Origin of the sequence: Sulfobacillus sp. hq2 (genome assembly GCF_002903155.1) — a bacterium.
GTDB lineage: Bacteria > Bacillota > Sulfobacillia > Sulfobacillales > Sulfobacillaceae > Sulfobacillus > Sulfobacillus thermotolerans.
In genome coordinates this window covers 1-47,252 of record NZ_NWUL01000009.1, presented here as the reverse complement: position 1 = coordinate 47,252, position 47,252 = coordinate 1, and the positions used below count along the sequence as shown (strand labels likewise).

The 47,252-nt window shown below is 61.6% G+C and carries 69 protein-coding genes, 1 tRNA gene and 1 pseudogene; 4 read left to right on the top strand and 67 right to left on the bottom strand.

Annotation, left to right across the window (positions count from 1 at the left end; translation table 11 throughout):
- Nucleotides 1-366: 366 nt before the first annotated feature.
- A complete protein-coding gene (locus CO251_RS17680) occupies nt 367-648 on the bottom strand; it encodes a hypothetical protein (RefSeq protein ID WP_242968159.1) in 282 nt (93 codons plus the stop codon).
- A gap of 698 nt (nt 649-1,346) precedes the next feature.
- Here CO251_RS17680 and CO251_RS00940 point away from each other — a divergent pair.
- Nucleotides 1,347-1,916, top strand: a complete 570-nt coding sequence (locus tag CO251_RS00940) for a site-specific integrase (RefSeq protein WP_103373950.1) — start codon at nt 1,347-1,349, stop codon at nt 1,914-1,916.
- Nucleotides 1,917-2,217: 301 nt separating this feature from the next.
- On the opposite strand, the gene CO251_RS17945 is transcribed toward CO251_RS00940, so the two are convergent.
- Nucleotides 2,218-2,307: an MYXO-CTERM sorting domain-containing protein gene (locus CO251_RS17945; RefSeq protein WP_304465930.1), complete on the bottom strand. Its 90-nt coding sequence runs from the start codon at nt 2,305-2,307 to the stop codon at nt 2,218-2,220.
- A gap of 169 nt (nt 2,308-2,476) precedes the next feature.
- Here CO251_RS17945 and CO251_RS00935 point away from each other — a divergent pair.
- A pseudogene (locus CO251_RS00935) lies at nt 2,477-2,632 on the top strand (site-specific integrase); the annotation flags it as partial.
- 17 nt (nt 2,633-2,649) lie between these two features.
- Here CO251_RS00935 and CO251_RS00930 read toward each other — a convergent pair.
- The gene (locus CO251_RS00930; protein ID WP_158246105.1) at nt 2,650-3,069 is read right to left on the bottom strand and encodes a hypothetical protein; all 420 of its coding nucleotides are present in this window, start codon (nt 3,067-3,069) and stop codon (nt 2,650-2,652) included.
- A 220-nt stretch (nt 3,070-3,289) separates the two neighbouring features.
- A complete protein-coding gene (gene iscB / locus CO251_RS00925; protein ID WP_103373948.1) occupies nt 3,290-4,576 on the bottom strand; it encodes an RNA-guided endonuclease IscB in 1,287 nt (428 codons plus the stop codon).
- Between the two features lie 424 nt (nt 4,577-5,000).
- Here iscB (CO251_RS00925) and CO251_RS00920 point away from each other — a divergent pair, with 424 nt between their 5' ends.
- Nucleotides 5,001-5,423 carry a MazG nucleotide pyrophosphohydrolase domain-containing protein gene (locus CO251_RS00920; protein ID WP_103373947.1) on the top strand — a complete coding sequence of 141 codons (423 nt, stop codon included), beginning with the start codon at nt 5,001-5,003 and terminating at the stop codon, nt 5,421-5,423.
- Between the two features lie 45 nt (nt 5,424-5,468).
- Here the strand turns inward: CO251_RS00920 and CO251_RS00915 are convergent, their stop codons facing one another.
- The 26 genes from CO251_RS00915 to iscB (CO251_RS00795) form a co-directional block, all read right to left on the bottom strand.
- Entirely contained in the window at nt 5,469-7,886 is a 2,418-nt protein-coding gene (locus CO251_RS00915) for a hypothetical protein (RefSeq protein ID WP_103373946.1), read from the bottom strand.
- 9 nt (nt 7,887-7,895) lie between these two features.
- Nucleotides 7,896-8,174, bottom strand: a complete 279-nt coding sequence (locus CO251_RS00910; protein ID WP_103373945.1) for a hypothetical protein — start codon at nt 8,172-8,174, stop codon at nt 7,896-7,898.
- 158 nt (nt 8,175-8,332) lie between these two features.
- On the bottom strand, nt 8,333-8,533 hold the full coding sequence (locus tag CO251_RS00905) for a hypothetical protein (protein WP_103373944.1): 201 nt from the start codon (nt 8,531-8,533) through the stop codon (nt 8,333-8,335).
- Between the two features lie 100 nt (nt 8,534-8,633).
- Nucleotides 8,634-9,332 carry a hypothetical protein gene (locus CO251_RS00900; protein ID WP_103373943.1) on the bottom strand — a complete coding sequence of 233 codons (699 nt, stop codon included), beginning with the start codon at nt 9,330-9,332 and terminating at the stop codon, nt 8,634-8,636.
- 173 nt (nt 9,333-9,505) lie between these two features.
- Nucleotides 9,506-9,790 carry a hypothetical protein gene (locus CO251_RS00895; RefSeq protein ID WP_146038944.1) on the bottom strand — a complete coding sequence of 95 codons (285 nt, stop codon included), beginning with the start codon at nt 9,788-9,790 and terminating at the stop codon, nt 9,506-9,508.
- Nucleotides 9,791-9,997: 207 nt separating this feature from the next.
- Nucleotides 9,998-10,873, bottom strand: a complete 876-nt coding sequence (locus CO251_RS00890) for an ATP-binding protein (protein ID WP_103373941.1) — start codon at nt 10,871-10,873, stop codon at nt 9,998-10,000.
- A 70-nt stretch (nt 10,874-10,943) separates the two neighbouring features.
- Nucleotides 10,944-11,840 carry an ATP-binding protein gene (locus CO251_RS00885; protein ID WP_103373940.1) on the bottom strand — a complete coding sequence of 299 codons (897 nt, stop codon included), beginning with the start codon at nt 11,838-11,840 and terminating at the stop codon, nt 10,944-10,946.
- Nucleotides 11,837-12,913 (bottom strand): hypothetical protein, encoded by a 1,077-nt coding sequence (locus tag CO251_RS00880; protein ID WP_242968155.1) that lies wholly within the window; start codon nt 12,911-12,913, stop codon nt 11,837-11,839. The genes CO251_RS00885 and CO251_RS00880 overlap by 4 nt, the downstream gene beginning before the upstream one ends.
- Nucleotides 12,914-12,926: 13 nt before the next feature.
- A complete protein-coding gene (locus tag CO251_RS00875) occupies nt 12,927-13,289 on the bottom strand; it encodes a hypothetical protein (protein ID WP_146038943.1) in 363 nt (120 codons plus the stop codon).
- A 149-nt stretch (nt 13,290-13,438) separates the two neighbouring features.
- Nucleotides 13,439-14,371, bottom strand: a complete 933-nt coding sequence (locus tag CO251_RS00870; RefSeq protein ID WP_103373937.1) for a DUF6744 family protein — start codon at nt 14,369-14,371, stop codon at nt 13,439-13,441.
- A 31-nt stretch (nt 14,372-14,402) separates the two neighbouring features.
- Complete coding sequence (locus CO251_RS00865; protein ID WP_103373936.1) at nt 14,403-14,768, bottom strand: hypothetical protein; 366 nt, start codon at nt 14,766-14,768, stop codon at nt 14,403-14,405.
- Between the two features lie 23 nt (nt 14,769-14,791).
- A complete protein-coding gene (locus CO251_RS00860; protein WP_158246104.1) occupies nt 14,792-15,802 on the bottom strand; it encodes a CHC2 zinc finger domain-containing protein in 1,011 nt (336 codons plus the stop codon).
- 28 nt (nt 15,803-15,830) lie between these two features.
- The gene (locus CO251_RS17300; RefSeq protein ID WP_158246103.1) at nt 15,831-16,631 is read right to left on the bottom strand and encodes an NUDIX domain-containing protein; all 801 of its coding nucleotides are present in this window, start codon (nt 16,629-16,631) and stop codon (nt 15,831-15,833) included.
- Nucleotides 16,632-16,672: 41 nt separating this feature from the next.
- Nucleotides 16,673-17,233, bottom strand: coding sequence for a metal-dependent hydrolase (locus tag CO251_RS00855; protein WP_158246102.1), 561 nt, complete (start codon nt 17,231-17,233; stop codon nt 16,673-16,675).
- Nucleotides 17,230-17,613: a M50 family metallopeptidase gene (locus tag CO251_RS00850; RefSeq protein WP_103373933.1), complete on the bottom strand. Its 384-nt coding sequence runs from the start codon at nt 17,611-17,613 to the stop codon at nt 17,230-17,232. Before CO251_RS00850 ends, CO251_RS00855 begins: the two co-directional genes overlap by 4 nt.
- 60 nt (nt 17,614-17,673) lie before the next feature.
- Entirely contained in the window at nt 17,674-17,967 is a 294-nt protein-coding gene (locus CO251_RS00845; RefSeq protein WP_103373932.1) for a hypothetical protein, read from the bottom strand.
- Nucleotides 17,964-19,358: a VWA domain-containing protein gene (locus CO251_RS00840; protein ID WP_103373931.1), complete on the bottom strand. Its 1,395-nt coding sequence runs from the start codon at nt 19,356-19,358 to the stop codon at nt 17,964-17,966. The genes CO251_RS00845 and CO251_RS00840 overlap by 4 nt, the downstream gene beginning before the upstream one ends.
- A gap of 106 nt (nt 19,359-19,464) precedes the next feature.
- Nucleotides 19,465-20,610: an AAA family ATPase gene (locus tag CO251_RS00835; RefSeq protein ID WP_158246101.1), complete on the bottom strand. Its 1,146-nt coding sequence runs from the start codon at nt 20,608-20,610 to the stop codon at nt 19,465-19,467.
- A 121-nt stretch (nt 20,611-20,731) separates the two neighbouring features.
- On the bottom strand, nt 20,732-21,178 hold the full coding sequence (locus CO251_RS00830) for a RusA family crossover junction endodeoxyribonuclease (RefSeq protein ID WP_103373929.1): 447 nt from the start codon (nt 21,176-21,178) through the stop codon (nt 20,732-20,734).
- Nucleotides 21,175-21,456 carry a hypothetical protein gene (locus CO251_RS00825; protein WP_103373928.1) on the bottom strand — a complete coding sequence of 94 codons (282 nt, stop codon included), beginning with the start codon at nt 21,454-21,456 and terminating at the stop codon, nt 21,175-21,177. The genes CO251_RS00830 and CO251_RS00825 overlap by 4 nt, the downstream gene beginning before the upstream one ends.
- 21 nt (nt 21,457-21,477) lie before the next feature.
- Complete coding sequence (locus CO251_RS00820; RefSeq protein ID WP_103373927.1) at nt 21,478-21,711, bottom strand: hypothetical protein; 234 nt, start codon at nt 21,709-21,711, stop codon at nt 21,478-21,480.
- 61 nt (nt 21,712-21,772) lie between these two features.
- Entirely contained in the window at nt 21,773-22,132 is a 360-nt protein-coding gene (locus CO251_RS00815) for a hypothetical protein (protein WP_103373926.1), read from the bottom strand.
- A gap of 51 nt (nt 22,133-22,183) precedes the next feature.
- Nucleotides 22,184-22,369, bottom strand: coding sequence for a hypothetical protein (locus CO251_RS00810; RefSeq protein ID WP_103373925.1), 186 nt, complete (start codon nt 22,367-22,369; stop codon nt 22,184-22,186).
- A 73-nt stretch (nt 22,370-22,442) separates the two neighbouring features.
- A complete protein-coding gene (locus CO251_RS00805) occupies nt 22,443-22,739 on the bottom strand; it encodes a hypothetical protein (RefSeq protein WP_103373924.1) in 297 nt (98 codons plus the stop codon).
- The gene (locus CO251_RS00800; RefSeq protein WP_146038942.1) at nt 22,736-22,963 is read right to left on the bottom strand and encodes a hypothetical protein; all 228 of its coding nucleotides are present in this window, start codon (nt 22,961-22,963) and stop codon (nt 22,736-22,738) included. The genes CO251_RS00805 and CO251_RS00800 overlap by 4 nt, the downstream gene beginning before the upstream one ends.
- Before the next feature lie 39 nt (nt 22,964-23,002).
- Nucleotides 23,003-24,259: an RNA-guided endonuclease IscB gene (gene iscB / locus CO251_RS00795; RefSeq protein ID WP_103373922.1), complete on the bottom strand. Its 1,257-nt coding sequence runs from the start codon at nt 24,257-24,259 to the stop codon at nt 23,003-23,005.
- 339 nt (nt 24,260-24,598) lie between these two features.
- On the opposite strand from iscB (CO251_RS00795), the gene CO251_RS00790 reads away from it, so the two are divergent.
- Nucleotides 24,599-25,699, top strand: coding sequence for a ParB/RepB/Spo0J family partition protein (locus tag CO251_RS00790; RefSeq protein WP_103373921.1), 1,101 nt, complete (start codon nt 24,599-24,601; stop codon nt 25,697-25,699).
- A gap of 107 nt (nt 25,700-25,806) precedes the next feature.
- Here the strand turns inward: CO251_RS00790 and CO251_RS00785 are convergent, their stop codons facing one another.
- The 37 genes from CO251_RS00785 to CO251_RS00615 form a co-directional block, all read right to left on the bottom strand.
- Nucleotides 25,807-26,604, bottom strand: a complete 798-nt coding sequence (locus tag CO251_RS00785; RefSeq protein WP_103373920.1) for a hypothetical protein — start codon at nt 26,602-26,604, stop codon at nt 25,807-25,809.
- A gap of 123 nt (nt 26,605-26,727) precedes the next feature.
- Nucleotides 26,728-27,357, bottom strand: a complete 630-nt coding sequence (locus tag CO251_RS00780) for a hypothetical protein (protein ID WP_103373919.1) — start codon at nt 27,355-27,357, stop codon at nt 26,728-26,730.
- A gap of 264 nt (nt 27,358-27,621) precedes the next feature.
- The gene (locus tag CO251_RS00775; RefSeq protein WP_242968148.1) at nt 27,622-28,890 is read right to left on the bottom strand and encodes a phosphatidylserine/phosphatidylglycerophosphate/cardiolipin synthase family protein; all 1,269 of its coding nucleotides are present in this window, start codon (nt 28,888-28,890) and stop codon (nt 27,622-27,624) included.
- 38 nt (nt 28,891-28,928) lie between these two features.
- Nucleotides 28,929-29,327, bottom strand: a complete 399-nt coding sequence (locus CO251_RS00770; RefSeq protein ID WP_103373917.1) for a hypothetical protein — start codon at nt 29,325-29,327, stop codon at nt 28,929-28,931.
- 333 nt (nt 29,328-29,660) lie between these two features.
- A complete protein-coding gene (locus CO251_RS00765; protein ID WP_103373916.1) occupies nt 29,661-29,879 on the bottom strand; it encodes a hypothetical protein in 219 nt (72 codons plus the stop codon).
- 124 nt (nt 29,880-30,003) lie between these two features.
- Nucleotides 30,004-30,498, bottom strand: coding sequence for a hypothetical protein (locus tag CO251_RS00760; protein WP_103373915.1), 495 nt, complete (start codon nt 30,496-30,498; stop codon nt 30,004-30,006).
- Between the two features lie 90 nt (nt 30,499-30,588).
- Complete coding sequence (locus CO251_RS00755) at nt 30,589-31,047, bottom strand: hypothetical protein (RefSeq protein WP_103373914.1); 459 nt, start codon at nt 31,045-31,047, stop codon at nt 30,589-30,591.
- A gap of 105 nt (nt 31,048-31,152) precedes the next feature.
- Nucleotides 31,153-31,374: a hypothetical protein gene (locus CO251_RS00750; protein WP_103373913.1), complete on the bottom strand. Its 222-nt coding sequence runs from the start codon at nt 31,372-31,374 to the stop codon at nt 31,153-31,155.
- 45 nt (nt 31,375-31,419) lie between these two features.
- Nucleotides 31,420-31,887, bottom strand: a complete 468-nt coding sequence (locus tag CO251_RS00745) for a hypothetical protein (RefSeq protein ID WP_103373912.1) — start codon at nt 31,885-31,887, stop codon at nt 31,420-31,422.
- 129 nt (nt 31,888-32,016) lie between these two features.
- Nucleotides 32,017-32,922, bottom strand: a complete 906-nt coding sequence (locus CO251_RS00740) for a hypothetical protein (protein ID WP_103373911.1) — start codon at nt 32,920-32,922, stop codon at nt 32,017-32,019.
- Between the two features lie 196 nt (nt 32,923-33,118).
- The gene (locus tag CO251_RS00735) at nt 33,119-33,424 is read right to left on the bottom strand and encodes a hypothetical protein (protein ID WP_103373910.1); all 306 of its coding nucleotides are present in this window, start codon (nt 33,422-33,424) and stop codon (nt 33,119-33,121) included.
- A 64-nt stretch (nt 33,425-33,488) separates the two neighbouring features.
- A complete protein-coding gene (locus CO251_RS00730; protein WP_103373909.1) occupies nt 33,489-33,788 on the bottom strand; it encodes an STAS-like domain-containing protein in 300 nt (99 codons plus the stop codon).
- A 44-nt stretch (nt 33,789-33,832) separates the two neighbouring features.
- Entirely contained in the window at nt 33,833-34,063 is a 231-nt protein-coding gene (locus CO251_RS00725; protein ID WP_103373908.1) for a hypothetical protein, read from the bottom strand.
- Between the two features lie 140 nt (nt 34,064-34,203).
- On the bottom strand, nt 34,204-34,677 hold the full coding sequence (locus tag CO251_RS00720) for a hypothetical protein (RefSeq protein ID WP_103373907.1): 474 nt from the start codon (nt 34,675-34,677) through the stop codon (nt 34,204-34,206).
- 79 nt (nt 34,678-34,756) lie between these two features.
- Nucleotides 34,757-35,035 carry a DUF3850 domain-containing protein gene (locus tag CO251_RS00715; RefSeq protein ID WP_103373906.1) on the bottom strand — a complete coding sequence of 93 codons (279 nt, stop codon included), beginning with the start codon at nt 35,033-35,035 and terminating at the stop codon, nt 34,757-34,759.
- A gap of 4 nt (nt 35,036-35,039) precedes the next feature.
- Nucleotides 35,040-35,522 carry a hypothetical protein gene (locus CO251_RS00710; RefSeq protein WP_103373905.1) on the bottom strand — a complete coding sequence of 161 codons (483 nt, stop codon included), beginning with the start codon at nt 35,520-35,522 and terminating at the stop codon, nt 35,040-35,042.
- 236 nt (nt 35,523-35,758) lie between these two features.
- Nucleotides 35,759-36,031, bottom strand: a complete 273-nt coding sequence (locus CO251_RS00705) for a hypothetical protein (protein WP_103373904.1) — start codon at nt 36,029-36,031, stop codon at nt 35,759-35,761.
- A 94-nt stretch (nt 36,032-36,125) separates the two neighbouring features.
- Nucleotides 36,126-36,308, bottom strand: a complete 183-nt coding sequence (locus CO251_RS00700; protein ID WP_103373903.1) for a hypothetical protein — start codon at nt 36,306-36,308, stop codon at nt 36,126-36,128.
- A 130-nt stretch (nt 36,309-36,438) separates the two neighbouring features.
- Nucleotides 36,439-36,711 carry a helix-turn-helix domain-containing protein gene (locus CO251_RS00695; protein ID WP_103373902.1) on the bottom strand — a complete coding sequence of 91 codons (273 nt, stop codon included), beginning with the start codon at nt 36,709-36,711 and terminating at the stop codon, nt 36,439-36,441.
- Nucleotides 36,708-37,532, bottom strand: a complete 825-nt coding sequence (locus tag CO251_RS00690) for a sigma-70 family RNA polymerase sigma factor (protein WP_103373901.1) — start codon at nt 37,530-37,532, stop codon at nt 36,708-36,710. Before CO251_RS00690 ends, CO251_RS00695 begins: the two co-directional genes overlap by 4 nt.
- Nucleotides 37,533-37,703: 171 nt before the next feature.
- On the bottom strand, nt 37,704-38,093 hold the full coding sequence (locus CO251_RS00685) for an SLOG family protein (RefSeq protein WP_103373900.1): 390 nt from the start codon (nt 38,091-38,093) through the stop codon (nt 37,704-37,706).
- Nucleotides 38,094-38,131: 38 nt separating this feature from the next.
- Complete coding sequence (locus tag CO251_RS00680) at nt 38,132-38,575, bottom strand: hypothetical protein (RefSeq protein WP_146038941.1); 444 nt, start codon at nt 38,573-38,575, stop codon at nt 38,132-38,134.
- Nucleotides 38,563-39,327 carry a hypothetical protein gene (locus CO251_RS00675; protein ID WP_103373898.1) on the bottom strand — a complete coding sequence of 255 codons (765 nt, stop codon included), beginning with the start codon at nt 39,325-39,327 and terminating at the stop codon, nt 38,563-38,565. The genes CO251_RS00680 and CO251_RS00675 overlap by 13 nt, the downstream gene beginning before the upstream one ends.
- 108 nt (nt 39,328-39,435) lie before the next feature.
- On the bottom strand, nt 39,436-40,134 hold the full coding sequence (locus CO251_RS00670) for a hypothetical protein (RefSeq protein WP_103373897.1): 699 nt from the start codon (nt 40,132-40,134) through the stop codon (nt 39,436-39,438).
- A gap of 57 nt (nt 40,135-40,191) precedes the next feature.
- Complete coding sequence (locus CO251_RS00665; protein WP_103373896.1) at nt 40,192-40,848, bottom strand: hypothetical protein; 657 nt, start codon at nt 40,846-40,848, stop codon at nt 40,192-40,194.
- Between the two features lie 7 nt (nt 40,849-40,855).
- Nucleotides 40,856-41,242 (bottom strand): hypothetical protein, encoded by a 387-nt coding sequence (locus tag CO251_RS00660; RefSeq protein WP_103373895.1) that lies wholly within the window; start codon nt 41,240-41,242, stop codon nt 40,856-40,858.
- A gap of 57 nt (nt 41,243-41,299) precedes the next feature.
- Nucleotides 41,300-41,554 (bottom strand): hypothetical protein, encoded by a 255-nt coding sequence (locus tag CO251_RS00655; RefSeq protein WP_146038940.1) that lies wholly within the window; start codon nt 41,552-41,554, stop codon nt 41,300-41,302.
- Nucleotides 41,554-41,775: a hypothetical protein gene (locus tag CO251_RS00650; protein ID WP_103373893.1), complete on the bottom strand. Its 222-nt coding sequence runs from the start codon at nt 41,773-41,775 to the stop codon at nt 41,554-41,556. Before CO251_RS00650 ends, CO251_RS00655 begins: the two co-directional genes overlap by 1 nt.
- 57 nt (nt 41,776-41,832) lie before the next feature.
- Nucleotides 41,833-42,138, bottom strand: coding sequence for a hypothetical protein (locus CO251_RS00645; RefSeq protein WP_103373892.1), 306 nt, complete (start codon nt 42,136-42,138; stop codon nt 41,833-41,835).
- Between the two features lie 96 nt (nt 42,139-42,234).
- Nucleotides 42,235-43,317: a hypothetical protein gene (locus CO251_RS00640; RefSeq protein WP_103373891.1), complete on the bottom strand. Its 1,083-nt coding sequence runs from the start codon at nt 43,315-43,317 to the stop codon at nt 42,235-42,237.
- Between the two features lie 80 nt (nt 43,318-43,397).
- Nucleotides 43,398-43,892 carry a hypothetical protein gene (locus CO251_RS00635; RefSeq protein ID WP_103373890.1) on the bottom strand — a complete coding sequence of 165 codons (495 nt, stop codon included), beginning with the start codon at nt 43,890-43,892 and terminating at the stop codon, nt 43,398-43,400.
- Nucleotides 43,855-44,058, bottom strand: coding sequence for a hypothetical protein (locus CO251_RS17090; protein ID WP_146038939.1), 204 nt, complete (start codon nt 44,056-44,058; stop codon nt 43,855-43,857). Before CO251_RS17090 ends, CO251_RS00635 begins: the two co-directional genes overlap by 38 nt.
- A complete protein-coding gene (locus CO251_RS00630; protein ID WP_103373889.1) occupies nt 44,055-44,393 on the bottom strand; it encodes a hypothetical protein in 339 nt (112 codons plus the stop codon). The genes CO251_RS17090 and CO251_RS00630 overlap by 4 nt, the downstream gene beginning before the upstream one ends.
- A complete protein-coding gene (locus CO251_RS00625; protein ID WP_103373888.1) occupies nt 44,393-44,692 on the bottom strand; it encodes a hypothetical protein in 300 nt (99 codons plus the stop codon). Before CO251_RS00625 ends, CO251_RS00630 begins: the two co-directional genes overlap by 1 nt.
- A gap of 342 nt (nt 44,693-45,034) precedes the next feature.
- A complete protein-coding gene (locus CO251_RS00620; protein WP_103373887.1) occupies nt 45,035-45,442 on the bottom strand; it encodes a type II toxin-antitoxin system death-on-curing family toxin in 408 nt (135 codons plus the stop codon).
- Nucleotides 45,442-45,591: a hypothetical protein gene (locus tag CO251_RS17505; RefSeq protein WP_173677048.1), complete on the bottom strand. Its 150-nt coding sequence runs from the start codon at nt 45,589-45,591 to the stop codon at nt 45,442-45,444. Before CO251_RS17505 ends, CO251_RS00620 begins: the two co-directional genes overlap by 1 nt.
- 127 nt (nt 45,592-45,718) lie before the next feature.
- Nucleotides 45,719-45,792: transfer RNA gene (locus CO251_RS00615), tRNA-Trp, on the bottom strand.
- Nucleotides 45,793-47,252: the final 1,460 nt, after the last annotated feature.

The following is a 47,252-nucleotide window of genomic DNA, read 5'->3' as shown; positions in this document are numbered from 1 at the left end:
TCCTCCACACGAGGATCCTCCGGAAAGGGGCTGCCGTGAATAGCGGTTGTCCATATTTGTCCCAAGAATTGGGCAGCTGCTGATACCACCTACAACCCACATCTCGTACTTTACGGACGGTCCGGAAGATTGGCCGATGTATGTGGCACCCGCGCCGCACTTTAGCACATTCCTCGCGTAATTCGTAAGAGCTATCAGTACCCCGATATTTAAGTGTGATGTTGACCAGCCCTAATCGAAGTCGGAGGAAGACTGCGTCTTGGCTGAAGATGTTAGCACCGCAGGGAGTGCGGATGACGAGGTTACTGAGATAACAGTTACGATTGGGTCACCCTAGCGTTTCTCCGTGCTTCAGCTTCCGTCTGCTCATAAGGTTTCCTCGCTCGGGGGACCTGCACTCGGGGCTTTCTCGTCCGGTCCCGCTGCCGTCCGCAAAACCCAGACCACCTCACTCCACGACCGATCGGACCGTCCCCAGTGCGCACAGACTGCCAGCCAAAAGGCGCGGTCGGGCAGGTCCACCCCAGGCCATGCGCAAATCGCTTCCAAATACGCGGCGTGGTCGGCTCGCGGCCGCGTCGGGAACACGGTCGCCATCTGGTCGGCCCATGTGGCGAGCGTCGTGGGATCACACCGCCACGTCTGCATGCCGCGGCTGATCGCCTGCCAAATCGGCCGCCACGGACTGGCGGGGTCGGCTTGCGCGTGCCAGAGGGCCTGCGGGGGCAGCCACGGGCCGCGCGGCGCCGGCGCGGGCGCAGGCCACGGTCCCGCCCAATCCGCCTGATAGGCCGGCCAGAGCGCGTCCGCCTCCGGAATCGCCCGCAGGAGCAACCGATCGGGCGGCAGGATCGTCGTGAGCAGGAGTTGGCCGTCTGTCCACTGAAGTTGCGCGCGATCGGCCTGAGGCACCGTCAGCGCCCCGCGTTTTTGTAAGGTTGTCACCGCCATGCACATCTCTCCTTCATGATCCCGCTATGCACCGTATTATACCATAAGGAGCGTCAGACAACGGGCGGAGATGAGACAAAAGGACGGAGCGCAGACCATGTGCCAAAACTTTTGTCAGACGGGATAGCGTGATACAGGACGGGACAATCAAGATAAGGCGGGATCGCGGGCCAGAGTAACCGTATCAGACAGAAGGGAATTCTGTCCGATTGCGTCAAACCCCGGTACACGCCCGCAAACCCCCAAGGGGTCTAGCGTTTCGGTTCCGTCTGAATGCGTCCTAGAGACCGTCTCGGAGGACAACAAGCTGTGAATCCGATATAATGACTGTATAATAAGTCCTGTAGAGGATACCGTTATGATTGACACTATCGCGTGAAGGAGCAATCAATCCCGTGAACACCGTCGAACCGATCCGTGATAAGAAACAGATTGACGCCATCCGCAAAATTCTGGCGGCGCAAAACTTGCGCGATGCGGCCTGGTTTACGCTCGGGATTAACAGCGGATTACGGATTAGTGACCTCCTCCACCTGACGGTGTGGGACGTCCGCGAGACGCCGACCAAGTGGCGAGACCGGATTCGCGTCACCGAACAGAAGACCGGCAAGACGAAAGACTTTCCCCTGAGCGCCACGGCCAAGAAAGCGTTGCAAGCCTATCTCACCACCCGGCCGGAGGCCCAGCCTGCCGATCCCCTCTTCCCCTCGCGAAAACATGGCCGCCCCTTGCAACGGGGGCAAGCCTGGGAGATTTTGCGGAACGCCGCGCAAGCGGTGGGGGTGACCGATCCGGTGGGCACTCACACCCTCCGGAAAACGTTCGGGTACTGGGCGTTTCGGTCGGGGGTCGATCTCGCCATTATTCAGCAGATCCTCAATCACAGTAGCCCGGGGACGACGCTCGCCTACATTGGCATTCGCCGCGAAGAGCGGGATGCGGTCTATTTAGGACTGAATTTGTGAGAACCCAAAGGGATCGTGATAAAGGCCGCCTGCGGGGGTATCGTAAAGTTTACGCATCCCCGGGTGCGTCGTAGGGGTGTGGCCAAAAAGCGGACGTCCTGGCCTATCCTTCGATTATAACGGCCTAGACTAAACCGGCGTTGCCCGTTGCAGAACGGATGAAAACGGAGTAGTCTAAACACGATAGAAAGATGCACGGCATCCGGTGGGTGACCGGACACCGTGCAGAGCTCCACGTCTGCGATCGGTAACAACGTGCTAAAGAATCATGGGAATCCGCCGGGTTGCTCTCCCGCGCGGATTATTTTTTGCGACGCCGAAACAGCCAGCGTCCCATCAACCCGACAAGGGCCAAGGCCACGGGTGCGGTCAGGTGGAGACTCATCAGCACCACCTCCTTCCGCGGTTCTGCTCGCGCCAAGAGGCGGCAGATCGCAGACGTAACACGCCGGAAGGAGGCCGATCGGGGCACAAGGGCCCGCTCAAAATAAGTATACAGCCCATCCAGCGGATGGGCGAGTCTCACCGCCTACAGAAAACTCTGTGCGAAATACCATAGCGCAAAACGCTCAGTGGGGTACTGGCTGCTTCGGTCGGGGGTCGATCTCGCCATTATTCAGCAGATCCTCAATCACAGTAGCCCGGGGACGACGCTGGCGTATATCGGCATTCGCCGAGAGGAACGGGATGCCGTGTATTTGGGGTTGAATTTGTAAATAGTGCAGAAGATTTCTTAGAGGTTTTCTTCTTCTGAGGGGTTTTCCTCGTGGAGTTTTTCTTGAAAAGTTATCTGGATGAGATAAGCACAGCCGTTATCTATTTTTTTGCATTGCGGTATTTGATATGTAACATATGTTTTGTTATCTAGTGGAAATTTATACAGTGCAGACCCACGTGATTTCTTCTTATTAAATAAGTATTTTTTAGCTTCTGGCGAACATCCGAGATAATAAACATAATTGTTATTGGATTTGTTATTTTCAAATGTCTTGTATAGCGTTTTTAAATCTTCTGTCATTTTGTGACTACTGCCTTTTTCTCCTATGGTGTCCGAGATTTCGATACAGTGTGTGGTTTCTCCAGATTTAATGACAAGATCGTGATCCGCATCCCGGGATGAGTTACTGCTAGTTGTAGGATGGGCCTGAGTCACAATTGCCTCCGGATATGTCTGGTTAAAATAGTTGAGCACATCAAGCATCGTCTCAACCGTCGCGCATTGCGTAATTAACTCCCCAAAGGACTCTTCATCCTTACCTCTTTGGATGCACTGCTCTTCGTTAGCCTTTTCGTTATGGCATGCTTTCATCAGATAACGGCGCGGCGGAAACCTCGGCGTTCAGGCCGGGGAGGAGCCGCGCCTGTCTCCTTTCTCAAGCACCTATACGGTGCGTTGTATACTGCCAGCCGTCTCCGCGTTGGAGAATGCGGCAGTATTTGTGCGAAACGCCTTGGGCAATTTTGCGGCCCGCGATCGCGATGTCGAAACGGCCTGTGGCGCGGACGGTAACAGAACCTGTCCACCCGCCCCTATACTTGCCGTTGGGTATTTCCGCTCGGATGAGGTCCCCGGTCTGAAAGCCGAAATGAACTTTCTTGGCAGACAAATGGCGAATCGGGAACCCGTGCTTGTCCGTGCGACAGCGTTGCCGGTTGCTCCGGCCTTTGGCGGTCCAAACCTGCACGTAGGCTGGCAGGCTGGTGAACCGTTTGGGGGTGCTTTCTCCGACACAGAGCGCGTCGTAATAGTGCTCCTTGGGGAAGCCGTGATCGATGCGCTGCTGCTTCGTGCGGCCGCCTGACCCACCTTCCACGGGAAGTCCGGTCGCTTTGAGGTCTTTATACAACCGCCAGCGGGTCGCATTCAGCATCGCCGCATCTTTCAGCGGTGTCTTGGCTTGGGCCTGAATCGCAGGATAACCGAACTCTTCGGCCGTCCGGTTGTTCTTCGCCAGATTGCAAGGTTCGCAGGCCAAGGCCAGATTGCTGACCCGGTCACTGCCCCCGCGACTTTTGGGCACGATGTGCTCTACCTGAAGCGGCACCGCAGTGGCGCCGCAATAGACGCAAGCGCGGCCCCATTTCTCCAACAGGTACTCCCGCACTTCGTACCCCAACAGGGTGCCCTGCTGGTATTCCACCCCAGAAATTTCGGCATTTAGCATCTTCTGGGTGTCAAATTTGACATGCTCCACGCTAAGCGCCGTGATCGGCGCGAGTTTTCGGAGCTTCGCTAAGGAATGCAGGGTTTGACCGATCCGCGCCTCCAGCGACGGGGGCAGCCATCCCTGGGGGCGCTTGCGGTTCAGAAACCGGGCTTTCCGGTAACGCGTCTTGCGATGGCGGCGCCCTCGACGCAAAGCCCGCCGGGCGTCCAGTTTGGCTTTGATGCTGGCTTTGTGGACAAGCTTCCCGAAGAAAATGACCTTAGGGCCTTGGGCCCCCTCCAAAAGGATGGCGACCCCCGTTGTTTTGCTGCCGGGGTCGAATTTGACGCGCAATGGTTGGAACCTGGATTCTTCCGCCGTGCGATCCTTCAGCCGGATCGTGAAGGGGGCCATCCGGTGCACCACCGCCCGACCTCTGTCCAGCAATTGGCGGGCCCGCTTTTCGGTGCAGGGCATGAGAGGTTTTTGGTGCTGGTCTAAGACGACAACCATTCGCCGATGCTCCTTTCGGAGCCCCGTAAGGGGCTGGTAACGTGTGCTTGCGCACATCTCTCCTCGCCAATGTTCGGTCGGGTCGAAAGCCGTCCACGCACCGCTTGCACTACCCCGAGCTGGCTTTTAACGTGAACCCACAGAGCCAGGGGCTGGAGAAGCACCCCTGGGTGTGCACCGACCGAACGGAGTCTCGTGAAGAGGCTAAGGCTGGTCAACCGTGGAGCTTACGACAAGCTCCGCCCTTCAGGGCGGGGTGGTTGACAACTGCTTCTCCTTTGATAAAGATATTGTAGATTTCAGTCTAAAATTTGACGAGGCTTTCTCTGTCTTATTTTTCCATTCGCATCTATATACTATCATTTCTCGTCGACACAGGACAGGCTGTTTGCTGTAATCATTCAAGAAAGAGAGGAATCAAGCTATGTCAGAAAACCCATCCGAAGATTTTGCTAAAAAACCGCTTGACGATTCCTTAATCCATAAGCCTTTCGCATCCTGCGCCGCCATACTCCACGCCGTCGAAGCCTTTCATCGCCGCAATCAGTTTATCGTGGGCACCGGCACACGTGAAGACCTCCTACTCCGCTTAGCCCTCTTGCAGGGCGAACTCGGCGAATTGGCGGAAACGGTGACCAAATCCGCAAAAGGCCCTCACCATGGATTTATGGAATCCGAGTGGATTGCGATGCAAAATGAATGGGGCGATGTCCTCTACCTCATGCTAGGCTGGGCCATCGAGCTGGGCTGGGATGCCAGCACCCTCCATCAAATCTTTGCGCGCACCCATCAAAAAAACCTCAGCCGACCCCCGCGTCATACCGCGTTAGCGCGCCCGAACCCTTAACAGTCCCGGCCCCGGACCCCCGGGAATCCCCGGGGGTCCGGGGCCTCACGGGGTGACCGGCGTCGGCGGATTGAGAAACACCGTGGCGCTATTGACTAACCATCCCCCAGACACCGGCACACAGTGAAGGGTCAGCGTCCCGGTGACCGCGCCGGAGGACGTCACTTGCCTAATGGGTTCGGTAAAATGATGGGGCGCGTGGGCTTCGGGAACCAGACCCTGCGCGGTTAATCCCGTGAGCGAGGAGGCCTGACTAAAAAATCCTCCCGCGATAATGCCGTGGGAGGCTTCGAGGTAACGCAGGGAGCCCCACCCGAGGCCTTGATCAAAATAGCCCGCCGTCAGCGGATCGTACCAGCCCGGATTCCGGCGAAAGGTGGGCGTCATAAGCGCCCAGGCCTGGCGATACTGCCCCTGGGCGAGCGCCTGCACCCATTGTTGGGCCGCCATCAGCGCCTGGGGCGCCGGAGCTTGTCCCACTCCCGCCGCCCGCCCTTGCAAGGTGCTGTGCGTCCAGAGCGCCACGGGCGTGCGAGGCCGTAACGGGCTCACGCCCAGCATGAGATCCGAGCCCTGATGGCGGGCGAAGGGATAGGGTAAGAGGGTGCCGACCGAGCCGGGTAACGGCGGGGACAGCGTATTGGTTGCCGACACGGTATTAGACGACAGCGCCCAGCCTGCCGTCCCCTGGGGAGCGATCGTAAAGACGCCCGGAATGCCCGCTAACGCGTTCAGACTTTCCACGTAGACCGTGCCGTGGGGGCCGACCTGCACGTCCGCTAGACCGGGCATGTTGGCAAAAGAGCTCACGATGTTGTGGATCGCCTGATGATAGGCTGGAAGCATCGGCGTTGTCACAGTGCGCGGGGCATTAACCGAAAACACCTGAGGCGTTGATACGCCCGGCGCCCAGCGGAACAGCCATAGCGCGCGATTGGGCATGGCAAAGCCGGAAATCGTCAGCGACACGACTGCTTCGCGGGTCTGCGGACGAACCCACACCGCAACCTGCGACGGGGACAAAACCGGCGTATGCCCCGTGGATTGATAGCGCCACAACACGCGGCCGTGCGGCGAGACCAGGGCAAAATTCGGGCCGCCCAGGGCAGAATCAAAATACTCCACAAAGGCTTCGGGGCGCCTTGGCGAGACAGGCCACACCATCCCTGCCCACGCGCCGTGCGGCGCCAGCGCTTGGTCAATCGTGGTCGGCAACACCCACGCATTGGGGCCCACCACCGGCACCGTGCGAATTTGGTGTTCCGCGGCCCGCAGGCGCTGGGTGAGGACCGCGGTGACATGCCGCTGGACCACCGGCAGCCCGAAGGTGACCAAGAGCGACAAGCCGAGCGTATCGGCGGTATTGGCCGTGAGCAAATCGGAGGCCGCCGCGAAGACGATCGTGGTGGTATCGAGCGCCATGTTATCCCAAAAGACCGACAACGGAAAGGGCAGCGTCACCGTGACCACCGGCGGCATCGGCAGCGTCGGGGTCAGGGGAATGCGGGCCGGTTGGAAAGGCGCCCCTGCCACCCACACCGTGCTATGGGGAAAATTCGTCACACTGTCAGTCGTCACCTGCCCCGTATCCTGGATCAGGCGCGTGCCCGACAACGCCCCATACCGCGCACTCTCCCAGACGGCGTGAAGCGGAAAGGCGGCGCGGCCGCGAACGATCGCCGTGGCGGTCGTCAGGAGCGCCGATCCGGTGGATTGTGTGGCACTCGGCACGTCCCATAAGGTTTGGAGGGCTTGCAAATCCTGCCACGTCGTGGTGGCCGCCTGGGGATCCACCAGAAGACGGCGGAGGTGAACAAGATCCTGCGGCAGTTGCGCGACGTCATGCGCTAGCGCCGGCATCGTCTGGAGAGCATCTTTCAGCGCGAGAAACGATCCCAACGCCTGGGACAGTTGATGTAACGCGACCACCGTTACCGCCATCGCCGTATCCGGTCGCGCGTGAATGGTCCAGGGGATTTCGCCATCAGGATTCTGGGCCGCCATCGTGAAGAACGGCGCGGCCGACACGGTGGCATGGGCCCCGGAAGACCCCGGCGGCGCGGAGGAAAACGTCGCCCACTGGGCCGGCAATTGCAAGCCAACCTGGCGCCAGAGCGCAGCTTGGGGAATCCCGGAGGCCGTCGCCCCATTCAGAAGGGCTTCGTCGCTTTCGAGCTGTTGGCTCGCGACCAAGACCAATTCGACACTCGCCAGCGACACCGGCTGATGAGCCCAGGTGGCAGTGGTCTGGGTGATAAACTGCTGGAGCGGTCCAATCGCCGTGGCCGGATTGGAGGGAAGCGCCCGCCACTTCTGCCATAGCACGCGAGAATGGGGCGTCACCGGCACAACCGGGCCGGTGGCCGGCAGCGTGGTTTGCACCCATTGGGCCGTTGTCATCAAATTGGCGGTATTGGCCACGCTACTCAGGGCTATCGACAACGCGGCGGGCGTCCGGGGCATGCGGCCCGGCTACGCGGTATGGCGGAGCGCTGCGAGGGCCGCCGGCGGCAAAGGACGCTGAGCTGCCGGGGTTGACGCGACGGCGGATAAGCCGGCTAAGACAGCCCAGGTATCGGTGTGCTGAATGAGCCCGCTGACCGTATGCGGCGGCGCGAGCAGTGCCGCCCGCAGGGCCTGACGATACCGCCGCTGCGAGCGAGCGTTATGCCGGTGCGGACGTTCGGCTAACGCCAAGGCGATGCCCGCCGGGGGTTTCGGCGGGCGCAGAAAAAACCACCAGCCGGCCAAGCTGCCTACTAGTAAACTCCCGGCAATCCCCCCCGGCGATGAGGCGAATACGACGAGGCATGGACGCTCGTCACACTCCTTATGGCAAAAATCAAGCAAACGACAGGGAACGGACACACACACTGAGCAGGCCGCACCATAAGACAACACGCACGCCATCAGGTCTCGGGATGCCGATCATGGAAAACAAACCGCCACAGGTGCCACAACCCCCATAGTCCCGCTACCATCAGCAAAAAGACGCCGATAGCCATCGCCACCACCCAGGACGCAAACCACGACCCGCAGATCCCGGGCAACAACATCGCAAACCCTAACACCAGCGCCGTGATCCCCGCATCACTAGTCAGCCACCGCACGCCATCACCTTCTCCTTCTCGTTGATAGACCGGCTACGGATCCCGAGCGGGGCACCCCGGGGCTGTCGATCCGCCTCGGCCTTTCGGCGGAGAGGGGGGACTAAGCGGGCGGCATCCGTCGACCCCAGCGCACCACAAAGGGCGAGAGCGTCGGCGCCCACGCCCACGTCACCGGAATCGGAGGGTCGACGGGTTGGGGACGATTGACCGGGAGATCCATGCCGCACTGGCTCCATCGCGTGGTTTTGTCGGGCACGGGGGGCACGCCCGTAATCTCACTCAAGACCGTGACGAGGTCGCCCGACGGCCGCCGAATGCGGCCGATCCACACCCCAGGTTGGGCGGCTCGCGTCGCATACGGGACGATCATCCAGGCTTCCAAGCGTCCGGTTTCCCATTGGCGGCGATGGTGCCAGAGAACCAAGACGCCGACGGAAAAGAGCGCGCCCACGATGGGACCGAAGCCGATGGTGAACACAAATTGCGCGGCATTGGCGACCGTTTCCCCCATAGCATGGGCAAACGCCTTTTGCGCGCCCAACAGCACGACGAGGAGCAAGGCGATCGCATAGAGCACAAAAAGGCCCAACAAACCCGCCATAAAGCCAAAGCCGGCGGCCCCAAACACCGAATCCGTCATCCACCGCCCAATGCCCCAATGAGGTCCCGTGCCATCAAACGGCCAGGGACTGGCGGCGCGCACGCGCTGAAAGGTGGCGCTGAGGGTGCGGAGAACGGGGGTCGCCAACACCCCAATCAGGATGGCCCAAAAAATCGCGGAAATCGTAGGGGGACTCATGGAAACCCTCCTTTGACGAAATGATCACCGTATTGGGTGGTTCGCGAAAGATAGCCATAAAACGCCCGGCGCAGGCCGCGAGCCGGGGGACGGTCATCGCCGTCGACGCACGGGCCGGGCGATGATCTTATGATAGCAGGCCCAGCGGGCCGGCCCATACACCGAAGGGCCTTTTAGGCCGACATCGCCCGTAACCGCGCCTGGATCTGGGCCGATAACGCCGCGGAACAATGCGGATGCTCGCGGAGGGCCGCCAAGAGGAGCGGAGAGAGATCCGCACGCCCCGCCACCTGGGCCAACACGGCACCGGGCGTGCGGGGATTGGCGATGAGCGCCGCGACGACGCGGGGCGCCGGATCCTGGGCTAAAATCGTCGCCAGCGCGGTCGAGAGCCGCGCACTGCGTGCCATCGCTTCACGGAGGGGCTCGGCGCCCGCGTGGGCTAACGTGGGGACCACCGCCTCGGGGACATCCAGACGCACAAGGCCCGTGCAGAGCACGGTGTCGGGCGCGAGCAGGCCCGGCGCTAAGGCTGCCAGGGCCGCAGCACGGGCCGCGGGCGGCAGCGTGGCCGCTTCGACGACAAGCGAGAACATGCAGACACCCTCCTTCGGAAACAAAGAATGGGGCCGCGGCGGAGAGATCCGGCGTGGCCCGTAAGGCCATTAGGAGACGTGCGCCGCAGGCCAGGCCGCCATCAGGCGGTCATAATCGGCGCTGGAGAGAGCGCGCACGGATGGATAGGTCGTGCCTAAGGTCTGATTGATGAACGCCAACAACTGCGCGGCATCCCACCCTTGGGCCTGCATGGCCTGCGCGAGGCGCTGGCCCTGGTCCGCGGTCATGGGAGCTGGCTTGTTGTCACCCAGCCAGGTCTGGAGCGTTTGGGCCAACTCCGCCCCGGGGCGCGGAATGATGGCTTGCGCCAGCGCCCGGCAGCGCGTCTTGGTAATCACCAGCCGATTCGTCTGATCGAGATCGCCCACCACGTCAAATTCAAAATCCAGCCCCTCGCGCTGAATCGGTTGCATGCCGACCTTGCGCACCACCGTTTTGCCCCGCTCGTCTTTTTCTTGCACATAGGCAATTTTCGACCGCAGCGTCGCAATGATATGCACCGGGGCGTGCAGAATTTCCTCAATTAACTTGTTATGCTCGGGCGAGACGGTCCGCCAGGCTGTATAGCTATTGCCGCCGCGTTCTTGGGCGGTGGCCGCATCATGCATGTCGAGGACGCCGCCTTTGCCCGCCCAGGCATGCGACAGCGAATCAATAATCAGCACGTCATAGCCGCCCGCCACCGCGGCCCGAATCGCCTCAATATATTCATGCGGCGCAAACGTCTCGAGTTCGAGGACATCAAAGGCAAACTCATCGGCATATTTCGAAGCCGAGCCGCGTTCCGAGTCAATCACGGCCACCCGGGCCCCCAAGGCGGTGGCAATCCGCAAGCTGCTATAGGTCTTGCCGGACCCCGCGGGGCCGATCAAGGCTAAGCGGAGATAGCTGAATTGTTTGGTTGCCGGACGAAATTGTTTCATGCGCATCCACTCCTTTCGATTGCGATAAAGCGAAGCTGCCTGTCGACGCCCCCGCCGGCAGGCGGGGGGCTTAGGCCGACGCCGCGGGATCGGCCGGCGTGTCTTGGGTCAACGCCGCCATCACCCGGGTAAACTCGGGTTGGGTTAACTCCCGGGGATTCTGATAGGTCGTGTGCAAAATCCCGTTAATCCGGCGCATCAACTCCGGAACACTGACCGGATGCGCCTTCACCCAGGCGCCTAACGTCTGCATGGCGGCGTCGTCCACCAACGGATCCGCGCCGTCCTGGAGCCACGTCCGCAAGAGGGTTGCCACCTCGGCGCCCGGTTCCGGAAAGACCCCCCGCGAAAGCGCGGCGCATCGGGTTTTGGTGATCGTCAAGGTATGGTCCTCATCGAGCGTGCCGACCACATCGAGGTCAAACTCCAGCCCGTCTTGCTGAATGGGGCGCAACCCGACTTTCCGCACGGTGACTTTGCCCTGCGCGTCGGTCTCGACCACATAGTCCACGCGGGACCGCAATGTCACGAGGACATGCAACGGCGCCTGCATAATGGCCTCGATCAACGCGTTGTGTTCGGCGGTCACCGCGCGCCAGGCCAGCCGGTCGTTGCCCCATTGGTCCGGGCCCGCGGCCTTCGCTTGCCGCTCGAGGATGCCGTCCTTGCCCGCCCAGGCATGGGAGAGCGAGTCGAGAATCAGCACGTCATAGCCGTACGTGCGGGCCGCGGCAATCGCGTCCAAATACGCCTGTGGGGCAAAGCTGCCTAAGGGCAGCACATCAAAGGCGAACAAGGGCGCATACAGCGACGCCGAATCATGTTCGGTGTCGACCACCGCAATGCGCGCACCCAAGCCCTGCGCGAGCCGCAAGGCGGTATACGTTTTGCCCGTCCCGGCCGGGCCGACTAACGCCATCCGCAAAAAATGGCGGTGTTTGACGGCCGGGGTAAAGGGATTGGTCATGAGGATCGCCTCCTACGGGATTTGGTGGGAATCGGGTGTTGCACGGTCCACCGGTCATACGCGGCCCCGGTTTTTTGATACGGCTGGAGCGCCGCCTCGGACACCACGCCATCGGCCACCACGGCTTTCCAATCCGTGGTCGTGCGGCCAGGGATGACGGTCCGTTTGAGGCGGACATCGTCGGCTTGCAGCGCCGCGGCCTGATGCGCGGCCAGCACCTCGCGAAACGTGGCCTCCAGCGATTGCCGCCGCGTTTTCAGCACCTCGAGATGTGCTTCGAGCGCCTGCTGTTCGGTCCGTAAGGTGGCATATTCGGCCACATCCGCCGCGAGCGGGGGCGCGACCGCGACACAGGCCGCGGCGTCGTGCGTCGTCGTGATTTGCGATCCCCAGCACGCGTCCCAAAAGCCGCAGCGTCGCAAGCCCTGCGGGGTGTGCCACGCACACGGGTAATGGGTGGCTTGATAGTCGTCAGGAATGGGCAGCGGCGTTTTCAGCACCGTAATGGCCAATTGGACTTCCATCAATCCCACGACCAAGGTCCGCGCCAAATCAGGGTCATACACGACCGGATACGACCGGATTTCGCCCGTCTCTTTGATCCAGTAACTAATTTCCGCGGTCGCGCCGCGCGCGTTGCCATAAAAGTGAAGATATAACGTGACCTGGGCCACATGCGCCGGCAACGGTAAATCCGGGATCCGCTTTGCGGTCGTGGTTTTGCATTCGACCAGATGCGCAATCGGATCGATCCAGAGGTCAATATGCCCGACGCCAAAGTCGGTCACGACCTCCACTTCGCGTTGAATCTGGCCTGGAAACTGCGGCTCCCACAGCGCCGCAATGCGGTCTTCCGCCCAATGGCCGGTCTCAAAGATCGCGAGTTCCCGGGGCGTAGGGGGCGTTGGCACGACGCCTAAGGCCCGCAGCGTCTGCCGCCGGGCACATTGTCCGGCTTCCGAGAGGCGAATTTCGTGGGGATTAAACTTGGGGGGATCGGCCAGCGTGGCCGCCCAGTGGGCCTGTTGGAGCGCCGCCGTGGACCACGGGGCAGTAACGGGGGGCTGGGACATCAGCATGACCTCCTTATACCGCGCGATAATGATGATAGGCCGCCAATTGCAAGGTGGGACTCTGGGCAATGCCCTGACGCACTTGGCGGAGTAATCGGGTGTCCAGCGCCGCGAGCCGCGGCGCCGCTTGGGTCAGCCGCCAGGCGTTATAGGCGTGATTGCACGCCTGATGGCTCAATCGCAGGCTCAGCAGTTGTTCCAACCGAGGGGCGTGCGCCCACAGCGCCGAGGCATAGGGCACGACATGTTCCACCGACACCGTCGTCGCGGTCCAGGGCTGGCCACACCAAAAGCAGCGGCCCGCCTGCACCGCCGCCAGTTGAGCGCGCCAAATCGGGGGCATGTGATCGGACGTGTGGGCGTAGGGGGCCTGCATCAGCGTCTGCCAGGCGTGCGGGGCCGTCACCGCCCACGCTTCCACATGCGTAATGACGGCCGCAAGACTGGCCCGCCAGCGAGCGGCCCCGAGATAAAATACGGTCTCCGCGGCGGCCGCATCGCGGGCGAGGAGAGGGGACGCCATGGCTACCCCTCCTCGGCCCCGGCGGTCAGCATCTGCATAATCGCCGTGCGCGCGAGCGCCAGCTGCTGCGTCAGCGCACTGTGCTCATCATCCAACAGTTGGGTATAGTGTTCCACGCGCTGTTGCAATGCCTGAAATGCGGTGACAAACCGGGTTTGTTGCGCCGTCGTGAGCGGCGTTGGCGCCGCGCGGGCCGTCTGAAGCTGGTGCAGCAAGTGGGCTGTTTTTTGCGTCACTTCGGCATCGAGACTCGCCGTCACGGTCGCGATCACGTCCGCGGAGCGCGCGAGGGGCAACGTCCAGACCTGAAGACCCAGCGCCGCTTGGGCGCGGGTGAGGGCCGTCAGCAAGCCCTGGGCGTCCGTGGGGACAAATTGGACCGGACCCGCGGCGACCATCGTTAACGCGCCGACGCGCGCTAACCAGGTCCGAATTTGACGGCGGCGGTCCCCGGCGGTATAGGTCTGGCCCGCGGCCTGAATAGCGTCGGGCAACCGCGCCAGGGCTGTCTCTTCGGCGGCGGTCAAGGACGCCCGCCGTTCCACCGTGGTGAGGGTCCCGGTGCGCGGGTGGCCGGTAATCGCCGCTAACACCTGAAAGGTGACCGCCCCGGACGCGGTGGTTTCACGAATCCAGTGATGCGTCACCGTGCCCCGGTGTCGGGCGACGCGGCGCAGAAGCGTGCGCGTATCCGGGCCCTGCCCCAACGTGCGCAAACCGCGCACGTACGCCGTGGTGGGCGCAATCCCGGCGGGCAGGCCATAATGGGCCAGGCCGGCTTGGGCGATGGCCGCGAGCCAATCGGCTTGGGCCATCGCGCCGGCCTCGACAGTAAACCAGACCAAGTGGCCGAGGTCGGGGTGCGTGTGTAACAAATCGGTGACCCAGTCCCCCGCCGCCGCGGAAGGCGTCGAGGGGGTGAGAGAAGAGGGCATCGCATCGCACATCCTTTCGGAGAGAAAATGGTTACGAGACGATCCGCGCGTCCCTTACGCGCTGGGCATCCAGCGCCTGCCAGCGCGCGTCGCCCAGCAGACGCACCACCGTCGCGGTGGCCCGCGCATAGACCCGCAAAGCGGCGGGAAGCGCGGGAAGGGCGGGGACAGGCCAGGCGTGGGCCAGATCCAACTGTTCCCAGCCGTCATCAGGCCAGACAGCGGTATAGGGAATGCCATACAGACCGTCGTCGAGCTGCACGATCACGTGGCCGACGGTGTCGTCGGCATCTAACGGATCGGCTAGCCAGAATTGATCGCGCGCCGGGACCACGTCCCGAAGCCCACGTTCGGTCGGATCGTCGGCGAGGGCCGCGCATAATTGGGACCACGTCATGCGTCATCATCTCCTGAGGGGGGTTACTCGGGGGTAAACGAGACCGGACAACCGGCCTGCAAGGCATCATCGAGCCCTTTGGCCCCGGTCCACTGGGCCCGGCGCACGCGCCAGCCGGCCGTACGCAACGCGTGCGCCAGCCGATCTTCGTGCGCGCGGACCAGCGCGGCCTTGGCGGGATCGGGCTCGCGGTCGAAGGCTAAAATAACCTCCTGCGGACCTAAGGCCGTGATGAGCGCGGGCACCGGGGCCCACGCCTGAACGCCGGGAATGCCTAACACGGTATGTTGCAAACGCGCGTGGGCCACGAGGGCTTTCAGCGGCCCTTCGGTCACCCACACGACGGTATCGACGCCGCGCGCGACATGCACCGGGGCTCCCGAGCTGGCCCCGCCGGGGCGGCCGCTGGACGACAGCCAGCGGTATTTCCCGCGGGTCGGATCGTCCGCCCGCACATGCAACGCCTGAATCTGGCCGGTGACGTCGCGCACCGGAATGATGACGCCCGCCGGACCCGCGATATGCCAGTGACCCTGGTGATGCCAAAAGCCCGGCACGCCGGGCTGGGCCGGCGTGATCGCGGTAAGACCCGGCGTATGACTCACCAAGCCCGCTTGCGCGATGACGCGATCGGGCAACCCGCGGGCGTGCAGCGCATGGCGGTGCCTGGGGTGTAACGTCTGCTGAGCCAGCCAGGCGCGGTAGGTGGCATCGCGGACCGCCAGCGGGGCGCGCGCGGGCGCCGCTGGGGTCGGTGTCGGCCGGGGGGCGATCGCCCCGTGGGGGGCATAAGTGGTCCGCAACCACCGGAGCGCCTCCGCGGTGGACACCTGATGCCAGCGCGCCACAAAGCCGATCACATCATCCCGCCGCGGGGAACACGTCATACATTTCCAGGTTTGCGTCGCGGGCCAGACCACCAAACTCGGATGCTGGTCGGCATGAAACGGACAGCGGCCGCGATACCACGCGCCATGCCGTGTCAGGGGGACGACCTGACCAATCACGTCTTCAATGCGCACGGTCTGCTTCATTTGCGTACACGTTGCCACGCGGATCACCTCATTCGATGCGGAATAATGAGACAGCCGCGCCCTCGGCAGCGCCGAGGGCCTCGCGATCCTGGACGGCCTGCCACAGCCACGCCGCGAGTGGGGTGACCAGGGCCGGCGCCGGATCCGCCGCGCGCCGCGTCTGCACCGCCCCGATTTCGAGCGGCCCATCGGGGGCGGTGCGCCAGGGCGCCTGTTCCCAGATCCCCTCCCACTGACCTAAAAAGCCCCAGACCCACTCATCCGCCCAGGGCGACGCCACCGCACCCAGCGCGGCGGTGATCTGCACGGCAATGCCCAGTTCTTCGCGCACTTCGCGCTGCCAGGCGTGCGCGGGACTGGCGGCCGTAGCCCCGTCGTCCGGCGTTAAGCCGCCACCGACCCCATGCCACCGCGTCTGACCAGGCCGCTGCACCCACAACCAGCGGCCCAAGCGATCGTGGACCAATCCAGTCGCGGCCAGCGCAATCCGGGCGTGGGGGATTGCCTGCGGCACGTCTCCCCACGGATACGCCCGCACCCAGGCCCGCATGGGCCGCGGCAACGTCGGGAGCGGCCGCGTGAGCAACCGATTGGTCGCCAGCCAATCAAAATACGACCCGACCTCCAGCACCAGCTGCGTCGGGGTCCAGGCGTGCACAAACCAGGCGGGATCATTCCAGACCGCGCCATACCACGCCTGCCGTTGGCGCGCCGAGAGGGACCAGGGCGCGCCGGACCACCGGGACGGAGCCACCGTCCAGTACGGCGGGATCTGAAGCGGCCGGACGCAGGAACGATCGAGGAGCGGCCAAGAGAAACCAAGGGACATCAGAGGGCGCCTCCTTTGGAGTTCTATCGCGACAATTCGCGCTAACGCCACAGCCATAAGACAAGCAAGAGCCCCACGAGCCCCAGCGCCATCGGCCCATCCCACGTGCGCACGGACCCATGCCAGGGCCACCGAAAGCCGCGTTGGGAAAAGGGCCAGAGCCACCACTGCGGCGTCTCGTTAAAGCCATCGAGGATCAAATGGCTGAGACTGCCCAGCCATAAGCCGGCGGCGACCACGCCCCAGGGCACCAGTCCGTGCCCAAGGCCCGGCGGCAAGGCCGACCAGAGCCCGACCAATCCGATCCAGACCACCGCCACCGCGAGGGTGATCCCGACGAGCGAGTGCGCTTGGTGTCGGTGCCAAATCGGGTGGGGCCACCCCGCGCGCCCTACCATCGGCGGCACGTGCGGGCCCCGCGAGCGGGAGACCGAAGGCCAGGGAAGCCAGCGGCCGAGGGTCGACTGGGGATGATCCCAATCGGGGAGCAGGCTCCCGAGGCTACTCGCCAGCGCCAAGGCCCAGGGATGCCCCAGCATCCCCGTGGCGGCGACGCCGCTGGCAACCACGAGGCCGCCTAAAAGATGGGTGCGGGCATTCACCGGGACATTCCCTCCTTTCCAAGACGCGCGGTCATCCGCGCCCAACGCCATAACTGCCGCCCATCATTGGGCACCCCGGGCCACGGCACCAGATTGAGCGCCCATTGCCCCACTCCCAGCATCAGCCACCACAGGGCCTGCGTCGGCCACACGGCCCACACGCCCAGCAACCACAGCGCTTCGGCGGCCGGGCCGGCCGCCACGGTCAACGCCACCTGCGAGGGGGTCAACCCGTCGACCCGCAGGCGCACGCCGACCGCGCCCCACGCCCGCCACACCACCCCCTCGACGCGCCCGCCCAGTGCCCACGTGACGCCGGCATGAGCCAGTTCGTGGACGAGGACCATGCCGAGGGCCACCCCGATCAACCTTGCAATCATCGACGTCCCTCCTGTCCCCCGCAAGGGGTCCGTGCTGGTGTATGAAAGACCGTGATCCGATTACCCGTCCGCCCGCGGTGCGGTCGTGATGGCACAGGGCCCGCCGAATATCTCGGTGATCACCTGACAGGCGGCTATGAGCGCCGCTTTCGGCGTGGCATACCCCGTGCCGGCGCGGTGCAGGGCGGGAATCTGCCAGTGCCAGCGGTGATGGCGCCGGATGACATGAAGCGTCACCGGCACGCCCCGGGGGCCGATGGGGATCGCGGGATAGGTCACATGCTGCGCGTGGCGCACCACCGGCGCACAGGCGCCCCAGGGCGTCGTCAGGGTCCACGGCCAATCGAGAGTCATACCCGATCCCCGCCGGGTGCCGGCGGGGCCACCACCTCGGCAAACACAGCGCCGGCCGCGGCGTCATCAGGTTCCCCCGCTAAGGCCCAAATGCGGTCCGACCAGGGACGGATCCCGTCCTCGACCCCCCCAATGAGGATGGAGAAGACTCGAAAGCCCCAGGCCCGCTTGGCGGTCAGGAAATCCTGTAAGAACGCGTCGGACAGGCGGCACACGCCATCGGTGATCACCGTGATGTCCGCGTTCTTGAACCGAGCCGTCTCGAGTTGGGCCAGCGCCCACCGCAAAGGCGGTTCAAACGCGGTCCCCCCGGTCGCTCCCACTTGCGCAAACCGCAGAATGTCTTGCGGGGATGCTTGGCCTTTTGGGAAAAGAAACTCCGCTTGCAAATCCCCATTGAAGAACACGGCGCCAAAATCCCGTTTTTGCCGCCGGGCCGTATCCATCAGCGCCAGACCCACGGCGCTGGCCCATTCCATGGAGGGGCCCTGCATGGACCCGGAACAGTCGATGGCACAGAGGATCGGACCGCGTCCGTGCCGTGGCACCGGGCGGACATCGTACTGGGCCAGTTGGCCTTCTAACAAGCGCCGACCAAAATCCAGTTGACGGAGCGGGTCCTGCAACGCGGACAATTCGACCGGCAAGACCCGGCTGAGGTCATGGCCCTGGGTCACGCGATAATACTCATCGCGCAAGTGCCGCAGCGCACCGCCTTGGCGGGCGCGCGCCAGATTGCGCAACCGGCCGATGAGGTCGGCGACCTGACGAAATTGGGGTTGCAGGAGATCATGCGCCATCGCCAGGCGTTCTCCGAGCGGCAACGTCTGGAGTTGCGCAGGGTCCAAGCCCCAGCTGATGAGCTGGCTCTGCAAATCCTGGGCGGTGTCGCCGGCGGCCTGCATCGCCCGGCGGGCGGCTTTGGCCAGGGCGCCTTGGGCGGTTGGCGGCGGCGGTGTGCGTTGTTGCATGGCCTGATCCAAGTCGGGGTTTTCGGCAATCTGTTCGGCCAATTTTTGCCCGGCAGATAACGTCGCCACGGCGGAGGCGAGTTCATCGAGCACGGTCTGGGTGCGGGTTTGCTGCGTGGCCGTATCCTGGAGGATCTGTTCCACATAAGGACGGTTCGCCGCACTCGCTGGATCGACCAGCTCGGGGGCGCGCAGGGCGGGATTCAGCTTGTAAAAGGTGTTAAACACATCTTGCAACAGAGCAGGGAACGCCGGATATTGGTTCTGGCGCTGCACCAGATCCTGAATCGCTTGGGATCCCTGCGTCGCTTCTTCCCACGCAAATCGATCAGAGCGGGGACCCTCCACATGCTGAGGAGAACGCGAAGCGCCCTCCAATGCCGCGTGAATCCAGGAAAAATCGTTCGTGGCTAAGGCCATGGGTCATCGCCTCCTAGGGGCTAGTGTCAATCCACGCACCTCATACGGGGTGCGACGTGAGCGATAGCACAAAAAAAGCCAGCCGGGGCAGCACCCCGGCCGGACCTCAGAACGAAATCTTCAAGCACTGCTTGAGAATTTCGTCCCCCCACGTTTGCAACTGCGTCAATCCCTCTTGCGCTCGTTGGGACGGTCGGCCCGCATCTTGGGCCTTTTTCACCACGGCGCTCAATAACTTGGCGGCGGATTGCAAAGACTTGTTCGCCGCCAACCCGGCCATATTGCGTTCCTCGCCTTCGGGGGTGGCGAGGGCTTTCAGGTAAGCGTCTTTGGCGTCATCGAGGATGTCCTGGGCCTCTTGATCGAACGGGCTGATCAGCGTGAGCACTGCTTTCGCAACAGCCAACCGTTGGTCGGGTTCTTCCCAGAGCACATGTTGCAAAATCAGCAGATCCGACGTCTCGGCCGCCGCATGCCCATTCAGCCAGGCCTGGGCTTGCACGACCGCTATGCTCTGCCGCCAGCGGCGATCGGAGACCGTCAGGCCCTGTTGCGCTAACGCCGTCCGGAGCGCGCCAAAGACGGGCAAGACGGCCGTCACATCCACCGTCGTGACCGCCTGTTGCGCGGCTTGCACCGTCTGCGGGGGAAGGGGCGTCAGCGGGGGCAAGGCGGCGGGTTGGCTTAACAGCGTCGTAAAGGACGCCGGATCTTTAAGGTAGTCGACCACATGCCGCAATAAGAAGCGATCCCAGAGCGCGCCCAGTTCCTCCCGGTCCTCCGGCAATTCGTTCGAGGCCCCGACCAGCATATGCAAGGGCATCGGCACCGCCTGTCCATCGTTATAAAAGACGCGTTCATTCATCGCCGCCAAGAGCGTATTCAAGATGGCGGACGATGCCTTAAAGGTCTCATCCAAGTACGCAATCTCGGCTTCGGGCAATTTGCCGGTAGCGATGCGGCGATAGTGGTCTTGCTGGAGACCCTGGAGCGAAATCGGCCCAAAGAGTTCTTCAGGCGTGGAGAGCCGGGTCAACTGCCATTCAAAAAACTGGCCGCCGATGTGCTGACAGAGATCGCGCACCAACCGGGATTTGCCCGTCCCCGGCGGGCCCAGTAACACTACATGCTGCCGGGCTAGCAGGCCCACCAAGAGACTGCGAATCACGGCGGGCCGTTCGAGATGCCGCGCATTGAGATCCTGTTCGAGCGCTAAAAACGGTTGGGTCAACGGTACGGTAAGCATCGACATGCACATCCCATCCTTTCTGAGAACCATCTCTGAGAACCATCTCTGAGAACCATCTCTGAGAACCATCTCTGAGAACCATCGGAAAGACACGAGTCCACAGGCCGCGCATGGGGGCGCGGCCTTAGGCAGGCGCGGGCGGGCCGGCTAACAGCGCCGGGGGGAGCTCGTCGGGCTGGTACACCCACAAGGTCACGTGCGGATTAGCCCGGTCCACCGTCGGGAGAAACGGATACGGCAAGACCCAGCGATCATTGGGATAGAGAATGTGTTCGAGCGCATCCCAGAGCGCCTTCAAATTGGGCAGGTCATGGGCGCGGCGATCCGGCCAGGTGACCCGAAACCCCACCACGACCCAGGTCGGCAGAGAGCCGTCCCAGGCGACGCGGCGCGCCCACTGACGCGCCAACAGGGCCGCCTCCGTCTTCCAGGCCCGGGCCGCGGGAGTCAAGGCCATGCCATAGGCCCGGGCGCCGCGCAAAATCGGATGATATTGGTGATTCGCCGACGGCGGCACAGGTAACACCAGCGGCGGCCGCCGCACTGGCCATAACGGCGGCGGGGTCGTCATTCCGCGTCATCGGCGGGGAGTAAGCCCGCGTGCAACCCCTGAAGTAAATCGGCCACCACCATGAGCGCCGCCGCGCCAAAATGGTCGCGCAAACTCTCGCCCACAATCTGGCCAAACGCCGTCACGTCCGCGGGCGAGCCCAACCGCATGGCCGAGCCCGCAAAGCGGCGGTCGTCTTCCGCGCCCGTGACACACAAAAGAAACGTCGTCGCTTGGGCAATGCGCGGATCACGGACCACCGCATCAAAGACCGTCAGTTCGGTGTCGGATGACGTCATCAAGAATCCCTCCTAAGTCCGTTATGGCGACCCGAGATCCGGGTCCGGGCCGTCGTGAAACAGATGGGCGTGGGTCGCCGCGGTCCGTGCGACGGCGTCGGCCGCGGGCGCCGGATCATCCGCCAACGCGTCCATCATCTCGCCCATCCACGAGCGAAACGCGGCATCCGAGACATCCGGGTCCGCTTGAGCGACCGCGACGCGCTGGATGGAAGACGCCAACCCATCGGCCGGGGTGGGGAAAGACCACGCCAAAACCCTCACCTCCTGAGAGCGCCGCGAAAAAACAGCACCCCGAGGCAGCGCCTCGGGCACGTTAGCACGGGGCGGGCGCCATCATCTGAGCCAGCCATGCGGTCACGCGTGCGGCCGTCGCAGCGTCAAGCGTCCAGTCCGGCACCCCGCCGTCTAGCACGCGGGCCGTAGACTCCGATGCCGTAAACGTCCGCCACGTGGACACGCCAAAGTCCGCAATAAATTGGCCATAATGGGGATGAAACGGGGGATAGCGAAAGCGCCGATCGTAAAAGGCCACGACGGGTTCGCCCGTGCGGTTCGTGTGATGCCGCTGGGCTCCCGTGCGCACCAGGGCCGCGGCGGGCCACACCACCACGGTGAGGGGTACCCCCTGGGCCGTACGCACGGCATACACCGGCAACATCGGTAACACAGCCATATTGAGACACCTCCTGGAGATAGATCCACCGAGGGCGCCGGGTGCCCTCGTCTAAGATCGCGGGGACGATTTTTTGCGAGCAGGGGTGCCCGTCGCGGCCGCTTCGACGGCGACGGACAGCACCACGCCCTCCGTGGGATAAACCTCGAGAAAATCCGCCAAGCCGCGCAGGACATCGGCCGCTTCCGCGCGGGTGAGACCTTTATGGTCAAGAGGTAAAAGAGGAAAGGACGCCATCGATCGATCCCCCTTTCATAGTCAAAATAGGAAAAACAAGGCCGGCGGAGAAACGGGGTGGGGCGCCATCGGTTTAGCACACTCCGGCATTCGGCAGCCACGCCGCGGGATGCGGCGTGGTGGCAAAGGCGAGGAGCGCGGTCTGCGCGGCCGCCAGTGTCGCGAAGGCCTGGGGTACGCCGGGCACGGCGGAGGCCAGCCAGCCCCGCAACCAGCCGCCCTGTTCCGGGAGATCCCGCTCGATCTGGACCAACCAGACCCGGCGGGTCCCGGAATACCACGCCTTGAGGGACCAACCGGGTATGGTCAGCACGCCGATGGTGCGCCACGTTTGGAGGGCCTCCGGCGCAAGGGCCGTCGGGGGACTCATACGACCAATCCCCCCGCGGCGGCGAGCTGCCGCCGGGCCAAGCGGGCCCAGCCGATCAGGTCATCAAGGGAGTACAGCATATCCTCCAACGTCCCATCCGTTTCGTCCGCATTCAGCAGCAGCGTATCGAGCCAGTCGGCGATGGCCTGCGCCTCGCCCCCACCTTGCGCGGTGAGGGTCGTTATGACCGCCCGCACGACGTCCGCGGAGCCATCTGTCATCATGCACCATCCATCATAGATCGGCGGCGGGGACTCCGGCGTTTAGGCCAGAGAGGAAGCCGCCTTTTCTCCTTTCTCAAGCTGAATTAACAAGGTTGAAGCCCGTTCCAGCAACATCAATTTATGATGGCTGGCACCCGACGTGATCTTGGTGCCGTCCAGTAACCGCAGATCGAATGCCCCACGCAAACGTCTCCCAAAAATAAAGCACTCTTGTCCGTTGTACCGCACCTTATCAAACAACTGGAAACCCAGTACGACCTTTGGAGATTTGTTGGCTTTTCGAACCCCGCCTTTGAGAATCGTAGCTTTGTGGAGTTGCCGATTTTGCCCCCGCACTTGTTTGATCAGGTATGTCTCGTTCAACGGTGTTGCCATGGGATGTCCGCTGATGCACCGAGCATCAATCAGATGGTTTTTCTGTAGACAGTTGCGGATACGCGTGTTCTTGGTCATGTACCCATAGGTCACGTCGGCATGCGGGAACACTTTTTGGATCCCCCGGTAGATAAACCATCGCATGACCGTCATCTGGATCGCATCGCGGAAGGATTCGTGTGGCCTCTGAAAGAGATGGGTCAATCCGGCCCGGTGGATCGTATCGTGGCAGGTTTCGCAGAGGGTGATCAAGTTGTCCGGTGCGTCCCCACCCGTTTTACGGGATTCGATATGGTGGACGTTGAGGATCTTGTCCCCAGATAGACCGCGACAATACTGACAGGTATGGTTATCCCGAAAGAGCACATACTCACGCACGTTCCAGAATCCCATTTGTTCGCCCTGTTGATAGTCGATTCCAGCAATATCAGGGTTTTTGATCTTCTGTATATCGAATTGGGCGACTTCCACGGTGATGTGGGTAATGGGCAGGATGCTTAACACGCTTTGAATGACTTTGACATGGGCATCGACTTTGTTTTGTACCGAAGGAGGCAACCACCCCTCGGGTTTCTTACGATTCAAGAATCGGGGTTGACGATACCGGGTTTTGCGGTGTCTTCTTGCCCGGCGGAACGCACGCCGGGTCGAAAGCAATGCTTGAATATCCGTACGAAGCATCATGTCCGCCTCAAACAGCACCTTTTTTTCGGTCGTCGCGGAAAGACCGAGATGCTTCGTCCCCGCATCGACTCCTAAAGAAACGGCTTGCTTATAGCCCGAACTCCCGTAGCGCAATCGGATCGTAAACGGAGTCCGTTGCACCACGGTCGCTTTGCCTTGCTGGAGTAACACTCGGGCTTTACGTGGCGAACAGGGCATCAGGGGCTGCCCGTGGTGATTGAGTACGTAGACGAACATCACGTCTACCTCCTTTCGGAGTGAATTGTCCTTCGCCAATGTTGGCATCGCTTGTCGTGCCCGCAGCACCGTCCCTTCCCCACAGGACTTTTAACCACGGACGACAGGGCTGGGAACTAGGACGCGCATCCCCAGGTGTCGTGACGATTCCAACGGAGCGCGCGAAGCGCTGAGGCTAGTCAATCTGAGGCTTTACCAAGCCTCGCCGTTTACGGCGGGGTGATTGACCCTTTCGGGGAGAGCAGATAAAAATCTGACCGATGCCTGTCCCCCCGGGACGGGGGGCATTGCTAATACCGCACCAATATGGGACAATGACGGCAATTCTTAGGAAAGCAGGTGATTCATATCGCGAACTCAGCGAAAAAGAAACGGCGGCCCGCAGCTCAGGCGCGCCCGGAACGGGGTAAAACCTCGTCGGTCCTGCAACCGCCCAAGACACCACCGGTATCCCATGCAGAAACCGACGACGTCACGGCGTTACGCGACCTCTTAGGGGCGCCGGCGCCCGAGATACCAGCGCCGATACTGGACGCCGACGCAGCGCCCGGGCTTCGCTATGAACCGCAAATCGTCGAGATTGCCTTTACGGCCCTCGATCGCCGGGCTGACAACGTGCGCAAAAGCATGGACGCCGAAGATTTGTCGGCGCTCCAAGCCAGTTTGGCACAACACGGCCTGATGCACCCCGTGATTGTGGAGCCCTTGCCGAACAAAACGCGGGGCTTCCGGTATCGGCTCGTGGCCGGCTATCGCCGAACGGCCGCCGCGCAAGCGCTGGGCTGGACCCACATTCCGGCGCGGGTGTTGACGGCGCCGTTGAGTGACGAAGACCGCCAGGTCTTGCAAATGACCGAAAACTTGCAACGCGAAGGCATGCGCCTGCGCGATGTGGTGCAGAGCGTGCAGGCGTTGCATCAGGCCGGGCGCACGACGAGCGAGATGGCCCGGCAACTGGGCATGAGCACGAGCCGTGTCCATCTGTATCAGCAGTTGGGCGACGTCCTGCAAGCGCATCCCAAGTTGTGGGCGTATTTTGACAAAGGCCTCATTTCAATTGAACATTTCCGCGCGGCCCAGCGCCTGTTGACGGCCACCCGGCGCAAAGCCGGTGCCGTGACCACCGATCCATCCGTGCAAGCGCAAATCATGGCGCAAGCGGAAAAGATCTTTGTCGAAATGCTGGAACGCCTCGCCCAAACGCAGCCGCTGACGATGCAGCGGGTCAGCAAAGAAGTCGTGCGGTTGCTCGATCAAGCCGGCGTCGAAAAAGCCACCACGCCCCGGCCGGCGAGCAGCGGCATCAAACCGACCGTCGTCCTCGCGAATTTCAAGAGCTTGGCGGTCGACACCTTAGACCGGGAAGACCTCGAAGCCCTCATTGTGGTCGCCGAAGCGCAACTGACCGCCGCGCAAGCGCGGTTGGCGCACATGCGGTAACACATGATATAATGAGGGTCACGCACACATCCTCCCCGCGCCGTCTCTCACACAAGGCGGCGCGGGGCGTGTTGAGAAATCCCCCAAGAACCCGACGGCCGCCGGACTTAATCCCAGACTTCGACGGGCGGGAGCGCCCGCACCGCCGCTAATAAGGGATGGGTCGGATCGGCGGCGAAGGCCGCGCCCAACGTCTTGCGTAAAGCATAGCCCGCTTCCGCGACGGCGGCCCATGAGGGTTCCGGTTCCCGCAAGTCGTACGAGGCCAACAAGGCGCCCGTATAGCGCTTATTGTGCGGTAAGACGGCATGATCGCCATGCGGGCGCATGATCTCAAGGGTATACGTCACAGGCGTCTCAATACAGCCTACCAGCACATGCATGCGGAACGTCTCGGGATCGATCACATAGCCCCATTCCATAAAGAGCCAATCGAGGGTATCCGGCGTCAGGTCCGCCTCCTCAAGCGTCTCGTGCTGATGATACCGCGCCTCCGGATCGGGATAGCCCGTCCGCCGGAGGTTTTGGATGATGGACCACTCCTCGCGTGCGCGCCGTAGGGCCTCCGCGGCAGACAACCCTGGCTGCTGGCGTGCGGTCTGGTAGGCCGCCAACGACGTGACGTCCGGGAACGCATCGGCCGTGTACACCACACCACAAATCGAATGGGGCTGACCTGTGGCCTGCCCGCAATAGGGGCACAGCCCGGCGGTGGACATTTGCCGCCAATCGGTGTAGCTCAGTAACGTGTGGGCAAAGCCGTGCAGATGGGCATCCTCGTGCAAAAACTGGCGGGCCTTCGCCCAGACCTCCGCACCCAGCCCCGTAGGATACGAATCGGCATGATTGTAGCGCGCATGAAACTGATCCGGCGTGCCAATGCCGACAAAACCGTGCGTAGACATCAAAATCGCCTCCTTGAATGACATGATGAGACACGGGCGCGCAGGGCGCGCCGGACAACACAAAAACCGACGCCGCGGGCCGTGACGTCGGTGCGAAAACCCGTGCCGCCCAGCGGTTGGCCATTAGGGCAAGAACACCCAGGGCACCGCCGCGGCGAAGACGAGGACACTGAAGGACTCCGGGAGCGTGAACGACGGAGGTGTAGGCAGAGTAAAGAACCAGAAGACCAGGCGGACCATGCCATAAAGAGCCACGCCTTGCGCGAGGCGGCGTATCCAAGAAGGGGACGGCGCGCCAATTAGCCGGGTGACGGGTCGCCTTGGCGGACGAAGTGAAGGAGCTGGCGCCCAGCGTTGCCGCGCCACCAGAGCTTCCAGCGTGGCCATCCACGTGGTCAGCAGCGCCTCACTCGCTTGCCAGCGGTCATGGGCATAGGTGAGACGAACGTCCATAGAAGCCCCGCGCAGAACGGGCAAGGTCCCTGTGAGGGAGAAGGCGGGAACGCACGAACGGCAAGGAGAGGGCGTATTCACAAACCAGTGGGATCCCACAAAAGGCGTCGCGGTAAACCAAATATGGACGGTCACTGCGAACGTGTCGGAGACGAGAATATGGCCGTACCATCGGTCAGCCCAGGCGGCGAGCTGGATATCCAACCAGGTCTGCAACGCATCGATCATCAGGGGAGCCATCTCGCGTTGCGTCTCGTCGTGAGATCGTAACGTCCATAACGTGGTGTCCCAAAAATCCATGGAAGAAACCTCCTGTAAGGGGGGACCAGGGGGAAAAGGCGCCCTGATCTCCGGCGACCCCTGACGGGAGACGCCCCCCGAGATAGGCCGAAGATTAGCCCAGCCGGTGGATGGGCGAACGAGAGGGCTGAGAGAGGCCACGCGGCCCCTCTCTTAGGACCGCCGCCGCCATGGGACGGAGGCCAGGTATAGCAAAGGGACGATCGTGACGATAGATAGCGTCATGGCGAGACATCGAGGAGCGCGCTTTTTCCTTGTCGTTGGTTAATGATCGACGACGGCCACGAGCCGCGACCCGACAAAATACATCGTGGCGGTCGGATACACCCAGGCGATTTGCACCTGCCCGTGATAGGTCGTGGGATAAGTGCGGCTTGGCGATCCCCACAGGTGCCGCACGGTGGCCTCTGACGCGCCCTGGGGCAGCCAGGGGCGAGCCGAAGAGGGGGAAATCGGTGTGGTCGTGCGAGGCGACGCGCCGGACGCCGTCCAGGGCGTCGCCTGCTGCCACCAGTGGGCAAACCAGGCGGCGAGCACCGTCCGGTCCGGGCCGGACACCAGAACGCCCATCTCGCGGTTATCTTGCAGAGACACGGACGATAGATTTTGCGATCCGAGAAAGGCTTGGCTGGCCGTGATGATCGTCTTGGCATGCACATACGGCGTGGTTAGTGTCCGAATTTGCACCCCGGCCTGTGCGAGCGTGGCCAGACGAGCTTGGGCTGCGGCCGAGGCAGGAGCGGGACAGAGGAGATGCAGATTCGATCCTTGGGCCGCCATCGCCGCGAGCACCGCGGGGTCATCGCCAATTTCTTCGGTGGTCATGTCCAGAGGCCCGGCGGACTGCAAGAGGTGGACCCACGTCGCGGTAGCCCCGGGGGAGAGCACCAGCGTCTGCCGGGGCCCCGTTCCAGCGGTCTGGTCCGTCCAGTCGGCCTGAAAGACCTGCATCGCCGCTTGCGCCAGCGCGCCCGTGACCTCCACGGCCGCCTCGAGATTGGTCCCGTCAAATGCACTATCGGTAAAGTTCAGGGACCCGATGATCGCCGTCACGTGCGGCGTCCCCGGATTGACCACGAGATATTTGGCGTGGTCAAAGGCATACGCCTGATCAAACCGCGGCGGGGCATGGCGCACGGTGCAGTCGGGAATCGCCGCAAGCGCTTGGCGTTCGTGCGGCACAGCCGCGGCATCGTCATAAGGATTGGGGGCGAGCATCACATGAATGGGCACCCCGCGCTGCCCCGCGTGCCGCAAGGCGGTCAGAATGGCCGGATTATCGATCAGATAGGCATTGAGGTCAATCCCCGTGCGGGCGTGACCGATGAGCGTGACCCAGGGGGTGACACCGGCGCCCGGTTCCAGTATGAGCGTAGGCGTGGACGGGGCGCCGGAAGACGCCGGCCGCGACGAAACTCCCGGCGAACGGAACGGAATCGCTGCGGCGGAGGGGGTCGAAAGGCCGCACCCCGACAGGCTGATGAGCAGTGCGAGAGCGCTGATGAGGCGAACGCGGTGAGACCATAAGAACACAGATAATCCCTCCGAGTGATTGGCATAAGGTGTCATGTTTAGGACGGAGCCCACCCATAGCCAGACCAGAAGGCGGCCATGAGTTTGTCGGAGTAGAGAATGGGCTCCTCCTCATCATTAGCGGGAGGGTGAGCGGCTTCGTCTGCCAGGATTTGCGTGAAGAGAGGCATCAGGAGAGGCTGCAACGCGGCAATTTCCGGCGACATGGGGGCGTGGGTGCTCAACCATTGATGTAAGGTCATGACGGTCAGATGTGGCCCGTCGGGAAAGTGTACGACGGGTTGCATGGTAATCAACGTGCGAATGATGGCTTTGCTGTTCGGCATCCGTCTTAGCCAATAGCCTAACCACCACAGGAGATCAAAGGGATCCGCTGAGGAGAGAGGCTGAAAAGGGTGGACAGTAGTTTGCGCCACAAGCGTGTCAATCGAGTGCATAGCGGCCTCCTTGCGCCACGTTAGATAAAGATCTCATTTTATCACAAGAGTAAAAACCCTTACATCAGAGATGCGAAACAGATCCTGTAGCCGCCCCACACGGGGCGTCTAGCCTTATACCGTCAGAGTTAGCGACATTTAAGGCAAGGATCGTCCGCGATAAGGATAGCAATAGTAGCTATCTTTTCAAGCGGCATATTATTAACGCCATCCCAATCACATTCTTTTACACAGTCCTGTTGTTCTTCGTTGGTCATAAACACTTAACGAAACGCTATAAGGGCGCCGTGAATTTCAAAATCTTCAATCAGAGTCCAACCCCATCCGGGACTTTCAGGCCTGGGTCGTTGACAGAGTGTCCTCTTCCTCAAAAGGCGTGCCACAAAACGGACAATAGGTCATTGCATAGGACGTATTCGCCTGGCAATCTATGAGTGTCGCAACAATGCCGGATGTTGCCGGATTCACCGTGAGATGAATGATATCCGTATTCCGGTAATAGTGTTGGAGGTCGGGACAACACCAGCCCCATCCGCCACGGTTTAAGTGCATAATAGGTCACCGTCCTTTGTCGTTGGAATGGGAACCCGTAGAAGCAGAATGCGGCATCGCATGCATTAGCGGCATTGGGAAATGGCGAATGTCAGCCATCACTTGAGACCGTGTATTGCAAATCTCACAAAGAAAAGAGGGTCGTCAGTTCGTCGGACAGACACAGCAACCCAGCGGCTTCGGCCGCTTGCCGAAACGCTTGGCGATCGGCGTCCGTCCAGGGGCCTAAGGATGTCAGCGGCGGGTGTTGACGACAATATTCTGCCAGAAAGGCCGCCGGCACATAAGCGGTCGCGTCATTCGGCACGGGCATAAACTGAAGCGCCTCTCGTGTCGAATGGTCAAACGTATAAACGGCTCCGTTAATCAGAATCTCTCTACGATATTGGGCATTGTCGAGCAAATCCGATACCGTATCCTGTCCGACGTGGCTCAGAATAACAATCGCTAGCGCAGGATGTGTGAGAATACGCAAAAAGTCAGGCAGCGTAGCGGCTACCGGGTGAAAATATTCCATAAAATCGTCATAAATCAGCAGGCCATACTCTGTCGACTGGGGGGTGCCATCATCGTGCAGACGAGACTGCTGGGTATAGTCAATGGAAACGCGGTAGCTCATAAGGGCTGATCATCCTTTCCAATAGGGCGTAATCGCGTGGAACACACGGTGTCGTCATCCCCCGCCGGAAGGACGGGGGATGCGATAGGGTTACGGGTGAATCGGGATCGGCGCATGCGCTTGTCCCCAGGCCGCGACCGACAGCGCGGGAATCCCCAAGGCTTGGGTGATGGCGTCAACCGTGAGTGGTCCCGCTTGGGCTAAAGTTTTGAAGGTGGCCAATGCGACAACAGGTTCCCCATTAGCCAAGGTCAGGACCGTCGCGTCGCAGACGGGCACGTCCGCGGCCGCGGGGCGGAAAAACCGCGTTTCCGGATCGTATTCGTATTTCCCATCAGAATGGCGATCAAACGCAATGCCTGCGGTGATAAGGAGCGATTCCAAGGCCGGCCATTCGCCCCACGGAGCTTCTGACTGAAACAGATCAGTGGTCCCGTCAGGATTCGGGATCATATCTTCTGGGGGATCGTCTTGCAGTAAAGCGGCCACGGCGGGGATCTCTAGTGCCCACGACGGTACGGTAATCGTGACAACCATGCGGTCAGACATATCTCTCACCTCCACCATCATATCAGCCCCGCCCGCATAAGCGGGCGGGGAAGCTCAACGACAACGCGCCAGCTAATCCGGGAGTGCGCAGGGCACGAGGAGGCTCTAGTACGAAGCGTACCATGCGCCAATCGTGAGATAGCGATGGAAGTCCTCTACAGAAACCCGTGGCCACTCTGGACCAATCAGGTCTGCACGGTACGCTTCGGCCAGGGCTTCAGCACGCAGGGCGGCGTCGGGATAGTCCGCGTGCTCGGGGCCCGTTAGGACCATTTCCCCACTATCGGGATAGACCAAATAGGCGGCGCGATAGATGCGAGAGGTCATGGGGCATCCCCCTCGATCGTGACGCCTCTCCACGGCCTATTATTGTTATCCCCTTGCGTCGAACAGATCCCATGCTTGTTGCCACGTTTCTGGGGATACCGCTTCCAAACGTTGACGCGAGACTATTGGACTATACCGTGGGGAGGCAGGATCCGCATACTCAGTCAACAAGTGATCGATCACGGTCCCCCCGTCTTCCAATAATTCTTCGGAAGGCGTCCCCACCCAGTCACGAAACATCTCTAGCCAGGTCGCTAAGGTGGACACGGTGATCGGGGCCCCTTTCATACGGTCGCCTTCCTCAAAATCATCGATGGCTTCGACGATCGCCCAGGGATAGTGCGTCAGGGCTATTTCGGCCTCTTCTTGCGTTTGAGGCATCATAGCTTCCGCCGACCATTCACAAAACGATTCGCCGTGATATACCCACCGTACTCCGATGACGTCTACGCCATTCATCGTGGCGGGAAAAAAGGTATAATAGCGGCCATCGACGGTAAAGGTTGTGCTCATGATGGGACCTCCTCGATCTGGTAATATGACGATGTTTCTTTTGTTGTATCACATTACGTCTGAGGAAACGAACCATATGACACAAAAAGGAATGAAAAGCCGGGGGAATGACTAGCAACGTAAGCGAAATTACGCCGAGGCGAGAGAGGTCGTCAACACCGTGTCCGTCCAAAACCGGCGCAACATCCCATACGTGTCCGCGACGCTATAGGAACCACGAACGCCATCAAACGCCGGTTCCGCGTACTGAAAAGGAATGGTAACGGGTTTTTCTAAAACAATGTCTAATGTACTGCCTCCGCCGGCCCAGGGATCCCAGAGCCCGCAGGCGGTGTCGGCTGAGACCGTAATGTCGGCGCGGCGGTCGATCCAATCGAGGTAGTCGCCTAATGTCATCGTCACAAAAAAGGTCAAGGCGTTCATGACCGTCGTGACATTGCGGCACTCTTCATATACAGACTGCAAAAAGACACTGGGCGAAGCGGTCTGATGCATAATCGTCCGGTAGAGATCGCGCCGCGTGTAGCCTTGTTGGCGGGTCAGCCACAGAAGACTACTTTCGGGGGGAATTTGTACGGGATCGCGATCGGAGGCCGGAATCAGATCATTCGCCGTATAATCCGTGTGGCTATCGCCGGTGTTCACGATAATGTTGACATAGACGCGTTGTTGTAAGAAATGGTCGTAGTCCATGGTAAACGTGACAGTCTCCTGTATGAGATCGTGCGCGACATCGTGGACGTCCGCCCAGGGGAGAGCGTCATTGTCCGCGGCAGAGGTTTCACACCAGGCTCGATGCAAATCGTCCATCAGCGCGTTAAACGCCTCATCGGCCCATATCAGAAAAATGTCATCAAGCTGTTCATAGAACGCATCGCGTTTGGATCCGGGTGCGGTAGCAATGGCCGCGAGCTGGGCGGCGGTCAACGCGTCATCCGAGTAGGCGTAGAGGGAATAGGAATACGATCCGGCAGGATCCGACGTAAGGCCGGGAAGGTGAGCGAAAAGCTGCTGAAGCTGGTCACGAAGCGTCATACAACATCCATCCTTTCAGGAGGCCATCGAGGCGAGACTCGAGCGATGGGCAATCAAAAACATCGAACAGACTCCTTGTTGCCGCCCCATGCGGGGCGGCAACAGGACGATACCTGCGTTAGACCTACCGCGTCACGAATGTCGACCGACCTTCCGGGTTTCGATCAAGCAGGCAAAGGACAGAACCGTTCTCAGGCTACTCGATGCGAAAGAGATCCGCGCGCCGGCGCTGGTCCGGCGTTAAACGAGCCGCCCGGCGATCTAAGGCCGTCTGGATCTTGCGCCAAAGTGTGGTATGAACGGTGCGCAATTGCGCAAGGCGTTGGCGTTCGCGAACCGCTTGTTCGTCTGGCATGGCGTCCGCCGCGTCGTCTAATTCCTCGAACCACCAAAAGTCGTGCTCGAGCGAATGCTTCACAAACAGCAGTTCGCGATAGCTAAGCCGCAGGGATTTCGGTTCTTTTTGCGGTGGGGTTCCGTTATCGTGCGCTTGAAGGGTCACTACAACCTCCTAGAAAGAACAAGGAAGAATCCTCCGTGTGATGGCAGAGACGCCGCCGTGAGGGCTAGCGATGCGCCAGCACAAACCGCCAGATCGCCCGGTTGTTGCCCGCGAGGCCACGAATCTGGATTCGCTGCTGGAGCAGGGCATGCGGAAACTGATCCCACAGTGTGCCCCAGCATTCGTCCACAAACTGACTGGTCAGCACGTCGACGCCGGAAAAATCACAGACGATGACCGGGGTATCGGCTTGGATCAGCGCGGTCAGGTGCGCCCGCAAGCGCCGCGCCAGCGGGCGCTGGCCGAGGTTGGACGTGCCACACCAGGCCGCGAGATCGAGTTGAATGAGAGAAGCCGTGGACATGACAGCATGCTCCTTTCACAAGCGAGGTGTCGAGGCAAAGACCCTCAGGGGCCGGACGGAATGTCGGCCCCCGTGTCCCACCGATAATACGCGCGCCAATTCAAGTCGCTGACGGGGTCATACGTCCGCACCACGAGCGCGTGGTGCTCCGGATTCCACTCGACCACCGCGGCGACTTCGCCGTTGATGGTCACCGCCACGCCGGGATAATTCGGCCCGGCCTCCCACAAGACGCCAATTGTGCCGCCGGGTGTCGTCACGGAAGACGAGGGCATGAGAAAACACACCTCCTAGAGCGAAGCCATAGAAAAACGACCGGAAACACCAACCTGCCGGGCGAGTCCGGCCTAAGCCGACCGACGGGAGCGTGACAGTCCCCGGCCGTTAGGCCGAAGGATAGGAACCAGAAGCCTCATTAGAAGGCCATTCGGCGCACGCACTGACCGTCCCGCCATAGTGCGTCGCCAGACACCGCATTATCGGGTTCTTCGTACTCTAACGCAAAGGTCAATGCCGGCCAGTGTGCGGCCACCGTATGCAGCCACGCCAAGGGAGGACTCCAGGCTGTATCGAATCGGTAAAACGCCGTCGCCGAACCATCGGGCTGCACGGACACCTCGGGAACGTTCTCCGCGAACTCGCGGGGTTCCCATTTCGTGCCCCAGTGGCGGCGACACCAATCGTACCCGGCGGGTGAAAAACCTTGGCGCACAATGTCCGCCGGAATCGGCACCCCGCGATGAAAACACAGCGGCAACACGGCAGGGACGACGTCGGCATCGCCAGCATCCGGCCATGAGACAGACGAGCCTTGCATCGTTTGCGCCCACTGGGAGACCAGAGACGATGGGCCGGTGATTGTCAGGGTATTGGTGCACCAATTGGGCATAAAACGTCACGCCTCCTCCAATAGAATCGAATCGGTGGAGTTCTCGCCGCCCTGGCAGGGCGGCGGATGCGAAAGGGCCTTAGGAATCCGCAGGAGGCGGCGGCGTCAGCCGTTGAATCGACAGGGCCGCCACGTGCGGGGCTAGCCAACGGCCCGTCGGGTCCCGCAGCACATGGGTCACGCGGACCGCGCAGGTTCGGCCCGTATAGGGAGACGCAGTTCCGGGTACATACTCACAAAGGCGTAAAACGTCCCCCACCGCAAAAGTACGGTCGGTTTCAGATCGTAGTTCGACGGTTTTGGCCCCGCTCAGAATTGGTTGAAAGTATTCGGGCCAGATCTTAAGAAGGTGAACCATACGGTCAATCCTTTCGGGGCGGCTGTGGTGCTAAGAAAGGCGTCGCGCGACATTCCTCGACGACAATGGCCTGAATACGCGCCGTCATGGCGTCGTAAGAGAGCGTCCCTGCGGCATCGCCAAACGTGGCCGGATCATAAAGCAGGTCGGCATCCCCGGGCCCGAGGCGTTCCGCAATGCGGCGGCCGAGATCGGCCCACAGCGTGGCCGGATCCGGCGTGACGGCCGACGCAAACGCCATCCCTTCTTGATAGGGGTCCGGCGGGGTATAGGGCGTCAGGGGCCCCAAGGCCCAGTCGATAAGAGGGCCGTTGGTGACAGGCGTGGCGTGGTCCCGCAGAATCGTATTGAGACAATCGGTAGCTGCCGCGGCATCCGCCGCATCGACCAGCACGGTGACCGGCACAAGCATTTTGGGACCGGGCGCCACGGGTAAGTGGGTGGGTTCATCGGTCGCCGGGAATTGCCCGGCACGGAAATAACGCATGATCACACCTCCAAAGATGAGGGGGCTCGTCCCGCGTTTCCATATGGAAACAGCGGCGGGGATGCCCCGTCTTAGACATCAGGGATCGGAGCACAGGGGTTACACGACCGCCGCGGGATCCGACGGTGTTTATGACAACAGCACCGCCGCGCGATGGCGGGCTCAACACGGTATCGCGTTGTTGCCGGATAAAAGGGAAGGCCAACCGTTTCCATAGGGAAACGACCGCCCACGCATTACGCATCGGAAATCGGGGAACAAAACGTCCCATACTGCTGCGTGAGAACGTGGCTCAGATGGGTTAAGGCCGCGGCCGCCGAGGGAAAGCCCGTCCCCCCGAGACGGTGATCGGCGGTCTGCCACGTCCACGCCACGGCATCGCGCGAGACGGTAACGGTCAGCGTGACGCCCGTCGGGGTCAGAGACATATCCTCATAACGCAGCGTCGTCGTATCAACGACGATAGGGGCGATGCTGCCCCAAGGGGTCTGGATGGACGGAAACGGCATCAGCGGAACCTCCTCAGGGGCGTGATGGGCCGAAACGTCAAAAAGCACGGCCCGCAGCGGCCGTGCTTCGCGTTTGGGAGAAACCAGGGACCTGTTACGGCAGACGGGGAAGGAGTGTGTCAATCTGAAGGCGCAGATCCGTCAGCCAGGCCCGAACCAGGGCCGGATCAACCGGATCATCGCCCGGATGTAGCCCGTGGAGATAGAAGGCGAGCGCATCGCCGGCGTGCGAATCGGGCAAAGCACTCAGTAAGGTGTCCAGCGCGTCGGTCGTCATCGAAAAATCCATCTCCTTTGTACGAAGGGTAGCGGCGGAAAACAGCGTCTCCGCTTGAGCAGAGGATAACAAAGGCGCCGCGGATTGTCTTGGGGCGCGGCCGGCCATCGAACACGAGATACCCCGCGCGTTAACGCGGGGCCGGGGCGGCGTCAGACTGAAACACGCGCAGAGGCCCTGTGTAGTGGCAATCCTGACACACGACCGGCGTGGTCTCATAATCCCCCGACGGGGCTAAGACCGCCCAGAGGCGGGCACTGATGGCAGCGCTCGCCCTCACCTGGTGCCGCTCAATTTGCGAGTAATAACTTTGATTCACGGCGGCGCGCCGTGAGACCTCGACTTGACTGAGCTGGCGCAAAACCCGCGCTAACCGCCACGGATACAGCGTAGGAGCCGTCATTCCCAATCCCTCCTGGACGCACGTAAAGGGGAACGCAGGGCGGTCAGGCCTTGCTGGACGATTTGCCGGACCCGTTCGCGGCTCAGACCCCGATCGCGCGCAATGGCCGACAGCGCGCGAGGCGCCTGATCCGGCCAGCCCATGGCCTCGCCGAGAATCTGCGCCGTGCGCGCCGGTAACGCAGCCAGAGCTTGCCGCAACCAGCGATGCTGCTGGAACGCGGCGTCGGCCTCTGCCACCCGCTCGGCCGGGTCCGTGGCACGGTCATCGGCTAGAGCGGTAGCGAAGGGCAAATCATCCTCCGTGTCGGCCCCGACGGAGGCCTCCAAGGATGGCGCCGGATGTAACGCCGCGAGGGCCCGCTGATCGGCGAGGGAAAGCGGCCAGGAATCGCCCGTCGCCGCGCGACGCGCAAGCCGGTCCCGCGCGGGCCGCGGCACCCGAATCAGCGTCGCCGTGGTTTCCAAGCCCCGGCCAATTTCCCGCCGAATCCAAAAGGCCGCATAGGTCGAAAACCGCACGCCACGGGTCGGATCAAACCGAGGGATGGCCTCCCAGAGACCAATGGCACCCCATTGCACCAGGTCCTCAAACGTCATCCCGTCCGGAATCGGATACCGGTGGGCAAGAAAGAACACCAACCGCATATTCGCGGCGAATAGGATGTCTTTGGCCTCGGGATCGCCCGCCCGAACCCGGCGCACGCAATCGTGTTCCGCATCCGGGGAGAGCGGACGCGGCCAATCGTAATCCCCTAACGAAAACGCGACGGCAGAGGACGTGGAGGAGAGCGGAGAGGCCATAAAGGCCGAAAGAGTCATCAGAGACACCACCTTCAGTCAGAATGCGTCACAAAAAAAGCCCGCCAGTCCGGGCGGGCGAAGACAGCCGAAGAGGGTGTGTCAAGACAGCGTACCACCACCAGACGGCCATGGGACTCAAGGAACAGAGTCACGGGTAATCCGATGTATGCACATACACACAGGAGACGTCTAACGCGCCGTCAGAGGCGTGTCGCCCTGCGGTTCCGGCAAATCGGGGGTAATCACCCGCACCGGCACGTGCGCGGCGCGGGCAATGCGCACCATATGATCGGTGCCGGGACTGGCGCCAGGACACCGGAACGCATAGACAGCATCCGCGCCGGCTTCGAGCATGCGCTGATTGCGCAAGGGGCCCGCCCGCCGCCCTTCCGTCGCCCAGGCCGCCGGAAAGACCCCGGTGCGTAAACCGCGCTGGAGCGCGAGGCGATGGGCCAGCGCATCCGCGCCCGGCGCGCCGCCCGTTATCACCACGGTGTCGGGCGGCAACGCCTGAATCACCCGCGCAATGGGCGCAGGGTCGGTCCAATGGCGACTGCCGCAAATAATGATCCGCCACATCCGTAGATCCTCCTTTCACAAGGGGCCCGCCATCCGTGCTACAGACGAGGGGAGCTAGAACCCGTCAGGGGATGGTAAAAGGCGGAAAACACGACCGGATGCCAGCGGGGAGGGGCATCGCGCGTGCGGGCTTTGCCCACATACATGCCCACATCCTGGTAATCGGGATGCGTCAAAATCAGAAGATGGCCCCGGGTCGTGGCTACCATCCAACCGCGGGCCCGCAGGGCCTGCGTGATGGCCACTAGAGCCGCGCGGGTTTCGTCGTTCCAGCGATCGCGAGACAAGACCGCCTGATACGGTGCGGTCACGCGATCGAGAAGTCGCCGCGCGCGAAATTCAGAGCGCGTGCCGGGCGTATAGGACCGAGACCGCGAGGAGAGCCGACGCATCAGCACATCCCGCCTTCCTGAGAGGAATATGGACGCCATCGCCCAGCCGTCAGGCTGGGCGCAAAAGCGCGCCGCGATCACCAGATCCACAAAACGACCCCAAAGAACACAAGAATCAGGACGATCAAGAGGAACTCGTCGGAGAAAATAGCACGCATCCCGGCGCCGATCATGCGTCCCAGGAGCATCAACAGGGTGCGGACGCCCTGCCCCCAGGTGATCCGGTCCGCGTGCCGTAACCAGACAGACGGCGGCAACATAGCGGCTTGGGCCGCCGTCTCCAGTAACGCGTCGCGCAAAGACCACGGCTCCTCCTCATCAAACTGCCAAAGCGCGTCACAGCCGTGAGGCGAGGCCGCCGACATCGGCGTCCACGTCAGATGCTGGACGTGGGGACGGTCCAAAAGGGACACCGTGCGGTAACTCCCCGCCGCACGAAATCGTATCCACGCCTGCACGGTCAAATAAGGCGAGCCTGTTAACACCTGCTGGATTCGCCAAGTACACCGCACGCGGGCGGCGCGTTTGCGGGCCGGGTCAAACACATCCTGCGCCCGGGGCGGGTCGTGCGGGTCCTGTACCGCAAAGGTCCAGTGCCACGTCAATTGGACGACCACATGGCCTTTATTCGTCGTCGTCTGTCGGTGGTACGTCCTCGGCGCCCCCTGCGGCGCGAGATACGACGGCCAAACCAACGTCGAGGCGTCCTGCGCAAACTGCGTGGCAAACGCCTGAAACAGCGCAGGGACATTGTCAGAGGCCGCCATCGTTAACGGCCCCTGGGGATGGTCCCAGGTCGTTTCGAGCGTCGCTACGCGCTGGAGATAGGCGTCAAAATCCATGGAGAGTCCTCCTCAGATGGGGTCATGCGTCCCACACCCCCGCAAGAGTGCGGGGGTGGTAACCCCGCAGGCACGGGCGACAGGCCGTGCGAAAGAAGCCATGACAGGTTATCCAATGAGGCTCCGGATCACGCCGACAAAGAGCCCACGCAAGGCAAGACGGAGCCCGGTCCAGGGTGATTGCAGAGAAAGACGCTCGGCATGACGCAAACGGGCCGTCTGCGGGATGGCGTTGTGGGCATGTTCGGCGGTGGTCAGTAACGCCTCACGCAAAGACCACGAAACATCATCAAAACGCCAGAGGGCATCAATGCCATGCGCAGAGTCCGCGAACGATGGCGTCCAGGTGATACGTTTCACGGGCATCAGATCCAACAAAAAAACCGAATGGGCCCACAGAGGGTGCGTAATCCACGCCATCACCGTAAAATATGGGGGGGTGGCCGCCCAAAAGTGTGTGATTTGCAACCGACACGTCATTTGCGCGGCGTGTTTTTGATAGGCAAAGAATCGATCGTGCTGACGTGGTCGCTCGTACGGATTGACCACAAAAAAATCCCACTGCCAGTTATAGACGTGAACGAGATCGCCCACAGAAGTTTCGCCGGACGCGATGGTTGCCGTCGGCGGGGACGCGGACAGATAGGACGGCCATACTAAGGCCGAGGCATCGCAGGCAAATTGCGTCGCAAACGCCTGAAACAAATCATGCAAGCTCTCGGACGCCGAAATGGTAAGCGGACCGCGCAGATCATCGGCGGGACTGTCCAGCGCGGCGACGCGATTCAGATAGGCGTCAAAATCCATGGAGAGATTCCTCCTCAAATGTCGCGAGGCGTCTCGCCCTCCACAAGGGGGCGGGGGTTACATCCTAGGCGGGGTTCCTGCGGAGAAGCGGGAGTCGCGATAGGGCAACGGGCGCTGGCGCCACGTAGGCCCGTCCCAGGCCGTATCGTCGCACTGCACGACCACGTCAAAGCCTTCCCCGTCGGCGGTAAAGGCGAACGCTGCACCCTCGCCATGCAGCAATGCGTGGGCCAGCGCCTGCGCGACCGCCGCCAGCCCCGCGCGGTTCGCGACCACCGTTACCGGCGCGTGGGGAGCGTCTGGGCCGTAGACATGCACCAGAGGGTCTTCGACCGCCCCCGCCACTGGGCGCGGCGCCGCCACTGCCCGCAAGGCCGCGACGAGATCCGTGATGGCGCGATACCAGGCCCGGAGCGATCCCGACGCGGGCCACTCATCATGAAAGAGAATCTGCGGGCCGTGACTAATCACGAGCCGGGCGGTGCCATCATCGTAGGGGCGGGCGAGCACGAACGTGCGCTCCACGTCAGGCAGGGGCACGCCCGCACGGGCCAGCTCAGTCAAGGTCGCGCGGGCGACATCCTCCACCATCGCCGCCTGCGCGAAAGGCGTACTCGGCGTCCGCCAAAGAGCCAAAACCTCACCCGGCGCACAATCGGCCTGTTCAGCGACTTCTCCTAAGATGGCCGCCGCCTGTGTTAACGATCGGGACATGGGGGCATCACTCCTGTTCGGTATCATCGTGGGGGCCACGACATAAAGTCGCATCGGCCGCCCGAAAGGGGCGGGACCACGTGCCTTGCCGTAGCATTAAAGCAATGAGCGCATAATTGAGCAGATCGCGGTAGCTGTCCTCCACGGCTTCATTCACCGTCTCAACCGCCGAACGGACGGTGATCTGGCCCGTCGCGTCGGTCGTCACCAACAGATGTTTCAGGCGTTCGAGCTTATCGCTCAAACGCACGAGGACGCCCAGTTCGCCAAACGCCGCGATATTGCCTGGGCCATAATCCTGTTGCTTGCGCACCATCAGCGCATACTGGTCGGCAAAAAGCGCCCGCACGGCGTCATTCCACGTGGGGGTGGCAGCATCTGAGACGTGTGACATCGGCATATCTCCTCCTCAAAATTCCACAGGGCCTACGCTCATGAGCGCAGGCCCTGATCAACACGCGACGCCGGGTGCATCAACGGCCATAAGGCCGCCACGGGACGGTCGCGCAGCACTTCTGGCCAAATCGGCGGCAAGAGCGCCCGGAGATCGGCTGGGAGCGCGCCGCCCCTGCTGGTGAAACGGCATCCCAAGCGCGTGAAAGGCTGCGAAATCCGGCGCGGCCACCCGCGTTCCGTATTCAAGATGAAGGTCTGACCGGCGCGCTTGCGCAAGACGGTCGGCGCGCGGGGTCCGAGGCCGTATCATCACGCCCACGAGGGCGCGATGACGATCACGGCGAGAAAATACCCGAACGCAAAAAACTTGTAATGGGGCCACGGATGCGCCCATAAAGCGAAAAAAGGGTGAAGCGGCTGATCGTGCAGACGAGGGACGACTTCCCATAAGAGCGACGCAAACACCGACGTGAGGACCACAAAACGCCCGAATAACACAGGAATTGAGGGATCCGCATCATGCCGTGACACACGCAACACCTCCCAATAGAAAAAAAAGCGGAGGCCCAGCGGCCTCCGAAAATTCCCTTACTCCACATCCGGATCGCGAAACGCGTCGGCATGTTCGCGAAGAAACGCCGCCCGGGCGGCGTCATAGGCGGCCCGGCGCCGCGCTGTCGGAGCGTAGGGGAGCATGAGAGGCAGCACATTGACCGTAGCTAAGACGCCTCCGGCGATAAAATAGAGCGGATGCCCCCCGAGAGCCGCCAAGGGCGGCACGGGCTGGGCGGTCATATACCGCTGCACGGCCCAGATCGCCAGGGCATACACCACGGCGAGGACCACGATAGTTCCGCTGGTCATGGCAAGCCAGGACCGCATGCGTAATGACATCCTCACCCCTCCTGATAGGATGAGCATATCAAAGCGCAGCGCCCTGTCAAGACACCGCGGCCGTGCGGGCCTGTGGCATAAACACCCTGGGGTCCATCAAGACCACCGTGGCGCCGGCTGTCGGCCCGCCGTTAAAATGTCCAAAAGCGCGGAAATGTGGGTCAGCGCCGTGCGAGTTGGCAGCGAAACCTCGCCAAAATGCCCCAGACTGCACAGCCAAAACGATTGCGGCGCAAATTCCGGGACGACCCGTTGCACAAAGTACGCATCTGCGGCCTGCTGGGCCGCGTCTGTGATACGAAAACGATCGAGATCCTGCGGATCGGCATTATAGCGCCACGTCGACACCGCCCCGCGCGCCCGATACAACACAGAATACACACGGTGCTGGCGATCACAGACTGCGCGCCACAGACGAAATAAGAGATCGGGGACGGCCGGGCTCGTATAGGGAATCACAAGCGTGCCCGTGTCACGAGCCTGATCGAGCCAGGCCGCGTGGCGCCGGGTCCACTGGGGCCCGCGTTCTTGCCACCATGGACGGTCTGCGGGAGAAGACGCCGCAGGCGCCATGATAAGACCCTGCGTCACTGCCGACCGCGGCACTGTGACTTCGTCGAGATGAGGGACCCGCCACCGTCGCGTCGAAGGACGAGCATCGCCGTAGCGCCACAGCAGACGCCGCCGCGGATCATAAAACGCCGAGAACACGCGGGTGGCACTGCTCAGGACAACATGCCACCCCGACGCGAGCTGCGCATGATCCATCACGGTCGCCCGAAACGACAGCACCGTCACATGCGCTTTCGGAGGAGATCCTTCCAACGTCCCGTGGACAGCGACATGCCCGTCAGGAGGAAAGGGGCCCGCGAGATCATCGGCGGCTGGCCGATGATCATATTGTCCAATAGCCACAATGACCGCCCGCCGATCATACCCCGACAAGGCGAAGGTAGGGGGAGAATCAGCGCGGCTGGGTAATGAGACCCCATAGGGCCAGGGATCCGCTGCAAAGCCCGTCCCATAAAACCACGCTAAGAGACTCTGAAGTTCCCGACCTAACGGATGCTCGGTAATGTCGGTGATAGACGCTTCGCGCAACGGATCCGGACGAATCGTCAAAGGGGGAAATGATGGCAACGACGACGCCTGTCCTCCATAAGGAACCGAGGAATCCATGGAACACACTCCTTTGCGAGAGAAAAGAGGACACCCGACGGGATGTCCTGCGATAAGAGGAAGAGTAAGCCGGAGACGCCTTACAACGCAATGTCCGCCGCCGCAAACGTGCGCTGACAGGCCGCACACGCAACCATTTCGTCAGCCGTGTGCAAGACGGCCGCGGTGTCCAACGCAAATCCGTCGGCGTGAACGGCGACGCCTTGAGTGGCAAAGACGCCGCTGACGACAGACAGCGTACCGTCCGCGCCACAATAGGGACAGGACGTGGAAAACGTGGCATAGGGGTCCGGATCGAGGACCACGCCAAAGCCTGCCAGATACTGTTCCGGCGTCCCCGAGCGGGCGGCATCGGCGTCCGACCACCACGTGCGAACCCAATCGCGCAGGACGGCGGCCAGCGAGGGCCCATCAGGCGGCAAGAGGACGACGAGCGTTTCCGGCAACGTCGCGTGGTCTTTCACAAAGAGGCGCGGCTGCGTGCCCGCGGCGTCGCGTAACGCGGCCAGGAGTCGATCTGCTTCGAACGTATCGCCGTCACACAGAATAACGGCGGGCAATAAAGGCGAGGACATAGGAGTCCCTCCTTCGGGGAAGTGATATCAAAGCCAAACCGCAGGGAGCGAGGCGCCTCATGCCGAGACCCAGCGCATCGCGATCAATCCAGCGCCTGCCCACAACGCCGGGATCGCGTGCCATCTGGTCGGCGATGCGGGCACGATACGCGTCACGATCGGTCATCGGTTGACCTCAGCAAAGGTCCCGAGCTTCGGAGACTCGAGACACACATCGGCCATCCATGCGGCCATTTCTGGACTGTGGAGGGAAGCGGTCGCGGAATACCACATCTGCACGGCCCTGCGAAGACGATCGGGGTCCGATGTCGTATAGTAGCTATAGAACGTGGGAGCATCCGAATCATCGTACATACGCCCGCTAAGCAACGTCGCCAGCACCGCGCGAAAGAACGCAGGGGCCTCGGTGTTGGCCTCCCACAGGTCCGAGACGCTCAATGAATCAGCCGTGCCGGGCTGGCCGTGCAGCAAACAGACTCGGTGAATGATAGGCTCGTGCATTAACGCATCCCTCCCGTCAAAGAGCGCACGGACGTGTCGACCAGCCGACCGTCCAAGGCGTCCGCAATCCAGACGCTCCGCCACTGGGTGCCGCCGGCATCCGGCAACAGAATGCGATCCGCGTGCCACGCGTCGCAATGTGTCGCAATGGCTTCCAGGTCTGCCGGGTCGGCGTCGGCAAACCGGGCTAAGACGGCCACGACCTCGGCGGGCGTGGTGGGCGGAGCCGATACCGGGTCGATCCACACCTCGGCGGCATCGTCTTCCATTTCGAGGTAGGGAATTAAGGCAAACAACATGACGTCTCACTCCTTTGCGAATAGATTTATCCGATGATCCGGACGCGACCCTGATCATCCTTGGCGTAGAGATGCCAGGATTTGCTGCCACAACAGGGGCAGGCCCCGGTAGAGGTGGTCACGTCCTCATCCGGGCTCACCATCCGTTGCGGGAAGCCACACGTATCACAGCGAAACGCCCAGGCGATATCCATGGGGTCTTCACCCGCTTTCTCGAAAGGCATGGAGCAAAATGAGCCGACCCGGCCGGAGGCCGGACTCGCACCGACAGGGGCAATGTGGGGATGGGCTATTGTCTTTTTTGCCGCGTGGATGGGTCGATCTCTTACGAAGAAGGAGAAATTACGAGTCGAGATCTGACGAATCAGAACAGCGATAAAGGCCTTCGAGCCATCGTGCCACTTCTGAACGTGTTATCGTGTGGTTAGCGATGCCGACCGCGAAAGCTTCAATGTCGGCATCGGAGGCCACATGCTGCGGGAGAAAATTATACTCTAACAACGCAAGCCCTATCCGCATGGCTGTTCGCTTATTGCCATCGAGAAAAGGGTGCGTGGTAATGATACTCTCAATCAACGCTGCGACCTTCAAAGCAGGTGTTGGAAATGGATCGTAGTCGAATACAACGTGAAGAGGCCGCAACAGAGCGGCCTTCAACTTGCCTTCATCAAGAACTCCGATGGATCCACCAGTCTCAGCAACGACCTGCTTTTGGAATAGAATAGCTTCTTGGAGGGAAATCCAACGCATTAGCGATCAGCTAATCGCTTAAACGCCTCAATATGACGTTTTTGGATCTGTTGACCGACCGTCATAAAAGCCTCATTCACTTCTGAAGCGGGAGGAATGGTGATCTGCTGAACACCACGACGCCGCGGGTTCTTTGCGAGATGCTCCATTTTCCGTACCCTCCTTGTCAACTTCTGCTTATGTTTCATCTTGGCCCATCCGTCCGATCTTGTCAACAATCGTTTACGACTATTGTATGCAGAAGGATAAGAACGTATACCAAGACGTTTTAAAAATTGGCAGACCCGGCCGGAGTCGAACCGACATCGGCGGTTTTGGAGACCGCTGTCCTACCGTTGAACGACGGGGCTGAGAAAAGGGGTCTATCAACAAAAAACGCGACGGGTCTGCCGCGACCAGCCACCCGGTGGCCAGCCGCGGGGCGACCCGCCCGTCGAGGTGAGCGAGCCGTCTACCCATCGGAAAACGCCTGCGATCCCCGTCGATCGCGAGGGCCGGGTGGGATTCGAACCCACAGCGCCGCAATTCGGGGTCGAGTCCCTTAGTGGCCGCGGACTCAGGGCAGCACGCGACGATGGCCCCTCCTCCGCTACGTTGTCCCTTGCGTCACCGGCCGGATCACAGAAAACGTCAAACATTACGAGCCCCGCCTCTCGTAACAGGTTCGGGGACATCGCGCGTGCTGTCCCCCGAACGCCCCTCAATGTCCTCGTGGCGGAAGACTCGGAGCCGCCAATCCGGGCACATTAAGACACCCCATGCGACTAGGCGGCATTCCGTCTAGTCCTCAGCGAGGACGTGGTCTCTCCAACGAGCGAGTATTCGCACGCAACCCGCGGATCACCCCAGCGATGAGCACGCCCTGCGACGCAGGGCGTACACACGGGATGATCAATCATGGCAGCCGGTCCTGCCCTGGGGCCGCCGTCCACCCAGGGACACGGGTCAGGCTCAGCCTGTTGACCCGGCTCCTGGCGAATCAGGCGGGCGAACAAGAAAATCGGTGAGTGTCATTAGGCAGCAACCTCCTTTAGTGCCCAACAACACAGCCCGCCGGGATCGGCGGGCTTACCGTGTTCTGATAGAAAACTGCAATTTTGTCACGACCCAGAGCGGCTTGAAACGGGATACCAGCTGGGCCCACACATTACAGCGTTGCTTATCACTACCTATAGCCGTTTGAACCCGCCCAGGTGATTGTCTTACCTGTGGTGCGCGAAGTAGTCTTATTACTACCTATAGCCGCTTGAAACCGTCTGGATTAGCCTCGCGCAAACCTTATCGAACGGCTTTTCACTACCTATCGCCGCTTGAAACGCTATGGGGAGTACGCAATCGTGAATAAAAACTCCCAACTTGTTACTACCTATAGCCACTTGAACCGTCTTGACGAATCTCGCTCGTGCGAGTGGTGCTACCCTTTTCACTACCGAGGCCGCTTGAAACACTTTTATCCATCATGCGTTGCTCCGGAGATACACTCTTTTCACTACCCATCGCCGCTTGAAACGGCGAAATGCCTGCACGGCTCGCGCCGGATCCCGGCCCTTTTCACTACCCATAGCCGCTTGAAACTCCGGAGGAATGTGGTACGTGCTGAAGAACTCGTGACTTATCACTACCTATAGCCGCTTGAAACCATAAACCCCGGAATCAACCGCCCGCACGTGGTCCGCTTATCACTACCTATAGCCGCTTGAAACCATTCTCTATTGTGCTTTTATCAGAATGCGCCGTAAAACTCCGCCGTTCAGGGCGGAGATACAAGGCGCTGACTCCGCAGGAGTCAATCCGGGGTTTCCTGTTGTTC

Bases quoted from the DNA above. Each gene is read 5' to 3' on its own strand.
- CO251_RS17680 (WP_242968159.1), bottom strand. From the start codon at position 648: ATGCAGACGTGGCGGTGTGATCCCACGACGCTCGCCACATGGGCCGAC.
- iscB (WP_103373948.1), bottom strand. From the start codon at position 4,576: ATGGTTGTCGTCTTAGACCAGCACCAAAAACCTCTCATGCCCTGCACC.
- CO251_RS00920 (WP_103373947.1), top strand. From the start codon at position 5,001: ATGTCAGAAAACCCATCCGAAGATTTTGCTAAAAAACCGCTTGACGAT.
- CO251_RS00915 (WP_103373946.1), bottom strand. From the start codon at position 7,886: ATGCCCCGGACGCCCGCCGCGTTGTCGATAGCCCTGAGTAGCGTGGCC.
- CO251_RS00900 (WP_103373943.1), bottom strand. From the start codon at position 9,332: ATGAGTCCCCCTACGATTTCCGCGATTTTTTGGGCCATCCTGATTGGG.
- CO251_RS00890 (WP_103373941.1), bottom strand. From the start codon at position 10,873: ATGAAACAATTTCGTCCGGCAACCAAACAATTCAGCTATCTCCGCTTA.
- CO251_RS00885 (WP_103373940.1), bottom strand. From the start codon at position 11,840: ATGACCAATCCCTTTACCCCGGCCGTCAAACACCGCCATTTTTTGCGG.
- CO251_RS00880 (WP_242968155.1), bottom strand. From the start codon at position 12,913: ATGTCCCAGCCCCCCGTTACTGCCCCGTGGTCCACGGCGGCGCTCCAA.
- CO251_RS00875 (WP_146038943.1), bottom strand. From the start codon at position 13,289: ATGCAGGCCCCCTACGCCCACACGTCCGATCACATGCCCCCGATTTGG.
- CO251_RS00870 (WP_103373937.1), bottom strand. From the start codon at position 14,371: ATGCCCTCTTCTCTCACCCCCTCGACGCCTTCCGCGGCGGCGGGGGAC.
- CO251_RS00865 (WP_103373936.1), bottom strand. From the start codon at position 14,768: ATGACGTGGTCCCAATTATGCGCGGCCCTCGCCGACGATCCGACCGAA.
- CO251_RS00860 (WP_158246104.1), bottom strand. From the start codon at position 15,802: ATGAAGCAGACCGTGCGCATTGAAGACGTGATTGGTCAGGTCGTCCCC.
- CO251_RS17300 (WP_158246103.1), bottom strand. From the start codon at position 16,631: ATGTCCCTTGGTTTCTCTTGGCCGCTCCTCGATCGTTCCTGCGTCCGG.
- CO251_RS00850 (WP_103373933.1), bottom strand. From the start codon at position 17,613: ATGATTGCAAGGTTGATCGGGGTGGCCCTCGGCATGGTCCTCGTCCAC.
- CO251_RS00845 (WP_103373932.1), bottom strand. From the start codon at position 17,967: ATGACTCTCGATTGGCCGTGGACCCTGACGACGCCCTGGGGCGCCTGT.
- CO251_RS00840 (WP_103373931.1), bottom strand. From the start codon at position 19,358: ATGGCCTTAGCCACGAACGATTTTTCCTGGATTCACGCGGCATTGGAG.
- CO251_RS00835 (WP_158246101.1), bottom strand. From the start codon at position 20,610: ATGTCGATGCTTACCGTACCGTTGACCCAACCGTTTTTAGCGCTCGAA.
- CO251_RS00830 (WP_103373929.1), bottom strand. From the start codon at position 21,178: ATGACGACCCCGCCGCCGTTATGGCCAGTGCGGCGGCCGCCGCTGGTG.
- CO251_RS00825 (WP_103373928.1), bottom strand. From the start codon at position 21,456: ATGACGTCATCCGACACCGAACTGACGGTCTTTGATGCGGTGGTCCGT.
- CO251_RS00815 (WP_103373926.1), bottom strand. From the start codon at position 22,132: ATGGCTGTGTTACCGATGTTGCCGGTGTATGCCGTGCGTACGGCCCAG.
- CO251_RS00810 (WP_103373925.1), bottom strand. From the start codon at position 22,369: ATGGCGTCCTTTCCTCTTTTACCTCTTGACCATAAAGGTCTCACCCGC.
- CO251_RS00805 (WP_103373924.1), bottom strand. From the start codon at position 22,739: ATGAGTCCCCCGACGGCCCTTGCGCCGGAGGCCCTCCAAACGTGGCGC.
- CO251_RS00800 (WP_146038942.1), bottom strand. From the start codon at position 22,963: ATGATGACAGATGGCTCCGCGGACGTCGTGCGGGCGGTCATAACGACC.
- iscB (WP_103373922.1), bottom strand. From the start codon at position 24,259: ATGTTCGTCTACGTACTCAATCACCACGGGCAGCCCCTGATGCCCTGT.
- CO251_RS00785 (WP_103373920.1), bottom strand. From the start codon at position 26,604: ATGTCTACGCACGGTTTTGTCGGCATTGGCACGCCGGATCAGTTTCAT.
- CO251_RS00780 (WP_103373919.1), bottom strand. From the start codon at position 27,357: ATGGATTTTTGGGACACCACGTTATGGACGTTACGATCTCACGACGAG.
- CO251_RS00770 (WP_103373917.1), bottom strand. From the start codon at position 29,327: ATGCACTCGATTGACACGCTTGTGGCGCAAACTACTGTCCACCCTTTT.
- CO251_RS00765 (WP_103373916.1), bottom strand. From the start codon at position 29,879: ATGCACTTAAACCGTGGCGGATGGGGCTGGTGTTGTCCCGACCTCCAA.
- CO251_RS00760 (WP_103373915.1), bottom strand. From the start codon at position 30,498: ATGAGCTACCGCGTTTCCATTGACTATACCCAGCAGTCTCGTCTGCAC.
- CO251_RS00755 (WP_103373914.1), bottom strand. From the start codon at position 31,047: ATGTCTGACCGCATGGTTGTCACGATTACCGTACCGTCGTGGGCACTA.
- CO251_RS00750 (WP_103373913.1), bottom strand. From the start codon at position 31,374: ATGACCTCTCGCATCTATCGCGCCGCCTATTTGGTCTATCCCGATAGT.
- CO251_RS00745 (WP_103373912.1), bottom strand. From the start codon at position 31,887: ATGAGCACAACCTTTACCGTCGATGGCCGCTATTATACCTTTTTTCCC.
- CO251_RS00740 (WP_103373911.1), bottom strand. From the start codon at position 32,922: ATGACGCTTCGTGACCAGCTTCAGCAGCTTTTCGCTCACCTTCCCGGC.
- CO251_RS00730 (WP_103373909.1), bottom strand. From the start codon at position 33,788: ATGTCCACGGCTTCTCTCATTCAACTCGATCTCGCGGCCTGGTGTGGC.
- CO251_RS00725 (WP_103373908.1), bottom strand. From the start codon at position 34,063: ATGCCCTCGTCTTCCGTGACGACACCCGGCGGCACAATTGGCGTCTTG.
- CO251_RS00720 (WP_103373907.1), bottom strand. From the start codon at position 34,677: ATGCCCAATTGGTGCACCAATACCCTGACAATCACCGGCCCATCGTCT.
- CO251_RS00715 (WP_103373906.1), bottom strand. From the start codon at position 35,035: ATGGTTCACCTTCTTAAGATCTGGCCCGAATACTTTCAACCAATTCTG.
- CO251_RS00710 (WP_103373905.1), bottom strand. From the start codon at position 35,522: ATGCGTTATTTCCGTGCCGGGCAATTCCCGGCGACCGATGAACCCACC.
- CO251_RS00705 (WP_103373904.1), bottom strand. From the start codon at position 36,031: ATGCCGTTTCCGTCCATCCAGACCCCTTGGGGCAGCATCGCCCCTATC.
- CO251_RS00700 (WP_103373903.1), bottom strand. From the start codon at position 36,308: ATGACGACCGACGCGCTGGACACCTTACTGAGTGCTTTGCCCGATTCG.
- CO251_RS00695 (WP_103373902.1), bottom strand. From the start codon at position 36,711: ATGACGGCTCCTACGCTGTATCCGTGGCGGTTAGCGCGGGTTTTGCGC.
- CO251_RS00690 (WP_103373901.1), bottom strand. From the start codon at position 37,532: ATGACTCTTTCGGCCTTTATGGCCTCTCCGCTCTCCTCCACGTCCTCT.
- CO251_RS00685 (WP_103373900.1), bottom strand. From the start codon at position 38,093: ATGTGGCGGATCATTATTTGCGGCAGTCGCCATTGGACCGACCCTGCG.
- CO251_RS00675 (WP_103373898.1), bottom strand. From the start codon at position 39,327: ATGGATTTTGACGCCTATCTCCAGCGCGTAGCGACGCTCGAAACGACC.
- CO251_RS00670 (WP_103373897.1), bottom strand. From the start codon at position 40,134: ATGGATTTTGACGCCTATCTGAATCGCGTCGCCGCGCTGGACAGTCCC.
- CO251_RS00665 (WP_103373896.1), bottom strand. From the start codon at position 40,848: ATGTCCCGATCGTTAACACAGGCGGCGGCCATCTTAGGAGAAGTCGCT.
- CO251_RS00660 (WP_103373895.1), bottom strand. From the start codon at position 41,242: ATGTCACACGTCTCAGATGCTGCCACCCCCACGTGGAATGACGCCGTG.
- CO251_RS00655 (WP_146038940.1), bottom strand. From the start codon at position 41,554: ATGATACGGCCTCGGACCCCGCGCGCCGACCGTCTTGCGCAAGCGCGC.
- CO251_RS00645 (WP_103373892.1), bottom strand. From the start codon at position 42,138: ATGTCATTACGCATGCGGTCCTGGCTTGCCATGACCAGCGGAACTATC.
- CO251_RS00640 (WP_103373891.1), bottom strand. From the start codon at position 43,317: ATGGATTCCTCGGTTCCTTATGGAGGACAGGCGTCGTCGTTGCCATCA.
- CO251_RS00635 (WP_103373890.1), bottom strand. From the start codon at position 43,892: ATGTCCTCGCCTTTATTGCCCGCCGTTATTCTGTGTGACGGCGATACG.
- CO251_RS17090 (WP_146038939.1), bottom strand. From the start codon at position 44,058: ATGACCGATCGTGACGCGTATCGTGCCCGCATCGCCGACCAGATGGCA.
- CO251_RS00630 (WP_103373889.1), bottom strand. From the start codon at position 44,393: ATGCACGAGCCTATCATTCACCGAGTCTGTTTGCTGCACGGCCAGCCC.
- CO251_RS00625 (WP_103373888.1), bottom strand. From the start codon at position 44,692: ATGTTGTTTGCCTTAATTCCCTACCTCGAAATGGAAGACGATGCCGCC.
- CO251_RS00620 (WP_103373887.1), bottom strand. From the start codon at position 45,442: ATGCGTTGGATTTCCCTCCAAGAAGCTATTCTATTCCAAAAGCAGGTC.
- CO251_RS17505 (WP_173677048.1), bottom strand. From the start codon at position 45,591: ATGGAGCATCTCGCAAAGAACCCGCGGCGTCGTGGTGTTCAGCAGATC.